General features: G+C 75.6%; 51 protein-coding genes and 1 tRNA gene (2 of these 52 only partly in view). 23 read left to right on the top strand and 29 right to left on the bottom strand.

What is annotated here, in order from left to right; translation table 11 throughout:
- Positions 1-5,189, bottom strand: the 5' portion of a protein-coding gene (locus LPA42_RS06070) for a non-ribosomal peptide synthetase (RefSeq protein WP_228986393.1). It extends 2,200 nt beyond the left edge of the window; 5,189 of the gene's 7,389 nt are visible here — the first part of the coding sequence; its start codon is at positions 5,187-5,189; its stop codon lies beyond the left edge, outside the window.
- A gap of 328 nt (positions 5,190-5,517) precedes the next feature.
- Here LPA42_RS06070 and LPA42_RS06065 point away from each other — a divergent pair, with 328 nt between their 5' ends.
- Together LPA42_RS06065 and LPA42_RS06060 are read left to right on the top strand one after the other, a co-directional pair.
- Positions 5,518-6,825 carry a cytochrome P450 gene (locus LPA42_RS06065; protein WP_077936035.1) on the top strand — a complete coding sequence of 436 codons (1,308 nt, stop codon included), beginning with the start codon at positions 5,518-5,520 and terminating at the stop codon, positions 6,823-6,825.
- Between the two features lie 11 nt (positions 6,826-6,836).
- Positions 6,837-8,180 (top strand): glycosyltransferase, encoded by a 1,344-nt coding sequence (locus LPA42_RS06060; RefSeq protein WP_077936034.1) that lies wholly within the window; start codon positions 6,837-6,839, stop codon positions 8,178-8,180.
- Here LPA42_RS06060 and LPA42_RS06055 read toward each other — a convergent pair.
- A complete protein-coding gene (locus LPA42_RS06055) occupies positions 8,157-11,144 on the bottom strand; it encodes an AfsR/SARP family transcriptional regulator (protein ID WP_305075999.1) in 2,988 nt (995 codons plus the stop codon). The two genes, LPA42_RS06060 and LPA42_RS06055, sit on opposite strands and share 24 nt — an antisense overlap.
- A gap of 186 nt (positions 11,145-11,330) precedes the next feature.
- Here LPA42_RS06055 and LPA42_RS06045 point away from each other — a divergent pair, with 186 nt between their 5' ends.
- The 4 genes from LPA42_RS06045 (at position 11,331) to LPA42_RS06030 (ending at position 14,925) form a co-directional block, all read left to right on the top strand.
- Positions 11,331-12,185 carry a hypothetical protein gene (locus LPA42_RS06045; protein WP_228986392.1) on the top strand — a complete coding sequence of 285 codons (855 nt, stop codon included), beginning with the start codon at positions 11,331-11,333 and terminating at the stop codon, positions 12,183-12,185.
- A gap of 177 nt (positions 12,186-12,362) precedes the next feature.
- The gene (locus LPA42_RS06040) at positions 12,363-13,121 is read left to right on the top strand and encodes a class I SAM-dependent methyltransferase (protein ID WP_077936029.1); all 759 of its coding nucleotides are present in this window, start codon (positions 12,363-12,365) and stop codon (positions 13,119-13,121) included.
- A gap of 5 nt (positions 13,122-13,126) precedes the next feature.
- Positions 13,127-14,032 carry a hypothetical protein gene (locus LPA42_RS06035; protein ID WP_077936028.1) on the top strand — a complete coding sequence of 302 codons (906 nt, stop codon included), beginning with the start codon at positions 13,127-13,129 and terminating at the stop codon, positions 14,030-14,032.
- 353 nt (positions 14,033-14,385) lie between these two features.
- Positions 14,386-14,925, top strand: coding sequence for a hypothetical protein (locus LPA42_RS06030; RefSeq protein ID WP_077936027.1), 540 nt, complete (start codon positions 14,386-14,388; stop codon positions 14,923-14,925).
- Between the two features lie 4 nt (positions 14,926-14,929).
- Here LPA42_RS06030 and LPA42_RS06025 read toward each other — a convergent pair whose 3' ends face one another.
- The gene (locus LPA42_RS06025; protein WP_228986391.1) at positions 14,930-16,885 is read right to left on the bottom strand and encodes a BTAD domain-containing putative transcriptional regulator; all 1,956 of its coding nucleotides are present in this window, start codon (positions 16,883-16,885) and stop codon (positions 14,930-14,932) included.
- An 84-nt stretch (positions 16,886-16,969) separates the two neighbouring features.
- Here LPA42_RS06025 and LPA42_RS06020 point away from each other — a divergent pair, with 84 nt between their 5' ends.
- Entirely contained in the window at positions 16,970-17,833 is an 864-nt protein-coding gene (locus tag LPA42_RS06020; protein WP_077936025.1) for an alpha/beta hydrolase, read from the top strand.
- Positions 17,834-17,944: 111 nt separating this feature from the next.
- Here LPA42_RS06020 and LPA42_RS06015 read toward each other — a convergent pair whose 3' ends face one another.
- The 7 genes from LPA42_RS06015 to LPA42_RS05985 all read right to left on the bottom strand — a co-directional run bounded on the left by LPA42_RS06015 (position 17,945) and on the right by LPA42_RS05985 (position 25,197).
- Positions 17,945-18,403 carry a hypothetical protein gene (locus tag LPA42_RS06015; RefSeq protein WP_141722281.1) on the bottom strand — a complete coding sequence of 153 codons (459 nt, stop codon included), beginning with the start codon at positions 18,401-18,403 and terminating at the stop codon, positions 17,945-17,947.
- 229 nt (positions 18,404-18,632) lie between these two features.
- Positions 18,633-18,706: transfer RNA gene (locus LPA42_RS06010), tRNA-Ala, on the bottom strand.
- Between the two features lie 253 nt (positions 18,707-18,959).
- A complete protein-coding gene (locus LPA42_RS06005) occupies positions 18,960-19,769 on the bottom strand; it encodes a hypothetical protein (protein ID WP_228986390.1) in 810 nt (269 codons plus the stop codon).
- A 179-nt stretch (positions 19,770-19,948) separates the two neighbouring features.
- Positions 19,949-20,590 (bottom strand): GNAT family N-acetyltransferase, encoded by a 642-nt coding sequence (locus LPA42_RS06000; protein ID WP_077936023.1) that lies wholly within the window; start codon positions 20,588-20,590, stop codon positions 19,949-19,951.
- A gap of 117 nt (positions 20,591-20,707) precedes the next feature.
- On the bottom strand, positions 20,708-22,021 hold the full coding sequence (gene glp, locus LPA42_RS05995) for a gephyrin-like molybdotransferase Glp (protein ID WP_043961769.1): 1,314 nt from the start codon (positions 22,019-22,021) through the stop codon (positions 20,708-20,710).
- Positions 22,018-23,019 (bottom strand): UTP--glucose-1-phosphate uridylyltransferase, encoded by a 1,002-nt coding sequence (locus LPA42_RS05990; RefSeq protein ID WP_077936021.1) that lies wholly within the window; start codon positions 23,017-23,019, stop codon positions 22,018-22,020. Before LPA42_RS05990 ends, glp begins: the two co-directional genes overlap by 4 nt.
- Before the next feature lie 9 nt (positions 23,020-23,028).
- Positions 23,029-25,197 (bottom strand): diguanylate cyclase, encoded by a 2,169-nt coding sequence (locus LPA42_RS05985; protein ID WP_198956444.1) that lies wholly within the window; start codon positions 25,195-25,197, stop codon positions 23,029-23,031.
- An 83-nt stretch (positions 25,198-25,280) separates the two neighbouring features.
- Here LPA42_RS05985 and LPA42_RS05980 point away from each other — a divergent pair, with 83 nt between their 5' ends.
- The 3 genes from LPA42_RS05980 (at position 25,281) to LPA42_RS05970 (ending at position 27,168) form a co-directional block, all read left to right on the top strand.
- On the top strand, positions 25,281-25,967 hold the full coding sequence (locus LPA42_RS05980) for a 5-formyltetrahydrofolate cyclo-ligase (RefSeq protein WP_077936020.1): 687 nt from the start codon (positions 25,281-25,283) through the stop codon (positions 25,965-25,967).
- 18 nt (positions 25,968-25,985) lie between these two features.
- Positions 25,986-26,423, top strand: coding sequence for an FmdB family zinc ribbon protein (locus LPA42_RS05975; protein WP_228986389.1), 438 nt, complete (start codon positions 25,986-25,988; stop codon positions 26,421-26,423).
- A gap of 229 nt (positions 26,424-26,652) precedes the next feature.
- Positions 26,653-27,168, top strand: a complete 516-nt coding sequence (locus LPA42_RS05970) for a flagellar biosynthesis protein FlgA (RefSeq protein ID WP_091283184.1) — start codon at positions 26,653-26,655, stop codon at positions 27,166-27,168.
- Positions 27,169-27,303: 135 nt separating this feature from the next.
- Here LPA42_RS05970 and LPA42_RS05965 read toward each other — a convergent pair whose 3' ends face one another.
- Positions 27,304-27,480, bottom strand: a complete 177-nt coding sequence (locus LPA42_RS05965) for a hypothetical protein (protein ID WP_176734305.1) — start codon at positions 27,478-27,480, stop codon at positions 27,304-27,306.
- Between the two features lie 75 nt (positions 27,481-27,555).
- On the opposite strand from LPA42_RS05965, the gene LPA42_RS05960 reads away from it, so the two are divergent.
- Positions 27,556-27,906: a hypothetical protein gene (locus LPA42_RS05960; RefSeq protein WP_077938263.1), complete on the top strand. Its 351-nt coding sequence runs from the start codon at positions 27,556-27,558 to the stop codon at positions 27,904-27,906.
- A 158-nt stretch (positions 27,907-28,064) separates the two neighbouring features.
- On the opposite strand, the gene LPA42_RS05955 is transcribed toward LPA42_RS05960, so the two are convergent.
- Positions 28,065-28,547, bottom strand: a complete 483-nt coding sequence (locus tag LPA42_RS05955; RefSeq protein ID WP_077938288.1) for a DUF2231 domain-containing protein — start codon at positions 28,545-28,547, stop codon at positions 28,065-28,067.
- Positions 28,548-28,673: 126 nt separating this feature from the next.
- On the opposite strand from LPA42_RS05955, the gene LPA42_RS05950 reads away from it, so the two are divergent.
- Both LPA42_RS05950 and LPA42_RS05945 read left to right on the top strand, forming a co-directional pair.
- Entirely contained in the window at positions 28,674-29,102 is a 429-nt protein-coding gene (locus LPA42_RS05950; RefSeq protein WP_077938262.1) for a Fur family transcriptional regulator, read from the top strand.
- Positions 29,103-29,156: 54 nt separating this feature from the next.
- On the top strand, positions 29,157-30,008 hold the full coding sequence (locus tag LPA42_RS05945; protein WP_077938261.1) for an oxygenase MpaB family protein: 852 nt from the start codon (positions 29,157-29,159) through the stop codon (positions 30,006-30,008).
- Positions 30,009-30,224: 216 nt separating this feature from the next.
- Here the strand turns inward: LPA42_RS05945 and LPA42_RS05940 are convergent, their stop codons facing one another.
- The 11 genes from LPA42_RS05940 to LPA42_RS05890 all read right to left on the bottom strand — a co-directional run bounded on the left by LPA42_RS05940 (position 30,225) and on the right by LPA42_RS05890 (position 39,087).
- Entirely contained in the window at positions 30,225-31,046 is an 822-nt protein-coding gene (locus LPA42_RS05940) for a PD-(D/E)XK nuclease family protein (protein ID WP_228986401.1), read from the bottom strand.
- Between the two features lie 289 nt (positions 31,047-31,335).
- Positions 31,336-31,950, bottom strand: a complete 615-nt coding sequence (locus tag LPA42_RS05935) for a MarC family protein (RefSeq protein ID WP_043961761.1) — start codon at positions 31,948-31,950, stop codon at positions 31,336-31,338.
- Positions 31,951-31,982: 32 nt separating this feature from the next.
- Positions 31,983-32,864 (bottom strand): PHP domain-containing protein, encoded by an 882-nt coding sequence (locus LPA42_RS05930; protein WP_077938259.1) that lies wholly within the window; start codon positions 32,862-32,864, stop codon positions 31,983-31,985.
- A 59-nt stretch (positions 32,865-32,923) separates the two neighbouring features.
- Positions 32,924-34,207, bottom strand: a complete 1,284-nt coding sequence (locus tag LPA42_RS05925; protein ID WP_228986388.1) for a hypothetical protein — start codon at positions 34,205-34,207, stop codon at positions 32,924-32,926.
- 5 nt (positions 34,208-34,212) lie between these two features.
- Positions 34,213-35,043 (bottom strand): SigE family RNA polymerase sigma factor, encoded by an 831-nt coding sequence (locus tag LPA42_RS05920; protein WP_228986387.1) that lies wholly within the window; start codon positions 35,041-35,043, stop codon positions 34,213-34,215.
- Positions 35,044-35,149: 106 nt separating this feature from the next.
- A complete protein-coding gene (locus tag LPA42_RS05915) occupies positions 35,150-36,028 on the bottom strand; it encodes a PH domain-containing protein (RefSeq protein WP_077936015.1) in 879 nt (292 codons plus the stop codon).
- A gap of 6 nt (positions 36,029-36,034) precedes the next feature.
- Positions 36,035-36,193, bottom strand: a complete 159-nt coding sequence (locus LPA42_RS05910) for a hypothetical protein (protein ID WP_165878125.1) — start codon at positions 36,191-36,193, stop codon at positions 36,035-36,037.
- 133 nt (positions 36,194-36,326) lie between these two features.
- Positions 36,327-37,010 carry a DUF6758 family protein gene (locus LPA42_RS05905; RefSeq protein WP_343450820.1) on the bottom strand — a complete coding sequence of 228 codons (684 nt, stop codon included), beginning with the start codon at positions 37,008-37,010 and terminating at the stop codon, positions 36,327-36,329.
- Positions 37,011-37,270: 260 nt separating this feature from the next.
- Entirely contained in the window at positions 37,271-37,894 is a 624-nt protein-coding gene (locus LPA42_RS05900; protein WP_228986386.1) for an RNA methyltransferase, read from the bottom strand.
- A gap of 77 nt (positions 37,895-37,971) precedes the next feature.
- The gene (locus LPA42_RS05895) at positions 37,972-38,499 is read right to left on the bottom strand and encodes a hypothetical protein (RefSeq protein ID WP_198956443.1); all 528 of its coding nucleotides are present in this window, start codon (positions 38,497-38,499) and stop codon (positions 37,972-37,974) included.
- A 72-nt stretch (positions 38,500-38,571) separates the two neighbouring features.
- Complete coding sequence (locus LPA42_RS05890; protein ID WP_077936013.1) at positions 38,572-39,087, bottom strand: MaoC family dehydratase; 516 nt, start codon at positions 39,085-39,087, stop codon at positions 38,572-38,574.
- Positions 39,088-39,639: 552 nt separating this feature from the next.
- Here LPA42_RS05890 and trxA point away from each other — a divergent pair.
- From trxA to LPA42_RS05875, 3 genes are all read left to right on the top strand, one after another.
- Complete coding sequence (gene trxA, locus LPA42_RS05885) at positions 39,640-40,002, top strand: thioredoxin (RefSeq protein ID WP_043961753.1); 363 nt, start codon at positions 39,640-39,642, stop codon at positions 40,000-40,002.
- Positions 40,003-40,180: 178 nt separating this feature from the next.
- Positions 40,181-40,621 (top strand): hypothetical protein, encoded by a 441-nt coding sequence (locus LPA42_RS05880; protein ID WP_077936012.1) that lies wholly within the window; start codon positions 40,181-40,183, stop codon positions 40,619-40,621.
- Positions 40,618-41,556, top strand: a complete 939-nt coding sequence (locus LPA42_RS05875; RefSeq protein WP_228986385.1) for an MFS transporter permease — start codon at positions 40,618-40,620, stop codon at positions 41,554-41,556. Before LPA42_RS05880 ends, LPA42_RS05875 begins: the two co-directional genes overlap by 4 nt.
- Here the strand turns inward: LPA42_RS05875 and LPA42_RS05870 are convergent.
- From LPA42_RS05870 to LPA42_RS05860, 3 genes are all read right to left on the bottom strand, one after another.
- A complete protein-coding gene (locus tag LPA42_RS05870; RefSeq protein WP_077936011.1) occupies positions 41,455-42,939 on the bottom strand; it encodes a hypothetical protein in 1,485 nt (494 codons plus the stop codon). The two genes, LPA42_RS05875 and LPA42_RS05870, sit on opposite strands and share 102 nt — an antisense overlap.
- Complete coding sequence (locus LPA42_RS05865; RefSeq protein WP_077936010.1) at positions 42,936-44,843, bottom strand: dynamin family protein; 1,908 nt, start codon at positions 44,841-44,843, stop codon at positions 42,936-42,938. The genes LPA42_RS05870 and LPA42_RS05865 overlap by 4 nt, the downstream gene beginning before the upstream one ends.
- Positions 44,844-44,950: 107 nt before the next feature.
- Positions 44,951-45,838, bottom strand: coding sequence for an IniB N-terminal domain-containing protein (locus tag LPA42_RS05860; RefSeq protein WP_077936009.1), 888 nt, complete (start codon positions 45,836-45,838; stop codon positions 44,951-44,953).
- A 327-nt stretch (positions 45,839-46,165) separates the two neighbouring features.
- Here LPA42_RS05860 and LPA42_RS05855 point away from each other — a divergent pair, with 327 nt between their 5' ends.
- From LPA42_RS05855 to LPA42_RS05845, 3 genes are read left to right on the top strand one after another with little or no spacing between them, the layout of a single operon-like run.
- Positions 46,166-47,479 (top strand): Hsp70 family protein, encoded by a 1,314-nt coding sequence (locus LPA42_RS05855; RefSeq protein ID WP_077936008.1) that lies wholly within the window; start codon positions 46,166-46,168, stop codon positions 47,477-47,479.
- Between the two features lie 2 nt (positions 47,480-47,481).
- Complete coding sequence (locus LPA42_RS05850; protein ID WP_077936007.1) at positions 47,482-50,127, top strand: helix-turn-helix transcriptional regulator; 2,646 nt, start codon at positions 47,482-47,484, stop codon at positions 50,125-50,127.
- Entirely contained in the window at positions 50,124-51,191 is a 1,068-nt protein-coding gene (locus tag LPA42_RS05845; RefSeq protein ID WP_077936006.1) for a DUF742 domain-containing protein, read from the top strand. The genes LPA42_RS05850 and LPA42_RS05845 overlap by 4 nt, the downstream gene beginning before the upstream one ends.
- 3 nt (positions 51,192-51,194) lie before the next feature.
- On the opposite strand, the gene LPA42_RS05840 is transcribed toward LPA42_RS05845, so the two are convergent.
- A complete protein-coding gene (locus LPA42_RS05840) occupies positions 51,195-51,575 on the bottom strand; it encodes a thiol-disulfide oxidoreductase DCC family protein (RefSeq protein WP_077936005.1) in 381 nt (126 codons plus the stop codon).
- Between the two features lie 91 nt (positions 51,576-51,666).
- On the opposite strand from LPA42_RS05840, the gene LPA42_RS05835 reads away from it, so the two are divergent.
- Together LPA42_RS05835 and LPA42_RS05830 are read left to right on the top strand one after the other, a co-directional pair.
- Entirely contained in the window at positions 51,667-52,713 is a 1,047-nt protein-coding gene (locus LPA42_RS05835) for an Rv2578c family radical SAM protein (protein WP_077936017.1), read from the top strand.
- A 26-nt stretch (positions 52,714-52,739) separates the two neighbouring features.
- Positions 52,740-53,147, top strand: a complete 408-nt coding sequence (locus tag LPA42_RS05830) for a CoA-binding protein (RefSeq protein ID WP_043961746.1) — start codon at positions 52,740-52,742, stop codon at positions 53,145-53,147.
- 22 nt (positions 53,148-53,169) lie between these two features.
- Here LPA42_RS05830 and LPA42_RS05825 read toward each other — a convergent pair whose 3' ends face one another.
- A complete protein-coding gene (locus tag LPA42_RS05825; protein ID WP_077936004.1) occupies positions 53,170-54,366 on the bottom strand; it encodes an acyl-CoA dehydrogenase family protein in 1,197 nt (398 codons plus the stop codon).
- Between the two features lie 180 nt (positions 54,367-54,546).
- Here LPA42_RS05825 and LPA42_RS05820 point away from each other — a divergent pair, with 180 nt between their 5' ends.
- Entirely contained in the window at positions 54,547-55,002 is a 456-nt protein-coding gene (locus LPA42_RS05820; RefSeq protein ID WP_077936003.1) for a DUF4190 domain-containing protein, read from the top strand.
- A 52-nt stretch (positions 55,003-55,054) separates the two neighbouring features.
- Here the strand turns inward: LPA42_RS05820 and LPA42_RS05815 are convergent, their stop codons facing one another.
- Positions 55,055-55,960, bottom strand: coding sequence for an SDR family NAD(P)-dependent oxidoreductase (locus LPA42_RS05815; protein ID WP_077936002.1), 906 nt, complete (start codon positions 55,958-55,960; stop codon positions 55,055-55,057).
- Between the two features lie 119 nt (positions 55,961-56,079).
- Between LPA42_RS05815 and LPA42_RS05810 the strand changes: the two genes are divergently transcribed.
- Positions 56,080-56,277 carry the beginning of a DUF4190 domain-containing protein gene (locus LPA42_RS05810; protein ID WP_077936001.1) on the top strand. The gene runs 324 nt beyond the window's last position, so only the first 198 of its 522 coding nucleotides appear in the window; it begins with the start codon at positions 56,080-56,082; its stop codon lies off the right edge, out of view.

Genomic DNA, 56,277 nt, shown 5'->3' with positions numbered 1-56,277 from the left:
GTCGAGCCGGAGGTGAACAGGACGTAGAGCAGGTCGTCGGCGGTGACCCGGGGCAGCGCCACGGCCTCGTCGGTGACTGCGGGCCCCGCGACGATGCCACCGGTCGCCGGGTCCGCGACGATGCCACCGGTCGCCGGGTCCGCGACGACGCCACCGGTCGCCGGGTCCGCGACGAGGTCGGCCACGTCGAGGACCGTCGACGGGTCGCCGACCAGGCCCCGGTGCCGCCGGTGCGTCACGATCCGCGCCGGCCGGGCCTGCTCGACCATCGCGGCGATGCGCTCCGCCGGGTACGTCACGTCCAGCGGGACGCAGGCGGCCCCGGCCCGCGCGATGCCGTAGATCGCGGCGATCATCTCCGGCGACCGGTCCAGGGCGATCCCGACGAGCTGGCCCGGCCGTACCCCGGCGCACAGCAGCCCGACGGCGATCCGGTCGACCATCTCGTCGAGCCGCGCGTAGGTCCACCGCTGCGGCGGGCCGCCGGAGGCAGCCTCGGCGTCGAAGGTGATCGCGACGGCGTCCGGGGTGCGCCGGGCGTGCGCGGCGAGGCGGCGTCCCACGTCGCCGGGGGTTTCCAGGGGCGGGCCGGCGGGCTGCGGCGCGGCGGCGAGGAAGCCGAAGTCCGGCTCGCCCTGCGGGTCGGCCACGATCCGGGCGAGGATGCGCAGGTACGCGTCGATCAGCAGGTCGGTCTGCGCCGGGGTGAGGGTGCGCCCGTCGGCGTCGACGCGCAGCGACACGCGCCGGTCGGCGGGGCTGACGAACACGTTCACCAGCAGGGTGAAGTTGGTCTCCTCCCAGGTGTCGAAGCCGAGCAGCTCGACCTCGGGCAGCTGGAGCAGCGGGGTCAGCACGTGCATGTGGACGTAGTTGAAGGCCGTCTCGAAGACCGGCTCGCCGCCCCGGTCGCCGACGATGGCGTGCAGCGGGTAGCGCCGGTGCGGGTGGCACTCCCGCTCCTGCCCGTGGACCTGCCGGACCAGCTCCAGCCAGGTACGCGCGCCGGGGGTGACCCGCAGCGGCACCGTGTTGAGGAAGAGCCCCGCGACGAGTTCCGCCCCGGGCCGGTCCGGCCGGCCGTGGGTGACCAGGCCGGTGGTGACGTCCGCCGCGCCGGAGTACAGCCGCAGCAGCAGGCAGTGCGCCGCGAGCAGGACCGACTTCACCGGCAGCCCGTGTGCGGCGGCGAAGCCGCGTACCCGGTCCTGGAGGTCGTCGGGCAGCGGGACGTGCCGGATGATCGTCCCCTCGTCGCCGGGCGGCTCGTACTGGCGGCAGCCCTCGATCTGGGTGAGTTCCGCGCCGTCGAGCCGGGCCCGCCAGAAGTCGCGGGTGGCGACGGAGTCGACTGCGCGGCGTTCCTCGACGACGTACGCCGCCGGGGAGGGCAGCGCGGCCGCCCGGGGCGGGTCGATGTCGACGCCCACCAGGCGCAGGTAGGTCCGCAGCAGGTCACCGACGACGGTGGCCACGCTCCAGCCGTCGAGGAGCACGTGGTGGAAGCTGAACACCAGGTCGACGGCCCCGGACGGCAGCAGGTGCACCCGCATCAGGTGCAGCGGGGCGCGGTCGAACGCGTAGCGGTGGCGGCGCCGCTGCCGCATGTGCGCCAGCACCTCGGCGTCGGCCGTGGCGGCGTCGAGGTCGCGCAGGTCGGCGACGTCGAGGCCGCCGGTCACCCGGGCGTGGACGACCTGGAGCGGCTCGGAGTAGCCGCCCAGGTCGAACGAGGAGCGCAGGGCCGGGTGGCGGTCGAGGAGGCGGGCGTGGGCGGCGCGGAACGCGACCTCGTCCCACGGCAGCCGCAGCGAGTAGCGGAACACGTCGTGGTAGGCGGTGGCGTCCTCGCGTTCGCTGCCGTGGAACAGCAGGCCGAGCTGGAGTCGGGTCGCCGGGAAGGCGTCCTGCGCGTCGCCCAGCGCGGCCCGGTCCAGGTGCGACACCAGCCCGAACGGCTCCGGCGGGGCGTCCTGCCCACCGGCGGGCGGCGCGGCGGCGCGGGTGTGGGCGGCCAGCGCCGCCACGGTGGGCCGGGCCACCAGGTCGGCGACGGTGACGTGCAGGCCGTGCCGGGCCGCCTCGGCGCCGACCCGCAGGGCGAGGATGGAGTCGCCGCCGACGGCGAACCAGTCCTGGTGGATGCCGACGGACGGCACCCCCAGCACCCGTGCCCAGATCGCGGCGAGGGTGCGTTCCACCTCGTCGCGGGGGCCCGGCCCGGTCCCGGCGTCGGCGCGGGCGGCACCGGCGGGCGGGCCGCCGTCGATGGGCCCGGCGGCGGACCCGGCGGCCGGGTCGGGCAGGGCGGCCTGGTCGAGCTTGCCGTGGGCGGTGAGCGGGATCCGGTCGAGGCGGCGGAAGAGGGCGGGGACCAGGTAGTCGGGCAGCCCGTGCAGGAGCTGGGCGCGCAGCCACGCCGGGTCGAGGTCGGCGTCGGCCCGGTAGTAGCCGACGAGGTGGGTGCCCCGGGCCGGGTCGGTGCGGGCCACCACGACCGCCTCCCGCACGCCGGGCACGGCGGCGAGGGCGTGCCGGGCCTCGCCGGGTTCGACCCGGTTGCCCCGGATCTTCACCTGGTCGTCGAGGCGGCCCAGGTATTCGACGGTGCCGTCGGCCAGCCAGCGGGCGAGGTCGCCGGTGCGGTACAGCCGGCCGCCGGTGACCGGGTCCACGCCGAACCGCTGGGCGGTCAGCTCGGGCTGGCCCAGGTAGCCCCGGGCGACGCCGATCCCGGCGATGCACAGCTCGCCGGGCGCGCCGACGGGCTGCGGCTCGTCGCCGGGGCCGAGCACGTAGAGCTGGATGTTGTCGATCGGGCGGCCGATCGGCACGCGGGCGGTCCGCCCGGCCGGGTCGGGCCGGCACTCGAAGTGGGAGACGTCGACCGTCGCCTCGGTCGGCCCGTACAGGTTGACCAGCCGGGGTGCCTGCGGCCCGGCGGGCAGCAGCCGGTGGAACCGGTCGACGTGCGGGGGCGGCAGTTCCTCGCCGCTGGCGAAGACCAGCCGCAGGCCGGCGGCGTCCGCACGGGCCGCGGGGTCGTCGGCGAGCAGGTCGAGGAAGGGCCCCAACATCGACGGTACGAAGTGGACGACGCTGACGCCCTGCCGGGCGACCGTACGTCTCAGCGCGGCCGGGTCCCGCCGCACCTCCGGCTCGGGCAGCACCAGCCGGGCCCCGGCGAGCGCCCACCAGAACAGCTCCCACACGGAGACGTCGAACGACACGGGCGTCTTCTGCACCAGCGCGTCGTCGCCGGTCAGCGGGTAGTGCCGCTGCATCCAGGCGAGTCGGTTGACCACCGAGCGGTGCTCGATCAGCACCCCCTTGGGCCGGCCGGTGGAGCCCGACGTGTAGCACACGTACGCGAGGTCGGCACCGTCGGCGACCGGCGCCACGGGCGTCGTGGGCCGGTCGGTCATGGCCTTGAGGTGGCAGACGGCGACCCCGGGGCCGACCGGCGGCGGTGGCGTGTCGCCGGTCACCACGAGCACCCGGGCCCCGCTGTCGGTGAGCAGGTGCCGCAGCCGCGCCTGGGGATGGTCGGGTTCGATCGCGACGTACGCCCCGCCCGCCTTCAGCGTGCCCAGGATCGCGGTGAGCAGCCCCGGCCCCCGGTCGGCGAGGACCGCGACCCGGTCGCCCCGGCCGATGCCGGCGTCGCGCAGGGCGTGGGCCACCTGGTTGGCGCGGGCGTCGAGGTCGGCGTAGCTGACCGTCTCGTCGGTGCCGTCGACGACCAGCGCGGTCCGGTCCGGGGTGCGGGCGGCCTGCCGGGCGAACAGGCCGTGCACCGTCAGGTCGTCGGGCAGGTCGGCCCGGGTGTCGTTGAGCCCCCGGGTGAGCCGGTCCCGTTCGACCTTGGGCAGCATCGGGGTCTGCGCGAGCGGCCGGTCGGGTCGGTCGAGGGCGTTGCGGAGCAGCGTGACGACGTGCCGGCCCAGGGCCTCGATCGGGAAGTCCGCGTCGAACACGTCGGGGGCGTAGTCGAGGTCCACCGTCAGCGGGCCGTCGTCGAAGTCGTTGACGAGCACGGCGAGGACGTGCCCGTCGTGCAGCCGGCTGCGCACCATCGTCCGCTGCGCGACGCCGGGGACCGGCTCCGGGCGGGGCCAGCGCATCCACGACAGGGTCACGTCGTAGAGCTGCCGCCCGCCGTCGGGCAGGGCCACGCCGCGCAGCAGCTCGCCCCGGGACAGTCCCTGGTGGGCCCAGAGCGCGCGCAGGGTCGTCTGCACCTCGGCGGCCAGGTCCGCCAGCGGTCGCGCGCCGTCGATCCGGACCGGCAGGGGCAGTTCGTTGGCGAAGTGGCCGACGGTGCGGCGTTCGACGTGGGTGCGGCGGTTGAGCAGGGGTACGCCGAGGACGACCCGGTCGGTGCGGTGGATCCGGGCGAGGTAGGTGGCGAGGGCAGAGGCGACGACGGTGAACGGGGACTCGCCCCGGGCGGTGATCCGGTCGACCAGGGCCCGGTCGATGGAGAAGCTGTGCCGCCCGCTGGTGGCGGGCCTGCCGCCGACCGAGCGGGTGCCACCGGTCGAGGCGCTGTCGCCGGTCGGGCGGTCGGCGGTCGCGCGGCGCGGGAACAGGGCCGGCGCGACGCCCGCCAGCGCGGCGCGGTAGTGCTCGCGGTCCCGTTCCCCGGGGGCCGGTCGCGGGCGCTCGGCGCGGGCGCGGGCCACGGCCAGGTACGACGACGGCGGCGGCTCCTCGGCGCTCGCCCCGGCGCGCAGCAGGCGGGCGTAGTCCTCGCTCGCCTGCTGCAGCAGCAGCCGCCCGCCCCAGCCGTCGGTGACGAGGTGATGGGCATTGAGGTACGTGTAGGTGACCGATTCGCTCTCGACGAGCAGGGCCAGTTCGTACATTCGACTCCGGCGCAGCGGAAACGGGCGGTCGAACGACCGGGCCATCCAGGAATGGCAGGCCGCACGGGGGTCGGCGTCTTCCGAGAAGTCGATGGTGGCAATTACCGGTGGTTCGTCCTCGACCCACTGATAGGGCTCACCGTTCTCTTCCTCGAAACGCAGCCGCAACGCGTCGTTCCGCAGGACGGCCCGATTCATGCAGGTACGCATCAGGTCGAGGTCGACGGGCCCGGTGAACCGCAGGTATCCCCCGACGTTGAACTGGGGCAGCTCCGGACATAGTCGACCAGCTACCCAGATGTCGGCCTGAACTGTGGTCAACGGTGCCCGGTCGACATTCTTCACTGCTCACCCCTCACGACCGAACCGCACGACCGACGCGCCGTCACATGACAATATTGATCGACTTTCGTCGCTGCCATGGCGCTGGACAGTACCGGAGTTACGACGTTTACGTCAGCGAGTTCGGCACCTTCACATCGAATTCTCATGCAAAGAAAGAGGTCGTTGCGCCGACGTCTCCGGCTGGGGTATAAGTTCTTTTCGAGATCACCTCGGCAAATCCCCCGCGCTGATAGGAATTGACGCGCGCCATGGCCATGATGGGAATTGCACGGGCGTCCGACATGGCTGATGGCGGGAGGTTCGGGTGGAGCTGACCAGACCGGGGACCCTCGTGCGCTGGGTCGACCGGCACGGCCTGGCCCGGCTCGGCATCGGCCTCGCCGCCCGCCGGGGCGACGCGCAGGCCCGGCTCTTCTTCGACCCGGCGATCCGCGACGACCCGTACCCGTTCTACCGGGAGGTCCGCGAGGCCGGCGCGCTGGTCCGGGGCCGGCTCATGTGGAGCACCACCCGGCACGACGCGGTCGTCGCGGTGCTGCGCGGCGAAGCGTTCAGCAGCGACCCCGGCTCGCTGCCGGCACCCGGCCCGCTCGCGGTGCTGCGCCGCCTCGGCCGCAGCGGGCGGCCCATCGGCCCGGCCGACCCGCCGTCGATGCTGGTCGTCGACCCGCCGGCGCACACCCGCTACCGCCGCCTGGTCGCCAAGGTCTTCACCCCCCGGGCCATCGAGGGGCTGCGGCCCCGGATCGAGCGGCACGCCTCGGCCCTGCTGGACGACCTCTCCCCGGACGCGGCCGGCACCGTGGAGGTGATCGGGCGCTACGCGAGCCTGCTGCCGCTCACCGTGATCGCGGAGATCCTCGGCGTGCCGCAGCACCTGCGGCAGCGGTTCCTGGCCTGGGGTGAGGCCGCCACCCCGACGCTCGACCTCGGGCTGACGCTGCGGCAGTACCGTGCCGCCGAGGCCGCCATCGGGCAGCTCAACGGGTGGCTGCGCGGGCACTTCGCCCGGCTGCGGGCCGACCCGGGCGACGACCTGCTCAGCCGCCTCGTGCACCTCGACAGCGACGGCGAGCGGCTCACCGAGGAGGAGCTGCTGGCCCTCGCCGGCCTGCTGCTGGTGGCCGGGTTCGAGACCACGGTCAACCTGCTCGGCACCGGCATCCACCTGCTCATCCGCCACCCCGACCAGCTCGCTTCGCTGCGCGGGCGGCCCGACGGGTGGGCCAACGCGGTGGAGGAGATCCTGCGGTACGACTCGCCCGCCCAGACGACCGCCCGCTACTGCCTCGCCGACACGGAGGTGGTCGGCGTACGGGTGCGCGCCGGGGAGGTCGTGGTGCCGATGATGGGCGGCGCGAACCGGGACCCCGCCGTCTTCGCCGACCCGGACCGCTTCGACGTCACCCGCGCCAACGCCCGCGACCACCTCTCGTTCTCCAGCGGCGTGCACTACTGCCTCGGCGCGGCGCTCGCCCGGCTGGAGGGCCAGGTCGGGCTGGCCGCGTTCTTCGAGCGCTACCCCGACGCGGCGCTGGCCGGGGTGCCGCGCCGCCGCCCGACCCGGGTGCTGCGCGGGTACGACCAGTTGCCGGTACGGCTCCGGCCGTAGGAGGGACACCCATGCGCTCCGTCCTCTTCGCCAGCCCCGCGCACCCGGGGCAGCTCAACCCCCTGCTCGCCATCGCCGGGGAGCTGTCCCGGCGCGGCGAGCCCGGCCTGTGGTTCGCCGCCGAGGAGGAGGCGCGGGACCGGGTGGCGGCCCACGCCACCGGCAGCCCGCTGCGCTTCCGTTCCACCGGCGACACCGTGCTCCGCGTCGACGACGAGCTGTACGCCGCGATGACCCGGGGGCCGATGACCACCGCCGGCCTGGTCGGCCTCGCCCGGCAGATCCGGATCCCCGAGGTGGCCGACCGGGTCCGGGCGCGGACCCTCGAACAGATCGACGAGATCCGGCCCTCGCTGATGGTGATCGACATGCTGAACCTGGGCGCGCTCGACGCGGCGCTGGCGCGGGGCGTGCCGTACGTGCTGAGCCTGGCGTTCCCGCCCAGCAACGTCTATCTGAGCCGGCTGCCGTGGGACTATCCGACGCCCACCTCGGGGCTGCCCCGCCGGCTGGGCCCCCGGCAGCGGTGGACCAACCTGACCTTCCGCGCCCGCCTGCGGCTGTCGCTGCTGCGCGCGCTCGCCGGGCAGGCCCGGCACCGCCGCGCCCAGCGGATCGACAACGCCTTCGGCGACCCCGAGAAATACAGTGCCGCCGCGACGGCCGTCTTCGGCTACACGGTGTTCGGGCTGGAATATCCCTTCCCCGCGCCGGAGCACCTGCACCTGCTCGGTCCGATGGTGCCGCCGCGCGAACCCGCCCCGGGCAGGAGCCCGTCAGGCGGTCCGGGGCAGGGCGCGGAGCTGATCGGCTGGCTCGACCGGCAGACCTCGGTCGTCTACGCCTGCCTGGGCACCCTGGCCCGGCTCACCGGCCCGCAGGTGCGGGCGTTCGCCGAGGCGCTGGCCGCGATCGGGCCCGAGCACCAGGTGCTGTGGAAGCTGCCCGCCGGGCAGCGGCACCTGCTGCCCGGCCCGCTGCCGCCCCACGTGCGGGTCGAGGAGTGGATCCCGTCCCAGCTCGACGTGCTGGCCCACCCGAACGTCCGGGCGTTCGTCTGCCACGGCGGGGCCAACGGCTTCCACGAGGGCGTCCACTTCGGGCAGCCGATGCTGATGACCCCGTTCTGGCTGGACTGCTACGACATCGCGGCCCGCGCCGTCGACGCCGGCGTCGGCCTGGCGCTCGACCGTCCACCGCACGTCGACGCGGGCGAGGTGGCCGCGAAGCTGCGCCGGCTGCTCACCGAGGAGAGCTTCCGGGAACGCAGCCGGCACTGGGGCGAGCAGTGCCGCCGGGCCGGCGGGGTGGGGCGGGCCGCCGACCTGGTGCTAAAGCTCGCCGCCAGCCACTGACGCCGCCGAGGCACCCGCCGCGCTGGCCACCGACGACGCCGGGGCACCCGCCGGCGCTGCGGCGGCCGGGGAGCCGGCGGCCGGGGCGGCGAGCTTGGCCCGGGGCCGGTCGGCGTCCGGATGGCGCAGCTCGTCGAAGATCGCCAACGCCTCCCGCCACGCCCGGCGCGCGGCGTCCAGGTCACCGGCGGCCCGCAGGCTGTCACCCAGGTTGTCCAGCACCTCCGCCTCGTCGTACCGGTCGCCGAGTTCCCGGTGCAGCGCCAGCGCCCGCCGGTAGCAGTCTGCGGCCCGGTCGTGGTCGCCGAGGCCGTGCCGGACGTAGCCGAGGCTGTCCCAGGTCAACGCCGCGCCGTGCCGGTCGCCGTTCTCCTCGTGCAGGCGCAGGGCCGCCCGGCAGCAGCGCAGCGCCGGCACCGGCTCGCCCAGCCTGGCGTGCATCCAACCCAGGTTGTTGAGCGCCTTGGCCTGCCCGACCCGGTAGTCGGCGGCCCGGTACAGGTCGAGGGCCAGTCGGGTCTCGGCCAGGGCGGCCCGCAGCCGGCCCTGCCGCGCCAGCACCCAGCTCACCCCGAGGTGCGTGTGCGCCCGGCCGGTGTCGTCGCCCAACTCCCGGTAGAGCTCCAGGTCGCGGCGGTAGTGCCGGTGCGCCGCCTCGTGGTCGCCCGACCAGGTGCAGGCGATGGCCAGGCCCCGGTGCGCCAGGGCCTGCCCGGCCAGGTCACCCCGGCGCAGCGCCGCCGCCAGGGCGGTCCGCTGCGCGGCGGCCAACTCGGGCCAGTGCCCGCTGCGGTCGAGGTACGTGGTGAGGGCCGCCGCCAGCGTCCACGCGTGCCGGTCCAGGCCGGTGGCCGCCGTCTGCTCCACGCAGGCCAGCAGGACGTGGTGCTCGGCGGCGAACCACCCGGTCGCCCAGGCGTGGTCCGGCCGGTCGCCCACCGTCACCCCCTGCTGCGGCGGCGGCAGCGCGGCGGGCCGGGCCAGCCGGTACGGATCGAGCAGGTGGTCCGCCGCGTGCGAGGCGTGCAGGTAGTGGTCGAACAGGCGACGCCGGGCGGCCTCCCGCTCCGCCTCGGGGTCGAGCCCGTGGCACAGCTCCGACGCGTACGCGCGGAGCAGGTCGTGCATCGCGTACCGGCCGGGGGTGCGCTCGGTGAGCAGGTGCACCCGGGTCAGCCCGGCCAGCAGCGGGCCCACCCGGGACGGCGGCAGGCCGGTCAGGCTCGCCACCGCCGGCCGCGCGGCGTCGGGACCCGGGTGCAGCCCGAGCAGCCGGAACAGCCGGGCCGAGTCGGCGTCCAACGCCCGGTACGACCAGGAGAAGACCGCCCGTACGTCGGTCGCGGGGTCGCCGGTGGCCAGCGCGGTCAGCCGGTCCGGGTCGGTGTCCCGCAGTTCGGCGGCGAGGGCCGCCAGCGGCGCGGCGGGCTGCCCGACGGCCCGCGCCGCCACGATGGCCAGCGCCAGCGGCAGGCCGGCGCAGCGACGGACGATCTCGTCCCGCGCCGCCGGCTCGCGGTCGGCGCGGCCCCGGCCGAGCCGGCGGCCCAGCAGTTCCCGCGCCTCGGCCGGCGGGAGCAGGTCCAGCGCCACCGGGTGGGCCCCGTCGGTGACCATCAGGCCGGTGAGCCGGTTGCGGCTGGTCACCACGACGAGGCTGCCCGGCGAGCCCGGCAGCAGGGGGCGCACCTGCTCGTCGTCGCGGGCGTTGTCGAGCAGCACCAGGACCCGCCGGTCGGCGAGCAGGGTCCGGAACAGGGCGGCCTGCCCGGGCAGGTCGGTGGGCACCCGCTGGGGCGGCACGTGCAGCGCCTCCAGGAAGCCGCGCAGCGCCTCGCCCGGCGGCACCGCCCGGCCGTCGAGGTCGAACCCGCGCAGGTTGACGTAAAGCTGCCCGTCGGGGAAGCGGTGCGCGATCCGGCGCGCCCAGTGCACCGCCAGGGTGGTCTTGCCGACCCCGGCGGTGCCGGCGATCGCGGAGATCACCACCGCCCGGCCCGCGCCGCCGCCCGGGTCGGCGTCGGCCGCGTCGGCCGGCAACAGGGCGTCCAGCTGCCGCAGCGCCGCCGCCCGCCCGGTGAACCAGGCGGGCTGGCCGGGCAGTTGCGTCGGGGGCGGCCCGGCGGCGGGTGGCGTGGGCTCCGGGGGCGCGGTCCCGGCGGGCGGCGGTTCCGGGGCTGCGGGCCCGGCGGGCGGCGGCGGTTCCGGGGGTACGGGCCCGGGCGGCCACTGTCCCCGCAGGACCCGCAGGTGGGCCCCGCTCAGCTCGGGGCCGGGCTCCACGCCCAGCTCGTCGACGAGGCGACGCCGGGTCTCGGCGTAGACCCGCAGCGCGGCGGCCCGCTGGCCGCAGCCGGCCAGGGCGAGCAGATACCCGGCCACCAGCGGTTCCCGCAGCGGATGCTCGGCCACCAGGGGGCGCAGGGCGCGCGCGGTCGCGGCGAACCGGCCGAGGCCGAGTTCCACGGTGGCCAGCCGCTCGCAGGCGAGCAGCCGCTGCTCGTCCAGGCCGGCGGCGGCGGTGTCGACGAAGGCCCCGGCCGCGCCGGCCAGCGCCGGCCCGCGCCACAGCGCCAGGCCCGCACGCAGCAGCCGCGCCGCCTCCGCCGGCCGCCCGGCCGCCTCCTCGGCCCGGGCCCGCTCGACCGCCTCCGCGAACTCGGTCAGGTCCAGCTCCGTCCCGCGCACGGTGAGTCGGTAGCCCCCGCCCTGGGTGACCAGGAGGTCGCCCGCGCCCGCGTCCCGCAGGGCCGACCGGATCCGGGATACGCAGACCTGCACCTGGTTCCGGGCGCTGGCCGGCGGGTCGTCGGCCCAGAGCGCCGCCACGAGCTGCCCGGCGGGGACCAGGCGGTCGGCGTTGAGGAGCAGCAGCGCGAGCACGGCGCGTTGCTGGGGGCGGTCGATGGGAAGGACCCGCCCCCCGGCGGTCACCTGGACGGGGCCGAGGAGGGACCACCGCATGGCTTTCCTCGTCAGTCGTGATCGGACGACCACAGTCTATGGACGGCGGGGGCGGCGCGGCCGGCGACAAGCGGTCGGATAGCGGACGACAAGCGGCCCCGGCCAGGCTCTCCCCATCCGCCGGCCCACGGGTGCGGCGAGAGACGGGCCGGCACGACGTCGGCCACGGTGGACAGGGAGAGCGACATGCGAGTTACCAGGGGACAGGGCGCGCTGACGGTCGTCGCGTCGACGGCGGTCGTGATCGCCGCCATGGGCTGGGCGGCGCCGGCCTCGGCGACGCCGGCCGGGCTGGAGACGGTCACCCAGTCGGCGGCCGAGAGCAGCGTGGACAAGTCGGCGCTCGCGTCCTGCCCGGTCGGCAAGGTGGTCACCGGGGGCGGCGGCTTCCTCCCCGCCGGCTCGTCGGCCGCCGGTCGGGTCGGGCTGGACCGGCTGGAGCCGCTGGCGAACGGCACCGGCTTCATCGCGACGATGCGGGAGGTCGGGCCGGTCAACTTCGCCGGCGACTGGGGGCTCCAGGCCCTCGCCCAGTGCGCCACCGCGCCGGCCGGCTACCAGGTCGTGGCCACGACCGGGGCGGCCGGCACGGAGTACGTGACGGCGAGCTGCGGGACGAAGAAGGTCATCGGGATGGGCGGGCGGGTCAACAGCGGCCTGGGCGACGTCGTGCTCGACCAGGTGGTGCCGTCGTTCGACCTGACCTCGGTGACCGTCCGGGCGGTCGCCGTGCAGGGCACCTCGCCGGCCGGCTGGAGCGCCACCGCGATCGCGGTCTGCGCCACCGCGCCCGCCGGGCTGGAGCGGATCGTGGTGACGGGGACGGGCGCGAGCGACCCGTCCGACAGCACCTTCAAGTCGTGCCCGGCCGGCAAGGGGCTCTACAGCGCGGGCGCGGACATCAACGCCGGCAACGGTCAGGTGCTGCTCAGCGCCGTCAACATCACCGGGGGCACCACCGTACGGGTGGGGGCGCACGAGGACGCCGACGGCTTCGCCGGCTCGTGGAGCCTCAACGCGTACGGCATCTGCGCCAGCTGACCCGGCGGGCCGGGGCCACCGGGCCTGGTGGCCCGGCGGTTCCGGCCCGCCGCTCGTGGTCCTGTCGGGCACCGCTCAGTATCGTTCCGATGTATCGTCTCGATACATCGGACACAGGTCTGACTGGCGGGTCGGGCTCGCCGGGACGGCCTGCCGGCACTGGCGAGGGAGCGGCGCATGAGGCGGGTCGACTACGACCGGGAGCAGCACCAGCACTACGCGCGCGGCCGGGCGCTCACCGAGCCGCAGTTGGGGGCGTGGCTGAGCGCGTTCGCCGCCGCGCTGCCGCAGCGGCGGCCACTGGTGGGGCTGGACGTCGGGTCGGGCACCGGCCGGTTCACCCCCGCGCTGGCGCGCGCGTTCGGGCCGGTCACCGGCGTCGAACCCTCGGTACGCATGCGCGAGGTGGCCCAGGCGCAGCCCCCGCACCCCGACGTGCGCTACCTGGCGGGCTCCGCCGAGGACCTGCCCGTGCCGGACGGCAGCGCCGACTACGCGCTCATGTTCCTGTCCTGGCACCACGTCCAGGACAAGCCCCGCGCGGTCCGGGAGCTGGCCCGGGTGCTCAGGCCGGCCGGGCGGCTGCTGCTGCGCGGCAACTTCAGCGACCACCACCCCGAGCCCTGGTGGCTCGACCACTTCCCGCGCGGCCTCGAAGCGGACCTCGCGCAGTTCCAGCCGCTGCACGAGGTCATCGAGATGTTCACGGCGGCCGGCTGGCGGGTCACCGGCTTCGGCACGGTCACCCAACCGTCCGAGGGCACCCGGGCCGACGTGCTCGACCGGCTGCGCCTGCGCGCGCTCTCGTTCTTCTCCCAGCTCGACCCCGACGAGGTGGAGGCCGGCCTGCGCAGCATCGAGGAGGCCGTGGCCGCCGACCCCGACGCGCCGTCGCCGCCGCTGTCCGAGCCGCTGCTCACGCTCGAACGACGCTGACGGGCGTGGCCGGGTCCACCGACCCGCTGGCCGGGCTCGACCGGATCCCGTGGGGGTCGCTGCACCACGCGTACGGGCCGGCCGCCGACGTACCGGGCCAGTTGCGGGCACTGCGGTCGGCGGACGCGCCGACCCGGAGCCGCGCGCGGTCCGAGTTGTCCGGCACCGTCCACCACCAGGGCACGCGGTGGGAGGCGAGCCGCCATGTGGTGCCGTTCCTGGCGGCGCTCGCCGACGACCCCACCACCGGCGACCGGGCGGAGGTGGTCGGCCTGCTCCGCGCGGTGGTGCTCGGCGACCGGCGCGACGACGCGTTGCCATTCGACCCGCGCCGGGCCTTTGCCGCCGCCGACGGCATCACCGACGACCAGGCGACGCTGGTGGCCCGCCACCTGGCGGCCGGGGACCTGTGCGAACACGACGAGATCGCGGGCCTGGCCGGCGACGCGGCGGTCCGCTGGGCGGCCGACGCCTTCCACGCCGGGGCAAGGCACACCGACCGGTACGTCCGCTGGCTCGCCGAGCCGGACCCGCAGCTCGCCGGGCACGCCGCCGAGCTGCTCGCCTGGTTCGCGCCCGACGAGGCGGCCCTGGCCGGGCTCGTCGCGGTTTCCGCCGACGAGGCCCACGCCGCCGCCCGGGCCAGCGCCAACCTCACCCTCGGCCACTGTCCGGTCGACTCGGCGGGGACCGACGCCCGCCTGAGCGGGCTGCTCTCGGCGAACACCGCGGTCGTCCGGGTCACCGCCGCGGTCGCACTGGCCCGTCGGCTCGGCGACCGGCTGCCCGACCGGGCCCTCGACGTCCTCGTCGAGGCCCACAGCGCGGGCTTCGACGCCGAGGTGCCCGGCTGGGACCGGTCGGTACGCGGGTTCATGGCGCTCGCCCTGCACCGGCTCGGCCTCGGCTGACGCGGGCCAGCCAACGGGAATTGCGATTCCCGCAATACCGTTTTTCCCATGCGCCGCAAACGCGATCCGAAACAATTAATCGATTAACTCGGACAGAATTGCGACACTCGAATCGGCGGGCGCGCCACAATCTTGCGTGACAGTCGGGCCACTGCGAGACTCTGACCAGGCGGGTTCGACACGCGGCAGATTAGCCGAATACTCATCATGCCCCTTTTCCCCGCGCACGCCCGCAAATATGCGTGCATCATTCCGGTGCCACGGAATAGAGCAACCGATCTGCCGCATTCGTCGAAACCGGCCGACTCCAGCACCTCCCCGACCCGCTCGATTACGACACAGAAGGACGCGTAATGACGAAAGTACGTCCAAGCTGGGCCCTCCGGGCCTGCGCCGCACTGTCCACCGTCGCTCTGTCGGCCGCACTGCTCGCGGTCGCCGGGCCGAGCCAGGCCGCGGGCAGCGCGGCGAAGAACCAGAGCTCCCCACTTTCCGCCGGCACCGCGACCTATTCCGCGCAGGCCACGACCGCTCGCGGTCCGCTCGTCGCGACGGCCAAGGTGGGCGCGCTGGACATCACCTGCACGCTGACCCCGTCCAAGCCCTTCGTCTACTACGGCGGCCCGTACGGCGGCGGCGAGGAGGGCATCGCGACCGTGCGGTGCACCCAGCCCGTGTACGCGATCCAGGTCGAGGTCGCCCTGTTCCGCTACAGCAGCCAGGTCACCTACAACACCCACACGAGCTACAGCACCACCACCGCGAGCGCCGACACCGAATACCCCCGGATGTCCGGCGAATACCGCACCGGCGCGGACGCCTACATCACCTGGACCTACGGCGGTCCCACCAGCTTCATCCCGCTCACCTTCAGCGAGATCGCCTACCTCTGACGAGTCAGCCGGGTCGCAGCGCCGCGTCCAGCGCCGCCAGCTGATCCGCGACGGGGCCGACCGTCAGTGCCCCGCTCGACGCGCCGGCCCACTCGGCCGCTGCCGGGGCGAGCGCCCGCCTGGCCCGTACCATGGCGGCCCGGTCGGCTGCGGCGATCGCGGCCCGCCCGAACAGGCACCACAGCGCCTCGGCGAGCAGGTCCGCAGGTGGGTCCGGCACGTCGGCGAGCGCGGTTCGACCCGGTTCGAGCAGGGGACGCACCCACGGCTCGTAAGGCCCCCACTGGTCGTCCGCGGAGGCGAGCGGCAGGCCACGGCGCAGGCGCAGGCCGAGCAGCGCCAGCGGCAGCAGGCCGTCGCGCATGCCGGGCATTCCCGCCTCGTCCAGCCGGGCCGCCGCACCACGGTACAGCGCCTCGGCCCGCGCGACCGACGCCCGCTCGGCGACGTCGGCGCGCAGTGCCCGATACCACTGGGTGAACACACCGACCAGGGGACGCTCGTGCCGACCGGCCAGGTCGTCGGCGGCCTCCGCGTGCCGGTCGGCCCGGTCGAACGCGGCCGTCGCGCAACTGGACTGCAGCCGAATCAGGTGGCCGAGGACCTCCGCGGAGGCCAGGCCGTGCCGGTGCGCCAGGCGCACCAGCTCGGCGCCGATCCGGTCGCGATGCACGGAGCCACCGGTGTCGTGGCAGCTCTGCATGAACACGCCGTTCAACGCGAACGCGAGCAGCGCGGGGTCGTCCAACTCGCGGGCGATTGCTTCGGCCTCCTGGGCGTACTCGCGTGGCCGCAGGTCACGGGTGCCGCGCGACTCGATCGCGATCGTGGCCAACAGCCGGGCCCGGACCGGGTCGGGGCCGCCCGGGGGGAGGACCGCGAGGGCCCGTTCGGCGGCGGCGACGATGCCGGCGGCATGCGCGGGGTCGTCGGCGCGCGGCCAGCTGGCCGGCACGTCGTACGCGCCGATCACCCGCGCGGTCAACGCCGGGTCGCCGAGCTGCTCGGCGGCGGCGATCGTCGCCGCGCGCTGCTCCCGGGCCGCCACCAGGCCACCCGCTCCGGTCACCGCGAGGTTGCGCAGCAGGCCGACCGCCGACTCCAGCCGAACCCGGGCACCACCGGCGAGCACCCGGTCGTAGGCGGCGACGGCCCGCATCAACACCTCCCCGGCCGGATCGGGTCGGGCGGGCCCGGCCAGGCGCGGCTCCTGCCGCAGGATGTCGGTCTCCAGCTCGCGCAGGGCCGGGCCGGGCTCCACGCCCAGGTGGCCGGCGAGCAGCTCACGGGCCCGACGCAGGACGGCCAGGGCATCGCCCTGCCGACCCGACCGATACAGGGCCAGCGCCAACAGCCGCCACCCCTGCTCCCGCCACGGATGCGCGATGACATGCTCGTCGAGGTCGGGGACCGCCTCGGCGGCCCGCCCCAGGTCGAGCCGGGCCTGGGCCCGCCCTTCGACGGCCTGCAGGCGCAGTTCGGCGAGTCGGGAGCGGTCGGCCCGCGCCCAGGCGGCGTCCGGGAAGTCGGCGTACGCGGGACCGCGCCACCAGGCGAGCGCCTCGTCCAGCCGGACCAGCGCTGCGGCCGCGTCCATGGTGCCGGCGTTGGTGACGGCCCGCTCGAACCGCCAGGCGTCCACCTGGTCGGGCTCGCAGCGCAGTGCGTACCCGAGGCCCTGGGTGACCAGCAGGGTGGCCGGTGCCCGCGGCGGACGGTCCGGCTCGACCGCCCTGCGCAGCGCCGCGACGAAGGTCCGCACGGCGGACACCGCGCCGTCCGGAGGCGACACCCACAGATCATCGACGAGATCACTGACGGGTACGACCCGGCGGCGGGCCACCAGCAGTCGGGCCAGTACCGCGCGGTGCATGGGGCCCTTCAACGCGACGGGACGCCCCTGTGCGTCCTCGGCGACCACCGGGCCGAGAACGCCGAACGTGACAGGCCCACGGCGCACGGAGCCACGCTATCCCGGCGCTCATCCGCTGCTCATCCGAACCTCGGACAGTGGTTGTCGACCCGCGAGCGAAAGGTGCGAATCATGAAGTTCGACTACGTACGCGTCCCCGTCGCCGACGGCGTGGAGCTCAACACCGCCGTGGCCGGCTCGGGCAGCCCGATCGTCCTGCTGCACGGCTTCCCGCAGACCCACCTGATGTGGCGGCACGTCGCCGCCGACCTGGCCGTGGAGCACACCGTGATCTGTCCCGACCTGCGTGGGTACGGCGCCAGCGACAAGCCGGCCGAGGACGGGCCGGACACCTACTCCAAGCGGACCATGGGCGCCGACGTGGTGGCCGTCGCGAAGGCGCTGGGCCACGACCGGTTCGCCCTCGTCGGGCACGATCGGGGTGCGCTGGTCGCGATCCGTACCGGGCTCGACCACCCGGAGCACGTCACGCACCTGGCGTCGCTGGACGTGCTGCCGACGCTCGACATGTGGAACGTCATGCACGGAGTCAGCGCGCAGGTCGGCTTCCACCTCTATCTGATGGCCCAGCCGCCCGGCCTACCCGAGAAGATGATCGCCGGGGCCTCCGACGACTTCTTCGGCTACTTCCTCGATCTGTGGACCAACGACCCGCAGGCCATCCCCGCCGACATCCGCCGCGCCTACCTCGACGCCGCCCGTGCCGCCATCGGTTCGATCGTCGCCGACTACCGGGCCTCGGCCGGCATCGACATCGAACACGACCAGGCCGACCGCGACGCCGGTCGCACCCTGACCATGCCGGTCACCGTGCTCCAGCAGGACTGGGGTTCCATGCTCGGCTTCGACGCCGCCGGGCTGTGGAAGGCGTGGGCCCCGGACCTCCACCACGTCCCGGTCACGTGCGGCCACTTCATGGCCGAGGAGGCTCCCGGCCTGGTCGCCGGGGAGATCCGCGCGTTGCTGACCCGCTGAGCGAGCGCCAGCACCCGGGCCCCGGCTCCCGTCGACCACCCGGCTTCACCGGAGGGTCGACGGGGAGCCGGGGGCCTCGGCTACGACCCACGGGCCGATCCGGGCCGCCACCTACGAGGTGTGGCCGTTGTCCCGGTACTCCGCCTCGCACTTCAGCGAAGGGCCGAGGTCGACGCAGACCTGCAGCCCGGCCTTCATGATGTCGCGGGAGGTGTTCAGCTCCTTGCCGTCGTACGGGCCCCAGGCGTCGCTGTCGCACGTGCCGTCGTCCTCGTGCCACGTGCCGTTTGCCCACGAGCCGTCCCGGAGCTGGGCGCGCGCCCGCGCGATGACGCGGTAGTTGTCACCGGGGCAGATGTCGTTGATGGTCCAGTTGTTGTACGTCACCGAACGTGCCGAGGTGAAGTTCAGGTCCGCCCGCGTCTCGCCGCCCTCGCCGCTGCCGCCGGACGGGTACGTCCACACCCGCGCGTAGACGGAACCGTCCTCGGCCATGGCGGGCATCGGGCTGGCGACCAGCAGCGCGGCCGAAGCCACCCCGACACCGAAGATCCTGACAGAAACGCGCATACCGGAGCCTCTCCTCACGCAACGATGCCCTTTCGCTCACGGACGGCGTTCATGTTTCCGGTCCGGAGCTGCGGCGTCCAGCCCACAGATCGAAACCGGTCAAACCCCGGACAACGCCGGGGAAGGTTGCTCGACCGCAACACGCCCTCTGAGCACCGCCGGAGGCGGACGTGATGCACAAAATCGAAAAAGGCCGTCTCCGAACTACGGAGACGGCCTTTGAACTGGGTGGAGCTGAGGGGATTTGAACCCCTGACCCCCTCGATGCGAACGAGGTGCGCTACCGGTCTGCGCCACAGCCCCTCCGCCGGCGAACCGGCTTCGGTCCCACCTGGCTTGCACCAGGCGGGCCGGCGACAAGACTAACAGCACACCCGCCCGCCAGGCGAATCCACCCCGCCGACCCGGCCGATGCCTGCTCACGGGCCCGGTCGACGCTCACCATGTCGGCGACATGGCGGGGTCCGAGGGGCCGGGATACCGCCGTGTCGCCGACATGGAGTCGATCAAGCGCGAGTCGATCAAGGCCGCGCCGACGTGGAGCCGATCAAGGCGGTCAGGCCGAGTGGGAGGTGCGGCCCGACTGGTACGGGCGGCCCCGCAGCCCGCCTGCCCGCCGGTACGACACCGAGCCGCCGCTGCTGGCTGCTGGCGGCAGGTCGGCGGGACGGTCCAGGCCCATCGCCGTGCGGCGTACCGCCTCGCGCTGGGCGGCTAGGCGGCGCTGGGCCTCCCGGCGGGCCGCTGCGCGGCGAGCCTGCTCCCGGCGCACCTCGGCCTGCCGGGCGGCCAGCCAGGCGGCCTCCCGGGCGTGGGCGCGTCGGCGGCGGCGCTCGGCGAGGGCCCGCTTGCGCAGGTGCACCACGTACGTCACCAGGAGGGTGGCCGTGACGGAGAAGCCGATCCAGAAGCCGGGGCCGACGACGGCAACCCCGATCAGTTCGACGACGTTGAGCAGCAGCAGGGCGGCGAGCACCCGCCGCCTGCGGTAGATCGCCGGGGTGTGCGGCCGGCGGCGGGGCGCGGCCCGTCGACGGGACTTCGCGGCCGGGGGCACGGCGCGCAACCGGCCCCGCCGCCGCGTCGGGGCGGGCGGGGCGGAGACGGGGGCGGAGACGGGGGCGGAGAGACCGCCCGTACTCGCGTCTTCACTGAGGGTGACAACAAGGGAGCGGGAGGGGTTGACCGGCCGGCGCCCGGGGACAGTGCGTCGCCGCCGGCGGCGCTGGAGCACCCGCGCCGTCGACTGCGCCCGCTCCGCCACCAGCCGCTCGGTGGCGTCGTACCGGCGAACGAGCGCCGGCGCGAGGGCGAGCAGACCGGCGGCGGCGAGGACGGCGAGGAGCACCGAGGTCGGCACCCTCACCCCTCCCGTCACCAAGTTCGGGGCAACCGCCGTACGACCGCAGGATCTTCGACGGACCCCGTTCCGGGCGGTCGAACATGCGGTCGTGCAGCGCTTGCCGCAGCTTGCAGTTACTTGAGGTTACGGGCCGCCGACCACGTTGATTGTGCGCCGCGCCGATCAGGCGGGGGTGGGACGGTTCACCCCGCGGTGGCGCGCAGCCGGTGCCAGCGGGCCAGCAGGCCGCCCTCGGCGGCGACTTCCTCGCTGGTCATGGCGTATCCGATGTGGTCGCGCCACGCACCGTCGATATGCATGTAACGCACGTGGTACGACTCCTCGCGGAAGCCGAGCTTCTCCACCACCCGGCGGGACGGCTTGTTCTCCGGCCGGATGTTCACCTCGATCCGGTGCAGCCCGCCGGGGCCGAACGCGTGGTCCACGGCGAGCGCCAGCGCGGTGGGGATGACGCCCCGGCCGGCCACCCGGGAGTCCACCCAGTATCCGACGTACGCCGAGCAGAACGCCCGCCGGACGATGCTGCCCACGTTGAGGTGCCCGACCAGCCGCTCCCCGCCGTGCTCACGCAGGCAGACGGCGAACGGCATCCCCTCGCCGGTGCGCGCCGAGCGGCGCTGGTCCTTGTGGACCCAGCGGAACGCCGCCGGGGAGTTCAGCTCGTCCCAGTTGCCGGGCAGCGCCGACTCCCACGGGGCCAGCCAGGCCCGGTTGGTGCGGCGCACCTCCGACCAGGCCGCCGCGTCCGAGCGTCGGTAGGGTCGCAGCAGCACCGGGCCGTCCGCGAGCACCACCGGCCACCCCGGCGACCGCCCCGACCACAGTCCACTCACCGGGCCGGTCCTCCGCTCGCGACTGCGGGGCTCGCAAGCTCACTCCTCGCGCTCACCGAGCCGACCTTTCGCTCGCGACTGCGGGGCCCGCAAGCTCACTCCTCGCGCTCACCGGCGCCGGTCCAGCAGGAGGACGTCCACGGTGGAGCCGGCGGCGGCCGTGGTGACCCGCTCGCCGAGCACCATCAGCCCGTTGGCCTCGGCCAGGCCGGACAGGGTGAACTTCCCGCCCGGCAGCGGCTGGACGGTGTAGCCGCCGCCACGCCGCTCGGCGACGTGCGCGGGGCGGAACTCGCGCAGCCCGCCGGGCGAGGTGATGGTCTCCAGCAGGTGCGCGCGCACGCTCGGCCGGAACACGGGCTCGGCCCCGGCCAACAGGTTGATGGCGGGCCGGGCCAGCACCTCGAAGCCGATCAGCGCCGCGCCGGGTTCACCAGGAAGACAGACCACCGGCACCTCCTCGGCGCCGACCGTACCGAACCCGAGAGCGGTGCCGGGATAGAGGGCCACCTCGGTGAAGGTGACCGGCCCGGCCCGGCCGCCCTCCCGGCGGGACAGGATGCGGCGCACCATGTCGCCCGGCCCGGTGCCGGTGCCGCCGGTGGTGATGATCAGGTCGGCCCGCAGGGTCTGGTCCTCCAGCAGCCCGCGCAGCCCTTCCGGGTCGTCGTCGCAGATCCCCACCCGGTACGCCAGCGCGCCCACCTCGGCGGCGGCGGCGGTCAGGGCGTGCGAGTTGGCGTCCACTACCTGGCCGGGCTGGCTGCCCCGGCCCACGTCGACCAGCTCGTCGCCGGTGGCCACGATGACCACCCGGGGGCTGGGCCGCACCACCACGTGCCCGATGCCGGTGGCGGCGAAGACGGCCACCAGGGCCGGGGAGACGTACGTGCCGGCGCGGGCGAGCAGCGTGCCGGCCGGCAGTTCCTCACCGGCGCGGCGCACCCCGTACCCCCGCTTGGGGGTGCGGAAGATCTCCACGGCGGCCATGCCCTGGTCGGTCCACTCCACCGGCACCACCACGTCGGCGGCGATCGGCAGCGGGGCGCCGGCGGCCACCGAGAAGCAGGCCCCCGGGGTGAGCCGCACCGGCCGCCAGCTCGCCGCGCCGAGGTCGCCGACCACGTTGAGCCGCACGGTGCGGGACCCGGACGGGCCGGAGCGGCCGGCGTATCCGCCCGCCGCCCGGCCCGCGCCGGAGAGGTCGTCCCAGCGCGCCGCGTACCCGTCGACGGCCGCCTGGTCGAAGGCCGGGTAGGAGTGCGGCGCGACGACGTCCTCGGCGAGGACGTTGCCGTACGCCTGGGTGAGGTCGAGGTCGAGCGGAGGCAGCGCGCGTAACCTGCGCAGCACGCTGCCCAGGTAGTCGGCGAGCGGCGTCAACTCGTTCGCGGCCGCCTCGGCGTCGGCCGTCGCGGTCATGTATTAGGACCGCCCGACGAGTCGCGCATGCCGTTGAGGATCATGTCGGTGACGGTCTCGTCGCCGTTGTTGACGAACTCGGCGAGCCACTTGCGGAACTCCGCGCCGAGGTCCTCGCGCTCGCAGGCGAGCTGCACCACCGTCTGGAGGTAGCCCAGCGGCATCCCCGTGTCGTAGCGGGTGCCCCGGTAGACGATCGCGTGCACCGGGACGCCCTCGGTGCGCAGCAGCTCCATCGCGTCGGTGAGCTGGATCTCGCCGCCGCTGCCCGGCTCAGTGCGCCGGATCGCGTCGAAGATCCGCCCCGGCAGCACGTACCGGCCGAGGACGGCGAGGTTGCTGGGGGCCTCCTCCGGCTTGGGCTTCTCGACCATGCCGGTGACCTTCACGACCTCGCCGATGTCGGTCAGCTCCGGCTCGGCCGGCTCGACGGAGGCGATGCCGTACCGCTTGGTCTCGGCCGGGTCGACCTCGAAGAAGGCCAGCACGATGCCGCCGGTGCGGGCCTGCAGCTCCAGCATCGCCGGCAGCAGCGGCTCGGACGGCTTGACGAACTCGTCGCCGAGCAGCACCGCGAAGGGCTGGTCGCCGACGTGCGACTCGGCGTAGCCGACGGCGTGGCCGAGGCCGAGCTGCTCCGGCTGCCGGCACGTGTAGATCTCGGCCAGCTCGCTGGGGCGGCGCACCGCGGCCAGCCGCTCGGCGTCGCCCTTGGACTCCAGCCGGGCCTCCAGGTCGGGCCGGCGGTCGAAGTGGTCCACCATCGATGTCTTGCCGCGCCCGGTGATCAGCAGCACGTCGCCGATGCCCGCCTGGGTGGCCTCCTCGACGATGTACTGCAGGACCGGCCGGTCGACGACCGGCAGCAGCTCCTTGGGCACCGCCTTGGTGGCCGGCAGGAACCGGGTGGCCAGGCCGGCGGCCGGGATGACGGCCTTGACCGCGCGGGAACGACCGGTTGCGGTGGCCGCTGAGGGGTTCGCTGAGTGCTCCGACATGTCGCGAGACTATCGGCCAAGGCCGTGTTGCGACGGGTGAGGACCGGAAGACGCGCCGCCGGCCCGGGGCAGGCCGTCGGCCGGGCTGACCGAACCGGCCGGCACGGCCAGTTCCTCCACCGGCGGCCAGGGCCGCGCCTCGGCCAGCCGCCAGGTGTCCCGGCCCGCCGCCTTCGCCGCGTACAGGGCGTCGTCGGCCGCGTCGAGGACCTGCTCGCCGGTGGAGGCGTGGTCCGGGTAGACGGCGATGCCGACGGAGACGGTCACCCGGATCCGCGCCCCGCCGCCCGAGTCCACCGGAACGGGGGTGTCCCGGGTCGCCGCGCCGAGCCGTTCGGCGACGATCGCCGCGCCCCGCGCGTCGGTTTCCGGCAGCAGCACCACGAACTCCTCCCCTCCCTGGCGGAAGGCCAGGTCCACCTCGCGGATCTCGCCCCGCACCCGGCGGGCGAACTCGACGAGCACGGCGTCCCCGGCGGCGTGCCCCCAGGTGTCGTTGACCTCCTTGAACCGGTCCAGGTCCAGGGCGAGGACGCTCAGCATCCGGCCGAACCGGCTGGCCCGCTCCACCTCCCGGCGGATCGACTCGCGCAGGTAGCGGTAGTTCCACAACCCGGTGAGCGGGTCGGTCAGCGACAACCGCTGGGCCTCCTCGTGCAGCCGCACGTTGTCGACCGCCACCGCCGCGTGCCCGGCGAAGGTCCGCAGGGTCTCCAGGTCGGCGTCGTCGAACTCGTCCCCGCCGAGCCGGTCGTAGAGGACCAGCACGCCGAGCGCCGCCGCCGGGCCGCCGGGCGTGCCCGGGTCCACGCCGGACCGGATGCCCGGGTCGGCCGGGCCGCCGGGGGCGGCGAAGGGCACCGCGACGTACGTCTCGCAGCGCGGCTCCCCGGCGGCCTCCGCCACCGGGTCGGCCCGTCCCCGGCGCGGCTGGCCGGTCGCCGCCACCGCGCCGACGATCCCCGCGCCGACGGGCACCCGCAGGCCGGCCGCGCCGACGGCATCCGCCTCCGCACCGGCGTCGGGCGACCAGCGCCCGTCGAGCCCCTCGGCGCACCGGCCGACCAGGACGCCGCCGTCGACCAGCAGCACCGCACCGGCCCGCGCCCCGGTGGCCGCGATCGCGCTGTGCAGGATGACCCGCAGGATCCGTTGCAGGTCGTGGGTGCTGGCCAGGGTGTCGCCGAGCACGGCGAGGTGGCCGCGCAGCTGGTCCCGGCTGCTGGTGAGCGCCTGCACGTAGATGCCGGTCTCCCGGGTCATCCGGTTGAACGCGCCGGCCAGCCGGCCCAGCTCGTCGCGGCTGCGCACCGGCACCCGGGTGGCGAGGTCGCCGTGGGCCACCCGGTCCGCCGCGCCGGCCAGCTCCACGAGCGGGCGGGTGGTGACCCGGGCCAGCCGCCAGGCGGCGGCCACCGCCAGCAGCCCGGCCAGCAGCACCGCGCCGACCAGCGCCGCGTACAGGTCGGGGGGCTGCTCGCTGGGGACGGAGAGCACCAGCGGCAGCGGCTGGCCCGGCGCGGGGAGGACGCGGCGGACGTACCGGCCATCGCCGGTGGCGGCGACCCGGTCGCCGGCGGCCCGGCGCGCGGCGGCGAGCACCCCGTCGCGTACGGCCGGGGCCTCGGTGGTGTGCGCGGCCCCGACGGAGCCGGGCGCGCCGTCGAGGAGGGTGACCGCGACGCCGGTGACCGCCGCGAGCCGCGCGACGAGGCCCGGGTCGACCGGCTGGGCGGTGACGACCGCGCCCAGGTCGCCGCCGGCCCGGTCGCGCAGCGCCACCCGGGCGGCGAGCGCCGCGACCGGCCCGGCGGCCGGGTCGGCGGCACCGCAGTCCCGCCAGGGCGCGGCCGGGGCGCCGGGGGTGGCGTAGGTCGGGACGCCGGCCACGTCGGTGACGAGCACGGCGGCGGCGAGGCCCCGGCCGACCACCTGCCCGGCCGTGCCCGCCCGTCCGGCCGCATCGGGGGCCAGGGCGACCGCGTCGGCCGCCGCGCGAAGCTGCTGGCAGAGGGCGTCGACCGAGGTACGCACGGTCGCGGCGGCCAGGCCGAGCCGCTCGGCCGCCCGGTTGCGGTCGACGGTCGTCATGGTCAGGCCGACGAAGAACGCCCCGAGCAGGACCGGGCCGAGCACCACCGTGAGGAAGGCCGCCGTCAACCGCCCGCGTAGCGTCAACGCTCCCCCCGGAAGTTCCGCGCCCGATGTAGCGATGCTGACACAGTGCGACCGCGAGACAAACGTTGCGTCAGGAGTGTTGCGTGCCGGATTTTTCTGATGAAGCGGAAGTGACCCACGAGGCGAAGCGGCAGGCGCGGGTGGAGCTGCTCGCCCGCCGCCGCGCGCTGCCCGCCCCGACGCGGGCGGCGGCCGCGGCGCGCGTCCGGGCCGCCCTGACCGATCTGGTACGCCGGCTGCGCCCGGCCCGGGTCACCGCGTACGTCCCCGTCGGCTCGGAGCCGGGCGGGCCGGAGCTGCCGGAGGCGCTGCGCGCGGCGCTGCCGCCGGGCGGCGAGCTGCTGCTGCCCGTGCTCCGGGACGACCTCGACCTGGACTGGGCGGCGTACACCGGGCCGGGCTGCCTCGTCGCGGCCGGACGCGGCCTGCGGGAGCCGACGGGTCCCCGGCTCGGCCGGGCGGCGGTCGCCGACGCGCGGCTGGTGGTGGTGCCCGCCCTGGCGGTGGACCGGCGCGGGCGGCGGCTGGGGCGCGGCGGCGGCAGCTACGACCGGGCGCTGGCCCGCGTCGGCACGGACGCCCTGACGGTGGCCCTGCTGCACGACGGCGAGCTGGTCGCGCGGCTGCCCGCCGAGCCGCACGACCGGCCCGTCCGCGCGGTGGTGAGCCCCTCCGGCGGGCTGCGTACGCTGACGGGCGACTCCGTGTCGGTCCGGGCACTTCCGCTGGACGAACCCGGGTCCGATGACGCACCATTGGCACTCGAATGAGTCGAGTGCCAACCGGCTGTGCCAGATCCGGAGGAGACCGTGCCCACGTACCAGTACGCCTGCACCGAGTGCGGCCAGCAGCTCGAGGCGGTGCAGTCCTTCTCTGACGAGCCGCTGACCGAGTGCCCGGCGTGTGCGGGGCGGCTGCGCAAGGTGTTCAACTCCGTCGGCATCGTCTTCAAGGGCTCGGGCTTCTACCGCACCGACTCCCGCTCCGGCTCGGACGCGGCCAAGAACGGCTCGGGCAAGCCGGCCGCCTCGGAGTCGTCCTCCGGCGGCGACTCCGGCTCGTCGGGCACGTCGGGCGGCTCGTCCGCCAACTCCTCGGCGTCGTCGGGCTCGTCCGGGTCCTCGGGCTCGGCGTCGGGCTCCTCGGGGGCCTCCGGTTCGTCGGGGTCGTCGGGCTCGTCCTCGTCGAGCGGCACGGCCAAGGCCCCCGCCTCCAGCGCCTCCTGACGCTCCGGACATAGGAGATCTTGGAAGAAGCGGGCCCCTCCGGGGGCCGGAATCTTCCAAGATTCACGCCGTGGCCGTGCCATAGCAGATCATCGGCCCGGGTGGGGGTTGTCCACAGGCCGCCTCGTTGTCCACAGGTCCCGGCCCGGGCCGGGCGGGACGGCCCCCGCGCGGCCTAACCTGCTGCTCCCGGCACCGCACTGGTGCCGGGGGCGGGCGGGAGGGCCGGATGGGGAACGCCGGGGCGGACACGGGATCACTGCGGCCGCTGCGCCGGCCCCGGCTGCCGGGGCGGGCGACGCTGCTGCGCGCCGCGCTGGTCGCCGCCCTTCTCGGGCTCGCCGCGGCGGTCCTGCACACCCCGTCCGGCTGCCCGCCGCCGACCGGCGACCGCTCCCCCGGCCCCGCCGCGCCACCGCCCGCCGAGGCGGCTTCCGATCCCGCCGCGTCGCCGGCCGCCCTGCCGCTGCCCGACGGGGCGGTGGGGGTGCCGATCCGGCTGGCCGAGCCGGCCGCGCTCGCGGTCGTCCGCCCCGGGGCCCGGGTCGACCTGCTCGCCGTACCGGCCGGTCGACAGGCCGGCGACGCCGACCTGCTGGCACCCCGGGCGCTGGTGCTCGATGTGGTCGGGGCCGGCGCGACCGACGGCTCCTCGGCGCTCTACCTGGCGCTGCGGCCCGAGCAGGCGCACCGCGCCGTCGGGCTCCCGGAGGGCAGCCGCTTCGCGATCGTGGTGCGGGGATGACGCCCCTGCCGGCCGACCGGTCGGGCACAGCCGGCCCGGGGAGCCGGCCGCAGGCTCCGGCGCGGGGGGGCCGGCCGTCAACTCCGGCGCGGGGGGTGGGCCGCCGTCACCTCCGACGCGATGCCTCGGCGGCGCTCAGCTCCAGTGCGGGGGGCGCTCGGCGAGCAGCCAGTCGTCGTTGCCGCCGGACGTCTCGCCCCAGCCCCGGTCCGTGTCGTCGGCCGTCTGCTCGGGCAGCACCACGAAGTCCTCACTCAGGTCGACGGCGCGGTCGTCGTCGCCGCGCGCCTGCGCCCCCGGGTCGATGCTCACGAGCGGCAAGACTACCCGGGTTCCGGCCCGCGTCCGACCGGCCACCCGGCCGGACGGTTGGTAGCGTCGGTCGGCGTGACCACGCCCAGCGGTGACCGCCCCGAGGACGACTACTGGCGTCGCCCGCCCGACCCGGCCGACGGCGGCGCGACCGACGACCCGCCGCGCCCACCGGGGCCCGGCCCGGCCGGCGTCGACCCGCCCACCGGCTACGGCGGGCCGCCGCCCACCACACCGCCGCCACCCGGGTGGCGTCCCCCGCTGCACGTGCGGGCCGCGCCGCCCCGGCAGCTGCCGCCGCAGGACATGGCCGGGCTGGACGCGGTCGAGCAGCAGGCCCAGCACGTCACCTGGGGCGTCGGCGCGGTCGCCGGCGTGGTGCTGCTGGCCCTGCTCTGCCTGCTCTGCTCGCGGGCGTTCCGCTGACCGCGGCTCCCGGGCGTCCGCTGACCGTTCGCGTGGTCCGCTGACCGCTCGTGGGCGTTCCGCTGGCCCTTCCGCGCGTCCGCTGACCGCTTCGGGCGTCCGCTGGCCGCGCGGCCCGGGCCGGCTGACCTGCCCCGTCCGGCCCGGGCCGCGTCGGCTCAGAGCACCCGGCCCCAGGCCGCCTCGGCGCCGGAGTCCCCGGTGAGGAAGACGTAGACCAGCGAGGCCACGCCCAGCACGACCACCACGACCGTCAGCAGCAGGGGCGCCCAGGACGGCAGCCGGGAGATCCGGTCGTCGTTGCGGGTCACCAGCAGCAGGGCGATGGCGGCCACGGCGAGCCCCACGGTGAACCAGAGCAGCGTCTCGGCGTACTCCGAATGCTCGTGGATCTGCGCGAGCAGGGCCTGGTCGAAGCCCTTCTCCTCGAACGCTTCCTCCAGTGCCTCGCCCGTCTCGGTCGACACCCAGGTGACGATCGGGGTCAGCACCGCGAGGCCGGCCACCGCCCAGCCCAGCCGGGGACGCCACCTCGGCACCAGCCCGTACGCGCTGGCCAGCAACGCGAGCAGCGGCACGAACACCACCGCCGCGTGGATCACCAGGATGTGGCTTGGCAGCCCGTTGATCTCCCTGAACACCGACACCTCCGGCCGTGGACGTGATCCCCGCGGCGTCAGCGTACGCCGCCCCGGCGGCTGTGGCCCGGACCACCCAGGTCAGGAGCTCGCTTGTCGCCCGGTGCACCCCATGCTGTCATTGACCTCATGTCCGGTGGCGAGGAACTGCTGCGGTCGAGGGGCCTGCGGGTCACCCGGCCGCGCCTCGCCGTGCTGGACGTCCTCTCCGCCGGCGGTCACCTGGAGGTCGACGAGATCACCCGGCGGGTGCGGGAACGCCTCGACTCCGTCTCCACCCAGGCCGTGTACGACGTCCTCGGCGCGCTGTCCCGCGCCGGGCTGTCCCGCCGGATCGAGCCGGCCGGCAGTCCCGCCCGGTACGAGGCGCGGGCCGGCGACAACCACCACCACGTGGTCTGCCGGGGCTGCGGCGAGATCGCCGACATCGACTGCGCGGTAGGCGAGAAGCCCTGCCTCGACCCGAACATCGCCCACGGCTTCGAGGTGGACGAGGCGGAGGTCACCTTCTGGGGGCTCTGCCCGACCTGCCAGGCCCGCCGCAGCGCCGACGACTGACACCGCCGTCCCGCCCCGCCCGGGCACGCGGCCGGGCGTGGCACCCTTGGTCGGGTGGACTCCGATGACCTCGGCCTGTTCGGTCCGGGATCGGTCACGTGGAAGGTGCACGAGGAGCCGATCCTGATCGTCGCCGGCCTGCGCTCGCTCTACCTCCAGGCGCTGCACCCCCGGGCCATGGCCGGGGTGGCCCAGAACAGCAACTACCGCACCGACGCGTGGGGCCGGCTGGTCCGGACGGCCACCTACGTCGCCACCACCATCTACGGCACCACGGCCGAGGCCGAGGCCGCCGGGGCCCGGCTGCGGCGGCTGCACGGCCGGATGCGGGCCACCGACCCGGACACCGGGGAGGAGTTCCGGATCGACGAGCCGGAGCTGCTGCGCTGGGTGCACGTCACCGAGGTCGAGTCGTTCCTGAGCACCGCCCGCCGGGCCGGGCTGCCGCTGACCGACGCGGAGGTCGACGGCTACTACACCGAGCAGCGCCGGGCGGCGGCCCTGGTCGGGCTGGACCCGGCGGACGTGCCCGGCACGGCGGCCGAGGTCGCGGACTACTACCGGCAGATCCGGCCGGCGCTGCGGATGACCCGGGAGGCGGCGGAGACGGCCGTCTTCCTCACCGCCCCGCCCCTGCCGTGGAAGCTCAACCTCCCGGCCCGGGTCGGGTTGAACCTCGGGCCGGCCCGGCTGGCGTACTTCGGCGTCGCCGGCACCGCGTTCGCGCTGCTGCCGCCCTGGGCCCGCCGGCTGTACGGCGGCCTGGGGCTGCCGACCACCGAGCTGTCGGCCGACCTGACCGTCCGCGCCCTGCGGCTGGCGCTGGCGGCCCTGCCGCAGCGCTGGCGGGAGGGGCCGTTGCAGCAGGCGGCGAAGGAACGGGCCGCCCGCCTGACTCCGCGCTGACCGGTCGGGGCCCGCCGCGGGCCGGCCTCGGTCGGGCCCCGCCCGCTCGGCCCCGGGCCTGCCCGGGGCCGAGGGCTCGGCGTCATGTCGCCGACATGGCGGCATCCCGCCGCTCGGATACCGCCATCAGCCCGACATGACACGCCCGCCCCGCGCGCCCGAGGCCGATCGGGCCGGCCCGGGTCGGCGGGCCCGCCGGCCCGGGCCAGGCCGGGGTCAGTCCCGGCGGTCCATGGCCGCCCAGGGATCCTTCCCCGGTGTCTGCGCGCCCGCCGGGCAGGCGCGGCGGTAGTCGCACCAGCCGCAGCGCGGCCCCGGCTCGGCCGGGAAGGCGTCGTCCGGGTCGGACCCGTCGGCGACGGCCCGCTCGGCGGCCATGATGTCCCGCGCCGTCTCCTCGGCGCGGGTGACCTGCCGGGCCAGCGACTCGACGGTGTGCTCGTGGGCGGCGATCGTGCCGGTGGGCAGATGGTGCAGCTCGACCCGGCGGCACGGCCGACGGAACACCCGCTCGGCGGCGTACGCGTAGAGCGCCAACGCCTGCGAGCCGCGCGCGTCGTCGGCGTCCAGCCCCGTGCGGCCGGTCTTGTAGTCGACGATGACCAGCTCCGGCCCGCTCGCGCCGGGGCGGAGGTCGATCCGGTCGGCGCGCCCGTTGAACGCCAGCACCGCCGTCCTGACCGCCACCACCCGCTCGACGCCGACCGGGTCGGCCTGCGGGTCCAGCGTCTCGGCGTAGGACTCCAGCCAGGCCAACGCCCGCCGGTACGCGTCGCGCTCCTGCTCGTCGTCGCGGAACCCGTCGCGTACCCAGGTGCCCCGCAGCAGCCCGGCGAGCGCCTCCGGGCGGCGGCGGTCGGCGGGCAGGGCATACCAGTTCTTCAGGGCGTTGTGCACGCTCGCGCCCAGCGAGTTGTGGGCCCACGGCGGGCCCTTCGGCGGCGCGGGCCGGTCCACGTACGAGTAGCGGTAGCGGCGGGGGCAGTCCGCGTACGCGCCGAGCTTGCTGGGGGTGCAGACGAACAGCCGCTCCGGCATGCCGTCGAAGCCGAGCTGCTCGGGCTGGGCGGCCGGGCGGGACTGGGCGGGCTGGCCGGCGCGGGGGCGCGGGGTCCGGCCCGCCCCGGCGGCGGGTCGACCGGCGGGGCGGCCGGATGAGGAGGCTGGTCGCACCCCGCGATCCTGCCACCCGGCTACGACAGCCGCTCCGACCCGCCCGGCGGGTCGCACCGCCGGATCAGTCACGACCGGGCACCGGCTCCGGCCGGGCGCGGGCACGGATCGGGCCCGCCCGCCGCCCCGGCTCAGGCCACGCCCGCGTCCCGGGTCAGGTCGCGCTCGTGTACTGGGTGACGAAGGCCGCGATGGCGTCGGCGATGAGCTGCACCGCGATCGCGGCGAGCAGCAGGCCGGCGATGCGGGTGAGCACCTCGATCCCGCCCGGGCGCAGGATCTTGACGATCCCGCCGGAGAAGCGCAGCACCACCCAGACGGTGAGCATCACCGCCACGATGGCCGCGGCGATGGCGCCGTAGTCGAGCGCCCGGTCGGCCTGCTGGACGAAGAGCATGGTCGCCACGATCGCGCCCGGTCCGGCCAGCAGCGGGGTGCCCAGCGGCACCAGGGCGATGTTCGAGGTGGCCTGCTGGGTGGGGTCGTCGGCCTTGCCGGTCAGCAGTTCCAGCGCGACGAGGATCAGCAGCAGCCCGCCGGCCGCCTGGAGCGCCGGCAGGTCGACGTGCAGATACGCGAGGAGGGTCTGCCCGGCCACGGCGAAGACCACGATCACGCCGAGCGCCAGGGCCACCGCCTGCCAGGCGGCCCGGTTGCGGTCCCGGGCGGCCAGGGGGCCGGTGAGCGCGAGGAAGATCGGCATCATGCCCGGCGGGTCGACGATGACCAGCAGGGTCACGAAGACCTCACCGAAGAGCTTCAGATCCACCCGGAGAGGGTAGCCGCGCAGGTGGAGACGGATCAGGCCGAAGCGACGGGGGTCACGCCGGTGGCCTCGGCCACGATCCGCCCGTACACCTCGGGCGAGGTGGTGAACGCGCCGAGCCGGACGGTCTTGTGCGTGCCGTGGAAGTCCGACGAGCCGGTGACGAACAGGCCCAGCTCGGCGGCGAGCGCCCGCACGTGCGCCCGCTCGGCCGGGGAATGGTCCTCGTGGTCGGCCTCCAGGCCGGCGAGCCCGGCCGCCGCCAGCTCGACGATCAGCTCGTCGGGCACGATCCGGCCGCGCCGGCTCGCCCTCGGGTGGGCGAACACGGGCACGCCGCCCGCGGCCCGCACCAGCCGGACCGCCCGGAACACGTCGATGTCGTCCTTGGGCAGCCGGTACCGCTCGCCCAGCCACTCCGGCCCGAACGCCTCGGTGGTGGTGGCCACCAGCCCGGCGCGGATGAGAGCCTGGGCGATGTGCGGGCGACCCACCGTCCCGCCGCCCGCCCCGGCCAGGATCTCCGGCCAGCTCAGCTCGACGCCGTCGGCGCGCAGCAGCGCCACGATGCGTTCCCCGCGCACCTCGCGGGCGGCCCGCACCCGGGCCAGCTCCGCGCCCAGCTCCGGCTCCGCCGGGTCGAAGAGGTACGCAAGCAGGTGCAGCGCCACCGGCGGGTCGGCACCGTGCCAGCGGCAGGAGATCTCCGCGCCCCGGACCAGGGTGAGGCCGGGCGGCAACGCGGCCACGGCGGGCGCCCACCCGGCGGTGGTGTCGTGGTCGGTGATCGCCACGACGTCCAGGCCGGCCTCGCCGGCCGCCCGGACCAGCTCGGCCGGCGTGAGGGTGCCGTCGCTGGCCGTCGAGTGGGCGTGCAGGTCGATCCGGGCGGCGGCCGGCACCGGGGGCGGGGTCATCGCCCGACGCTATCGGTGCCGCCGGCCTGCCAGAGTGCCGGGTCGACGCCGCCGGCCGGTCAGGGTGCCGGGTCGGTGACGATCACCGGCCGGCCGGCCGGCTCGACGCCGGTCAACGGGCTGGCGGCGGCCCGCTCTCCGGCGACCACGCGGTCGGGCCGCACCGGCACCAGCCCGCCCCGGGCGTCGGCATACCAGGCGGTGCCGGCCGGCGTCCAGCACACCGCGCCGGCCAGCGTCGGGCCGGCGGGACGGGCGACCAACGTGCCGCCGAGGGTGGCGAGGTCGACCAGGAGCGCCCCGGTGACGTCGGACGAGCCGGTGCGGCCGTTCAGCAGCAGCCAGCGGCCGTCGGCGGAGACCCCGCCCAGCCCGTCGGAGCTGAGGGTCGGCCCGCAGGCCGAGCGGATGGTCGCCAGCGCCCGGTTGGGGTCGAGCAGCGCCAGGCAGGGGCGTCGGGGCGTGCCGGCGGAGACGAGGCCGACGAGCCGGCCGTCCGGCAGCGCCCCGTGGACGGCGAGGACGTCGCGCCAGCCCGCGGTGGGGAGCCCGCCCGCGGCCGGATGCCAGAGCGCGTACCCGGGTCGGGCCGGATCGCGGCGCACCAGGACGGAGTTGCCGGCGAAGCCGACCGGCACGGCCGCGCCGGGCGCCGTCGTGCCGGCGACCGCGACGAGCTTGTCGCCGACGATCCCGGCGATGGAGAGCCGGTCGCCGTCGCGCCAGGCGACCTGGCCGCCGTCGGGGGCGACGGCGATCGCCTCCGCGCCGGCGAGCAGCACCCTGGTGCTGCCGTCGGCGTGCACGGACAGCAGGGCCCGGCCGGCGACGGTGGGCGCGCCCACCACCAGCCAACCCCCCTTGTCCGGTACGCGCTGCGCCCGGTCGGCGTCGGCCACCCCGAGGGGGATGTTCGTGTTCCCGGCGGTGTAGAGGGTGCCGTCGACGACCAGGTCGACCGCGCCGCCGGCCGGCCCGAGGGCCGCTCGGGGTGATCCGCCCGACGGGCTCGGCACCGGTTCCGGGACCGTCCAGGAGGAGCCGCGCGGGTCGCCGAGCACCACGGTCGGCGGGGTGGGCTGGGTTGCCTGGGGGCTGAGCTGCACCACGCCGGCGCTGACCAGCACCGTGGCCATCCCGGCCAGGGCGGTGCCGGTGACGACCCGGCGGCGGCGTGTGCGGGTGGCCCGCCGGATGGCCAGGCCGGCCGGGTCCACGGTGCACGGCAGCGGCGCGGCGGCCTGCCGGGAGAGGGTCTCCCGGAGCGCACGCTCCAGCTCGTCCGCCGTCACGACTGTTGGACGCGCGGGAACGGGCGTCCGGTTGTCACCGGGACCGGCCACCCCGCTCACCTCCGCTCCGCGCCGACGGCCTCGGCCGGCACCGGGGCACCGACGGGCTCGACGGGCACCGGGAGCGGCGCGCCGCCGGCCGGGGCGGGACGAGGGCCGGCTCCGCTCGTGGTGGACGCGGCGGGCGCCCCCGCCCGGGCCGGGCGCGGCGCGGTGGGCACCGTCGGGGCGGGACGGGACGGGGTCGCCGGGGCGGGACGGGCGGCGGCGGGTTCGGCCTGTCTGGCGGGCCGGAGGCGGGCGGCCTCCGCGGGCCGCGTCCGGGGGGTGGGACGGCTGCCCGCCCGCCCGTCGGGCTGCGGCTGCGGCGCGGCGTCGGTCAGGTCGAGGGCGGCCTGTGCGCCCAGCCGTCGGCGCAGGGTGGCCAGCGCCCGGGAGGTCTGGCTCTTCACGGTGCCCGGCGAGATCTCCAGTAGCGCGGCGGTCTGCGCCTCCGACATGTCCTCGTAGAAGCGCAGCACCAGCACCGCACGTTGCCGGCTGGGCAGCGCCCTGAGCTGCCGCCACAGCACGTCCCGGTCGAGCTGCTGCTCGATCTCGTCGACCCCGGCGCGTTCGGGCAGCACCTCGGTCGGCCGCTCACCGTGCCAGCGCCGCCGCCACCAGCTCGTTGACGTGTTGACCATGACGCGGCGCGCGTACGGCTCGATCGCCTCGATGCCGCCGAGCCGCTTGCAGGCGAGGTAGGTCTTGGTCAGCGCGGTCTGGAGCAGGTCCTCGGCCGTGGCCCAGTCGCCGGTCAGCAGGTATGCGGTGCGCAGCAGCGCCCCGGAGCGGGCCGCGACGAACTCGCGGAACTCCTCCTCCAGCGGGTCTTTCGCGGCCACCGCTCACCTCCCGCACCCCCGTGCCTGCATGGCAGGTTGTCATGCCGGGGGCGGACCGGGCGACGGCGAAAGGTGCGGGCTTCCTCCGATGTTCGGACGGAAAGTTTCACGCCCCGTCGTCGGCCTTGGCCTCGTCCGCCTCCTTGCCCAGTCGGGCCTCGACTGCCTGCGGCTCGTACATCTCCTCGACGACGCGCAGGTAGAGCTCGTTCGGGTTGGGCAGGTTCTTGATCTCGCGGAGCGCCTGGTCCTGGCCGGCGGACTCCAGCACGAACGTGCCGTAGTTGAGGGCGCGGCCGGTGGGGCTCTGCTCGTATTTCATGTCGGTGACCCGGGCGAGCGGCATCATCGCCACCTTGCGGGTGACGATGCCGTTGACCACCATGACCCGCTTGTTGGTCAGGATGAACCGGTCGTACCACCAGTCGGCGACCTTCCAGGCCACCCAGCCCATCACGGCGAACCAGAGCAGCACCGCGATGGTGGTCAGCGCGCCCACGTCCCGCCCGGCGAGGAAGCCGGAGAGGTAGCCGAGGACGAAGGTCGCCCCGATGCCCACCAGGATCGGCGTGGTCAGGTGGATCCAGTGCCGCTTCCACTCGCCCCGGTAGCGCTCGGTGGGGAAGAGGTAGCGCGCCACCAGCGAGCTGGGCTCGTCCTCCAGCGGCAGGACCCGTCGGGGGCCGAGCGGCATGCCGGAGGCGTCGACCCGCAGCCCGGCGAGCTCCTCTTCGGAGATCTGCGGCGGCTGGTAGTCGGCCTCCGGATCGCGGACCCAGGCCCGCCCGGAGCGCGCCTGGCCGCCGAAGGGACCGTCGCCGTAGCCGGCGTCGTCGGAGAAGGGCGGACCGTCGGAGAAGCCCTGCCCCGGGCCTGAGCCCGGAACGTCGTCGGGCCTGACCCGGGGGATCGGCTCCGTGTCTCGGTCCCGGCGCTCCCGGTCGGGGTCGTCGGGGTCGAACGGCGGACCGGAGGGGCTGCCCATCGGCGGTTAGGCGATGAGGCTGGTGAAGAAGTCGCCGAACCCCTGGGCGATGTCCATGATGCCGCCGCCGATCGACTTGAAGACGTCTGCGGCGGAGTTCGGCCGGTACGCAACAAAGAAGATCAAGAATGCGATACCGGCCCAGGTGAGGACCTTCTTGACCATGGCGGGCCATCCTCTCGCGCGGCGCCGGGTCCATTTACCGCAGCGGCACCCAGAGTATCAGTAAGGTGTCGTACAGTGAATCTCTGCGTCCGTTCTCCGACAGAACGGGAGACTTGCCAAGCCTCTCGGCTAGTCAGGCCTTCCCGTGCAGGTACGGAGACGGAGCGCCGTACACGAGCTCGGACGGCGTCCACTCTGTGAGGTCGTGCAGCTCCACGTCCTCGGCGAGCAGATGCCCCGCACTCGCCGGCCAGGCTATCGCATGAAGCCACAATCCCCGAGCCTCGCCGGCGTACGCGCTTCGATCCGTCGGAGAATTCACGAGCCACAGTGGAGTCGGGTGGCCGGCGACACGGATCCTGGCCTGCCCGACATGCCCCGGATGCCCGGGGCCGGGATCGTCCAGCGCCTCGGCGAGTTGCGGGCCCGGGTCGGGGCCGGCCATGCCGGCGAACCGGGTGCCCAGCCCGACGCCCGGCTCCTCGGCCACGAACACCAGGTCGGCCGGGCCGCCGCCGAGCGGCTCGGGCCCGGCGAAGGCCACGACGGTGGCGCGCACCCCGGCGCGCTCGTCCCCGGCGTACGCCACGCCGGTGAGGGTCCAGCCGGGCGGCATGGGCCACGGGCACCAGACCGGCGTGGCGGGGCCGTCGGGGGGCCCGGCGGCGGCGACCCGGCCCACGACGCTGGCCACGATCTCCGCGCCGATGTGCTCGGGGACGTGCAGCGGCGGCACGGGGCCGCAGCGCGCGCACCGCCACTCCGTGTGCATCAGGTCCGGCTCCCGGACGGATCCACCACACCTGGGGCAACTCACCGCGACACTCACGTTTCCACCGTCGCCCCGGCTCGCCGCCCAGTCAAGTGGAGCGGCCGAATCCCCGGCGCGTCGCCCCCGCCGGCCTGCCCCGGTCCGGAAGGGAACGGGCCCCGCCATGTCGCCGGCATTGGGCGGTCCGGGAGCCCTGGACACCGCCATGTCGCCGACACGGCGGCACGACCGACCAACGCACACGGCGCACGACCGACCGACGCGGGCGGGGCGCGGCGGGCAGAGCGCGGCGGGCGGGGCGGAGGTCAGGCGGGCGGCGGGCCGGCGTGGGCGCGGATCCAGGCGTGCATGGCGATGCCGCTGGCCACCCCGGCGTTGATCGACCGGGTCGAGCCGTACTGGGCGATGGAGAAGAGCTGGTCGCAGGCCGACCGGGCGGCCTCGGACAGCCCCGGTCCCTCCTGGCCGAACAGCAGCGCGCAGCGGCGCGGCAGGCCCGTCGTCTCCAGCGGCCGGGAGCCGGGCAGGTTGTCGATGCCCACCACCGGCAGGTCCCGGTCCCCGGCCCAGGCGGCGAACTCCTCGATCGTCTCGTGGTGCCGGACGTGCTGGTACCGGTCGGTCACCATGGCGCCCCGTCGGTTCCACCGCCGCCGCCCCACGATGTGCACCTCGGCCGCCAGGAAGGCGTTGGCGTTGCGGACCACGGTGCCGATGTTGAGGTCGTGCTGCCAGTTCTCGATCGCCACGTGGAAGTCGTGCCGACGCCGGTCGAGGTCGGCCACCACGGCCTCCCGCCGCCAGTACCGGTACCGGTCCACGACGTTGCGCCGGTCGCCCTCGGCGAGCAGCTGCGGGTCGTAGCGCGGGTCGGCCGGGGGGTCGCCGGCCCACGGGCCCACGCCGACCTCAAGCTGATCACCGGTCACGGTCTCCAGAGGGTACGGACCCCCCGGTCGCCCCGCAGCGTCGGGTGCGCCGGGCCACCCGGCCGGGTCGGGCGGGGTCAGCCGAGGCCGAGGGCCCCGCCGAGCCGGTCGAGGAACCGCCGGTCGGTCGGCGTCACGCCCCCGCCCGCCGGGGCCCCGGGGGTGGCCCGGCGCACCCGGGCCGCCACCGACTGCACCCACTGCCGGTACGCGGCCGAGTCGGCGGGGTCGGCCCGCCGACGCAGCACCCGGACCGTGGCGCGGCAGGCGGCCAGCAGGTCGACCAGGTCGGTGAGCCGGTCCTCGGGGGCGGTCGCCCCGTCGTGCCGGGCGTAGATGGCGGCGACCACGGCGCGGACCAGGTCGCTGTCGGAGGCACGCCCGGCGGCCACGGCGTCGAGGCCGGCCAGCCCGGCGACGACGCCCCGGGACGGGCCGCCGGGGTCGGGTGCGGCGGCGGCCACGAGCACCCGGCCGGGCAGGCCGGTGAGCAGGTCCCACTCGGCGGCGGAGTAGGCGGCGGTGGTCAGCGGTGCGGCGCGGCGGCCGGCAGAGGGCGGCTCTCCGGCGACGGAGTGGCTCATGGGGACCTCCGGCGCCAGCATATGACCCCGTACGGCGCGTCGGGCCCCTTCGCCGCAACCGCGCGGCGCGGGCCCGCCGACGCCCGGGTGGGGTCAGCGCGGCTCGGGGAAGCTCGGCCGCTCCGGGTCGACGCCCTCGGGCACGGTCGCGGCCGCGTATGCCTGCTTGGGGACCATCACCCGGCGGCGGAAGACGCAGACCATGGTGCCGTCCTGCTTGTAGCCGCGGGTCTCCACCGACACCACGCCCCGGTCGGGCTTCGAGGAGGACTCGCGCTTGTCCAGGACGGTGGTCTCGCCGTAGATGGTGTCGCCGTGGAAGGTCGGGGCGACGTGCCGCAGCGACTCGACCTCCAGGTTCGCGATGGCCTTGCCGCTGACGTCGGGCACGGACAGGCCGAGCAGCAGGGAGTAGACGTAGTTGCCGACCACCACGTTGCGGCCGAACTGGCTCGCCGACTCGGCGTAGTGCGCGTCGAGGTGCAGGGGGTGGTGGTTCATGGTGAGCAGGCAGAAGAGGTGGTCGTCGTACTCGGTGACGGTCTTGCCCGGCCAGTGCCGGTAGACCGCGCCGACCTCGAACTCCTCGTAGTAGCGGCCGAACTGCATCGGGGTCCCCTCCACGGACGGGCGACGGAGTTCGGGCCAGCATGCCTTATCGAGGGTTAAGGCGGGGCCGCGGGCCGCAGCCGGGCGAGGAAATGTCACACCGGCCGCGCTCCCGGGGGGAGACGCAATGAGCGGCGGGGCCCTCCCCGGCACCCGCCGCCCACGCTCTGATGGGGAAGATTCTGCCGCACGACGAGGCCCGATCAACAGAGACCGGCGTCACATTTATCTTTTCGTAACAATACGAAGAGTGACGATCATGAAGTGTGGGAGCGATCACCGCAGGTCGAATCGCCGCTAGTCAGGCATCAGATCATCGAAGTTGATCAGCAATCGGGGCCCCCACCTGTGGAAACGCTCCCATCACGTCCCGTCACGCAAATGCGTCATGCAAGTGCACCCAGCAAGGCTGCCGGCAACAGATATGAATCGATACGCTGACACCCCGTGCCCCGGCCCCGCCGGGTTTCGGGGGCGGACGCCCGGGAATGCGCCGGGTCCCGTCCTGGTTCCAGGAGGCGTACGTGATTCCGCGGTGATCGGAGAGTCCACATGGCAACCGTTGAGCTGACCACGGCGAACTTCGACGAGGTGGCGGGCGGCGACGGCATCGTCCTCGTCGACTTCTGGGCGGAGTGGTGCGGCCCGTGCAAGCGGTTCGCCCCGGTCTACGAGCGCTCCTCCGACAAGCACCCCGACATCGTCTTCGGCAAGGTCGACACCGAGGCCCAGCAGGAGCTCGGCGCGAAGTTCGACATCCGCTCGATCCCGACGATCATGGCGATCCGGGACGGCGTGATCGTCTTCGCCCAGCCGGGGGCGCTGCCCGAGTCGGCTCTGGAGAACCTCATCGAGCAGGTCCAGGGCCTCGACATGGACGACGTCCGCAAGAAGCTGGCCGAGCACAAGCACTGAGCGCCGGGCACCACGGAGCCCGCGCAGCCGGCGGCCGGACCCCACCCGGGGTCCGGCCGCCGCCGCGTCACCGGCCCTTCGGCGGGCGGCACCGGCCCCGCGTCACCGGTACGGTTGGGGCACGCCACCCGACGGAGGGACCCGAAGGGCGCCCTTCATCCCGTACCGTCGGAAACCGATGGAAACGCTGACCCGCCGGGGCCGGGGGGCCCGACTGGCCGCCACCGCGCTCGGCCTCGTCGTGTTGCTGGCCGGCACCGTCTGGGGCAGCGACGACGACTTCCCGTTCGGGCCGTTCCGGATGTACTCCACGTCCGACCCGCCGGACGCCGCCGCCCCCGACACCCGCGTCGAGGGCGTCGACCGCACCGGCGCCGTGGTCGACCTGGGCCAGGACGCCACCGGCATCCGCCGGGCCGAGATCGAGGGCCAGCAGAGCCGGTACGTCGAGGACCCCGCCCGGCTGCGCCGGGTCGCCGACGCGTACGCCGAACGCCACCCCGACGCCGCCGCGCTGGTCGAGGTGCGCATCGTGATCCGCTGGTACGGCATCGCCGATGCCCGGCCGACCGGGCGCTGGACGGACGAGACCGTGGTGAGCTGGCGGGCGGACGGGTGACCCGCTGGCTGACCGAGGCGGTCCCCCGGGGCCGGGTGGCCGCCTTCCGCACCCTGGTCTACCTCTTCGTCGCCGCCGACCTGGTGTTCTTCACCCCCTGGGTACGCGCCCGCGCGAGCGTCCCCGGCGACCTCTACCAGCCGCTGCTCGTCGGGCGGGTGCTCCCGCTGCCGACCCCCACCCCGGCGCTGGTCGGCGTGATCTTCTGGGTGCTGCTGGCCCTCGCCCTGCTCGCCGCGACAGGCCGGGCCCACCGCCTGCTCGGCTGGTCGGTCTTCGCGCTCTACCTGGAGTGGATGATCATCGCGATGAGCTACGGCAAGGTCGACCACGACCGGTTCGGCCTGCTCGTCGCGCTCGCCGCGCTGCCCACCGCCGGCCGGGCCCGGCACGGCGACCCGACCCGCACCGAGGCGGGTGGCTGGGCGCTGCGGGTCACCCAGATCGCGGTGATCTGCACCTATTTCCTGGCCGCCTTCGCGAAGTTCCGGTTCGGTGGCCTCGACTGGGCCACCGGCTCGGTGCTCGCCAAGGCGATCATCCGGCGCGGCACCGACCTGGCCGACCTGATCGCCGGCGTGCCCCACCTGCTGCTCGTGGCGCAGTTCGGCATCCTCGCCTTCGAGCTGCTCAGCCCGGTGGTCTTCGTGCTGCCGGCCCGCGCCCGGCTGGCCACGGTCGGCTTCTTCTACTCGTTCCACCTGGTCACCATGGCGACGATCACCATCTCGTTCGCCCCGCACCTGGTGGCCATGGCCAGCTTCCTGCCGCTGGAGCGGGTACGCCCCGTGGCCTGGCTGCGCCGGCTCGGCGGGGGCGGGCCGGCGGGACGGCTACGCCGGGGTGGACCGGCGGGGCGGCCCGGCCAGCTCGACGATCAGCCCCTCGCAGCTGCGGGCGACGACCTCCGCCCCGCGCCGCTGCACCAGCCGTAGGGTCGGGTCCTCCGCGCGCTCCCGCCACCGCCACTGCGCGTCGACGGCCAGCTCCCACAGCTGCCGCGCGGTCGCGTCGTGCTCCGCCCCGAGCCGGGCCGCCGGCGCGGTGCCCTCGCCGCCGACCAGCCGCTGCGCTTCGGCGGCCGGCTCGGCGGCGAACCCGACCCGGCCCGCGCGCAGCGCCGCGAGCAGGCGCAGCTCCGCGAACTCGTGCGCGCCGGCCACGATCCGCTCCACGGCGCCGAGCAGTTCGCCGGTGCCGAGGCCGGGCTCCGCGCGCAGCAGCCCTTCCACGGCCACCAGCGCCGACCGGGCCTTCAGGGTGCCCTGCCGGTCGACGAAGAGGCGGTTGACCGACTCCCGCAGCTCGGTGAGGCCGCTGCGCCGGATCAGCTCGGAGGAGAGCTTCACCCGGCTGTCGCAGCCGGTGCGGACCAGCGTGGTGGCCAGTCGGACGCCGAACAGCCCCAGCCGCTCCAGCAGCGCGGCCCGCGCGTCGGCGGAGAGGCCCACGGGCAGCCCGGCCCGGACGAACCGGTCGGCGGAGAGGAGGTGCGCGTCCAGCTCCGGGCGCGGCACCCGGGCCAGCTCCGCCAGCGCGGCGAAGTCCGCCTCGCCCAGCGTCCGGCCGGCCAGGCCCACGGTGCCGCTGCACGCGAGCGCGTGCACGCAGCGGGCGGCCACCCGGGGGTCGCGCTGCTGCCGCCGGACGAGCTGCCGGGCGGTCAGCAGCGCGTCGATCCGCCCGCCGCCGGTCTCGTCGGCGCGCGAGCGCACCAGGAGCACGTGCACCGCGCCGGCCTGGCCGACGATCCCGTCCCGCTCGGAATCCAGTGCCCGCAGGTCGCTGTCGCGGCCGTCGCGGGTCAGGTAGAGCAGGGCGTCGGCGTCGCGCAGGGCCCGCTCTACCACCGGGGCGCGCCCCCGCTCGTCCGGGTCGGCGACGGCGGGCGTGTCGATGAGGGTGAGCTGGCGCAGGGCCCGGGTCGGCCACCGCACGACGAGGTCCCGCAGCTCGCCGGGCCGCCAGCCGGGCCCGTCGACCCGCAGGCCGGTCGCCGACCGGGTCACCGCCAGCTCCTGCGGCACGCCGTCGGTCGACCAGGCGGTGGCCCCCGGGGCGGGCCCGTCCTCGTACCAGGTGAAGGTGTCCTCGCCGTCGACCCCGGCGACCGGCGCGACCTGCTCCCCCATGATGGCGTTCAGCAGCGTCGACTTCCCGGACCGCCAGCCGCCGGCGACGGCGACCCGCAGCGGCTCCTCCAGCCTGGCCAGCTCGTGCCGCAGCCGGTCGGCGGCCCAGGGGTGGTCCCGGTAGTGGTGCAGGGCCTCGTGCAGCAGGGCCCACACCGCGTCCTCCAGCCCCCGCCCGGACGTCATGCCGGCTGCTCCAGCAGCACCGGGCCGGCGCCGCGCCCGGCTGTCAGCCCCTGGGCCTGCTCGTGCAGCCGCGCCAGCCGGGCCATCCTCGCCCGGATCTCCCGCTGCCGGCGGTCGCGGGCCGCCGCGTCGGTGTCGGCGGCCTGCTTCGCGCTGCGCAGCGACTGGACGATGTCCTCCTGCAGCTCCTCGGTCAGTGCGGTGAAGTGGTTACGCAGCAGCCGCTGCACCTGGCGCGCCGTGTCCCGGCAGTCCTTCGTCACCCGGAGGAAGAACTCGTCGACGTGCCGCTGGACCGCCGTCTTCGCCGCCGACTGCCGGTGCCGCAGGTGCTGCCGGCTCTCGTCGCGGATGGCCTTGCCCCCGAGCAGCGCGCCGAACCCGACCGACACCGGATTGATCATCGGCATCCCCGCCAGGGTCAGCGCGAGCCCGCACATCAGCATCCCGCCGTACGAGCCCTTCATGCCGCTGAGCACCTTCTGGGTGACGGTGAACCGGTCGATCGCCGGCCGCTCGAAGTGCGGCAGCCGCTCGGCGGGGTCCTCCGGCACCGCCGTCGACCACTCCGGCAGCGCGTCGTGGCCGTACCGGCCGAAGTGGGCGGCCACCCGGCGGGCGGTCCAGTCGCAGCGGCGGACCAGCCACTCGCGGTTCTCCCGCGCCGCCGCCGCGAGGCTGCGCTCCAGCCATTCCTCGAAGACGTCCCAGCCGGTCAGCGGGTCGGCCGTGTCGAACGCCGTGTCGACCTCGCGCAGGATCTGCCGGGTCCGCTCCCGCAGGTCGTACTCGATGTCGGAGAGCAGGTCGGTCATCTCGTCCGACAGCGTGTTCTGCCAGCGGGTGGAGCAGCGCCGCAGCTCGTCCACCTCGCGCTGGGCGGCGTGCAGCCGGGAGATCGGCCCGGCCTGCTCCTCGACCTGCTGGCTGTCCAGCTCGGCGCGCAGCGGGGCGGCGAGCTGCTCGACGACCGTGCGGGCGAGCATGGTGACGGCCGTACGGGCCAGCGCGTCGCCCTTGCCGGCGAGGTCCCGGCGGAGCCGGGCGATCAGGACGGGAAAGCCCGACTCGGCGTTGAGCGGGTGGTCGTCGGCGACGGCCGCCCGCAGCCGCAACGCCGCCGAGACCGGGATCAGCGCGGCCGGTACGCCGGCCTCGTGCAGGTGCTGCCGGTTGCGCTCGGCGACCGCCCGCCAGTCGGGCACCAGGTCGGTCTTGGTCTGCACCACCGCCACGTTCGGGTGCGACCGGGTGAGGTGCAGCAGCAGGTTCAGCTCGGCGACGGAGAGCTCCCGGGTGGAGTCGGAGACCAGCAGCACGAGGTCGGCCCGGTGCAGCGCGGCCTCCGGCGTGCCGGAGGCGGGGATCGTGCCGTCGCCGGCCGGGGTGTCCACGAGCACCAGACCGTCGGCGAGCAACGCCCGGGGGACGCCCACCTCGACGTGGGCCGGGCCGGCGCCGCGCGCGATGGTCCCGGCGACGCCGGCGGCGAGCCGGTCCAGCGGCAGCGGCGTCCGCTCGGCGGCCGGGGACACGGCCGGGGCCGCCGCGTAGGGCGCGACGGAGGACCCGGCGGAGGCCAGGGCGGCGGCCCCGTCCGAGCCGGCGGGCCGCTCGCGCTGAACCGGGTGCCGGACCACGGCGGCGCAGGCCGTCTCGGCGTGCCGCACCACCGTCGGCAGGACGGTGGTGCGCCCGTCGCCGACTGGGCAGACCTGCGCGGTGACGACAGCGTTGACCAGTTGGCTCTTGCCCTGGCCCGGCTCGCCGACGACCAGCACGCGCAGCGCCGGCTCGAGCAGTTGGACCCGTTTGTGGTGGACCGTGCGGAGCAGGTCGGCACGCCCGTGGGCGGTGCAGGTCCGGGCGATTTCGTCGAGCACGTCCAGCCAGATTCCCGCCATCACGGGACCAAGTGTGCCGATTGCGGAGAAATTATCAAGAGGTGATGAACGATGGACCGGGCCGGGGCACCCCCTCGTGCCCCGGTCCCGTCCGCCGCCGGGGCCGCTCAGAACAGCCCGTCGCCCAGCCCGAGCAGGCCGGAGTCGGTGCCGGCGGGCGCGCCGCCGTGGCCGCCCGTCACGCCACCGGTGATGCCACCGACCGCGCCCGTGACGCCACCCAGCGTCCCGGAAACCGTGTCGTCCACGTGGTCGGTCACCCCCGACACGGCGCCGGGCACGTCGACCGGCGGCACCGCGCCACCCGCGCCGCCGGGCAGGCCCAGGCCACCCAGGGCGTCGTCGACGCCGATCGAGTCGACGAGCCCACCGACCTGACCGTGGACGCCGGGCAGGACGCCGCCGAGGTCCCCGTCGAGCACGTCGGAGTCGTCCAGGCCCCCCGTGTCCGGCGCGCCCGGCAGGCCGCCGACCGCGCCGGTGACGCCCCCGACCACCGGGTCCACGGTCGCGTCGAGGCCCGGCACCACCCCGTCGTCGAGGGTGTGCGCCACGTCGCCCACCCCGGTCAGGTCGGTGTCCAGGCCGCCGCGCCCGACGCCCAGCCCGACCCCCGGCAGCACGGTCACCCCGGCCGAGACCGTGGCCGGGTCCACGGCGATGGTGCCCAGCACCCCGGCCTTGACGTCCACCCCGGCCGAGGAACCGGTGACGCCGATCTGCTGCGCCACGTGCTGCAACTGGCCCACCGCGTCGGTGGCGTCAGCCGGCAGCGGGTCGAGGCCGAACTGCGCCGCCGGAGCCAGCGAGGTGAGTCCCTGCACCGGCGCGTAGTCGACCACCAGCGGCACCACGTCCTGGACGTCGGCGGCGGTGATGTCCTGCAGCCCGGCCGCCTGCAACGCGCCCTCCGGGTCCAGGTCGAAGGCCGACCGGGCATCGGGGTCGGTCAGCAGGTTGAGCACGAAGTCGTGCAGGGTCTGGTTCGGTTCCATGAGCCGCTTCTCCTCGGACGTGTCGCCGGCGTCGACCGGGCGTCGACAGTGACCGGCGTCGACGGACGTCGACCGTGACCGGTGACGCTACGGACGGAGCCGACGACGGGCATCGGGGAACGACCCGAAACCGCCCCCGCCGGATCGGGGCCCCACCCCCGCCGTCCGTTAGGGGGATGGGGGGAATCCGGCAGCCCGAAGTTAGGGTCCCGGTTCAGCTTCGATCTCTGGTACGAACGTATGAACCCACGGGGTCTGCCGGGCCGGGGCACCGCACGTCCCGACACCGTCGCCGCCGGTCGGCCAACTCCTGGTGAGGAAGAGACGATGCCGTACGTCCTGGGAATAGACATCGGGAACACCACGACCACCGCCAGCGTCGTCCGGCGACGGGGCATCGACTGGGCGCACCCCGAGGCCGTCGCGCTGGACGCCGGGGCGGCCACCGTCCCCTCCGTGCTGCGCCTGTCCGCCCACGGTGACCTCACCGTCGGCGCGTCCACCTCCGACGGTGGCGGTCGCGCCGTGCGCGGCTTCGTCCGCCGCGTCGGCGACGACGTGCCCGTGGTGCTCGGCGGCGAGGCGTACCCGGCGCAGACCCTGACGGCGATGCTGGCCGGCTGGGTGGTGGAGCAGGTGCGGGCCACCGAGGGCGGCCCGGCCGAGGCCGTGGTGGTGAGCCACCCGGCGGGCTGGGGCCCGCACCGGCGGGAGCTGCTGCGGCGCGCGCTGTGGGAGTTCGAGGTGCCCGGGGTGACGCTGCTGCCCTGCCCGGTGACGGTCGCCGAGGGGCACGCCGCGCGGGGGTTCGCCGGCGACCTCGCGGCCGTGTACGCGCTCGGCGGGGAGACCTTCGAGGGCGCGCTGGTCCGGCGGAACGACGACGGCACGTACGCGCCCCTCGGCCTGCCGCTGGGCCTTCCCGGCTGCGGTGGGGCGGAGTTCGTCGCGGAGCTGACCGACCACGTCCGGGCCGTGCTGGCGCGGGAGCTGTCCGCCCTCGACGGGCAGTGGGCCGACGCCGCGGCGCGGGAGCTGCCGTCGGCGTGCGAACGGGCCGCCCACGAGCTGTCCGTCGCCCCGCAGGCCGACGTGGTGCTGGACCTGCCGACCGGGCCGGCGCGGGTGCCGGTGAGCCGCGCGGAGTTCGAGGAGATGATCCGACCCGCCGTACGGGCGACCGTCGAGCTGCTGCTGCGGGCCGTCCACAGTGCCGGGCTGGAGCCGGCGCGCCTCGACGGCGTCCTGCTCGCCGGCGGCGCCACCCGGGTTCCGCTGGTCGCCGAGCTGCTCCACGTTTCCCTGCCGGGCCCGGTGCAGGTCGCCCCCGATCCACAGCTGGTCGCGGCGGCCGGGGCGGCGCTGGCCGCGCGCCAGGTGGTCGCGCCCCGGCCCCGCGTGCCGGCCCCGCGACCCGGGGCCGAGCCGGTGGGGGTCGCCGGGGTCCGGGTGGGCAGGGCGGCGGCGGTCGCCCGGGTGCCGGCCGGAGGGCGCGGCCCCCGGCACGACGAGCACGGCGACGACGGGTTCCCGGGCGCGCCACCGCCCCGGCCCCCGGTCCGGATCGCCCCACTGGAGCTGCCGAGAGCGTCCCGCCTGGCGTCGCTGCGCCGGCGTGGCCGCGAGGGAAGCGTACGATGATCATGACTATCGAGCGCCCGCTGCTGCTCAGCCGGGAGCGGCGGTCCCTGCTCGACCGGCTCGCCGCCGACCCGGCCGCGCCGTTCGCGCTCGCCGTGACCGGCCCCGGGGGCCACGGCAAGACCGCCCTGCTCGGCGAGGTGGCGCGCCGCTGCCGGCAGGCCGGGCAGACCGTGCTGACCACGGTGTCGGCGGCCACCGAGCCGCCCGAGCCCGGCACCGTGCTGCTGGTCGACGACGCGCACCTGCTCGACGACACGCGGCTCGGTGCGCTCCGCGCGCTGGTGGACACCGGTCGGCACCGGATCGTCGTGGGATACCGCCCCTGGCCACGGTGCCCGGCGCTGGTCGAGCTGGCCGACGCGCTGCGCCGGCACGCCGACCCCGTGCTGCTCGTCCCCTTCAACCCTGAGCAGACCGCGGCGCGGTGCGCCGCCGCACCGCAGGCGGCCCGCCTGGCTGACCACGTGCACGCGCAGACCGCCGGGGTGCCCCGGGACGTGGACCGGCTGGTACGCGCACTGTCCGCCGCGCCGGACCCGACCCCGCCGGCCGCGCCGGGCTTGCTGTTGGGCTCGGCCGCGCCGGGGCCGGGCGGGGCGGCGTCGCCGGGCGAGCCGCCGCAGTCGGCCCTCGTGGAGTTCGGGCCGGACCTGGACCGGCTGACGCCGGACGCCCGGAGCCTGCTGCTCGCGCTCGCCGCTGGCGTGCCCCTGACGGTCGACCTGCTCGGCGCGCTGCTCGACCGGACGCCCGGCGCGGTGGCCGAACTCGTCGCCGCGACCCGGGCGGCGGGCCTGCTCACCGCCGACCACCGGATCACGCCGCTCGTCCGGCGGGCGGTCGTCGCGCTCAGCCCGCCCACCGACCGGACGGCGGTCTGGCACCGGCTCGTCGACCAGCGGCTCGGCCGGGGCGGCCCGGTCCTGCCGCTGGTCTCCGCGCTGCGGACCGTCGGCGCCCTCGGCGACTGCCCCGCGCCCGCGCTGCGGATGGCCGCCGAGGAGGCGCTGGCCGAACAGCCGGCGCTGGCGGCCGAACTGTTCGCCGCCGCCACCGCCACCGGTTCGTCCGCCCTCGGCCGCCAGGCCGTCGCCGCGCTGCTCGCCGGCGACCTGGACACCGCCCTGCGGCTGGCCGACCGGCTGCTCGCCGGTGCCGCGCCGGACGACCGGGCCGAGGCTGCGGCCGTCGCCGCGACCGCCCTGGCGCACCGGGGGCAGACCGGCCGCAGCGTGGAGCTCTACCGGTGGTCGGGCACGCCCGCGGCGGCGGCCTTCGCCGAGGTCGGGTCGCTCGCCACCGCGACGCCGACCGGCGACGCCGGGTCGGTGGGCCCGGCGACCGGCGGTCCGCCGACGCTGGGCGCCGGCGCGGCCCGGCTGATGGCCGAGGGGGTCCGGGCCAGCATCGACGGTACGCCCACCACCGCGCTGTCCACCCTGGTGCAGGCGGCGGCCCTGCTGGAGCCGGACGGCCGCACCGTCCTCCTGCCCGACAGCCCCGCCGCGCTGGCCGCGCTGACCGGGGTGCACTGCGGGGAGCTGGACATCGCCGAGCGGGTGCTCGACCGGGCCACCGCCAGCGGGATCGGCGGTCCCCTGCTGGCCCGCCGCCACCTGCTGCTGCGGGCGTGGATCCTGATGCTACGGGGCCGCACGGCCGCCGCGGCCGACGCCGCCGCGGTGGCGACCGCCTCGGGTGGCCTGCTGGAGTCCCGCGACCTGCTCTTCGCCACGACCCTGGAGCTGGGGGTGGCCCGCCGCAACAGCGACCTGGGCGCGTTGCAGCGCGGTTGGGGGCACGCGCTGGACGCCGTGGTCCGGCACCCCGTCGACCTGTTCACCCTGCTGCCCCTCGGCGAGCTGGCGATCGCGGCGGCCCGGCTGGGCGAACTCGACCGGCTGGAACCGCACCTGCAGCTGGCCCGGACGTTGCTGGGCCGGCTGGGCGACCCGCCGCTGTGGAGCGCGCCGCTGCACTGGAGCGGGCTGCACGCCGCGATCCTCGCCGACCGGCCCGGCGCGGCCGAGGAACACGTGGCGGCCCTGACCGCCGCCGCGGACCACAGCCGGTACGCGGCGGTGGCCGCCACCGCCGCCGCGAGCTGGGTGGACGTCCTGCGGGGCACGGTCGACCCGGCCCGGGTCGAGGCCGCCGCCCGTGGCCTGTACGACGCGGGGTTCTGCTGGGACGCCGCCCGGCTCGCCGGGCAGGCCGCCATCCGCACGGCGGACCGGCGGGCGATGACCGCCCTGCTGGACTGTGCCCGGGTGTTCCAGGGCCGGCACGCGGGGGCGAGGAGCGGGACCACCGGCGGGAAGGGCGGGCCCGGCGGGGCCAGGGGCGGGCAGCGTCCCCCGGGCGGCGCGGCCCCACCGGCCGCCGAGGTCGACGCCGTGCCCCGTAGCGAGCTGAGCGAACGCGAGCACGAGGTGGCCGAGCTGGTGCTGGCCGGGTTGACCTACCGCGAGATCGGCGACCGGTTGTTCATCTCCGCCAAGACCGTGGAGCACCACGTGGCCCGGATGCGGTCGCGACTGAACTGCGCCAACCGCACCGAACTGCTGGCCCTGCTGCGCACCCTCGTCGCGGAGCGGATGGCCGTCACAGCCGGTGGGGCGTGGCGGGAACGGTCGACCACATGACGACGACCTGCCCGGACGCCCCACCCGGCACCGGTCCGGCAGCGACCGGCCCGGCTGCCGCCACGCCGAGCGGCACCGCGCCGGCCCTCGGCGATCCGGGGACGGTCGGCCAGCCCACCGCCGGACCGGCCGCCCACGCCACCCGGCCCGCAGGCGCGGCGGCCGGGAGCGACGCGCTCATGCGGGCACTGGACGCGCTGGTCGACCGGGTGCCCGGGGCCCGCCTCGCCGTGCTGCTCTCGCCCGACGGGCTCCGGCTCGGCGCCTCCCGGGGCACCGACGCGGCGGTGGCCGAGCAGGTCTCGGGCATGGTCGCCGGCCTGTGGGCGCTCGGCGCGGCCACGGCCCGGTTCTGCGCCGATGCCGAGCCACGACGGATCGTCACCCGGATGCCGGGGGCACTCCTGCACGTCACCGGCATCCGCACCGGCGTCGTCCTAGCCCTGCACACCGGCGAACAGTCCCGGGCGGCCGACATCGAGTTCGAGGTGGCGCGCTTCGTGACGGAGGCCGACCGGCACCTTCCCGCGCAGCCGCACCCACCGCCCGACGCGCCCGCACCAGGGGCGGCGCTGCCGACGCCCGCCGTCCCGCCCTGGTCGGGGGCGGCGCTGCCGGCACCCGTGCCGTCGGGGTCGGGGGCGGCGATTCCGATGCCTGTGCCGCCCGGGTCGGGGCCGGTCGTCCGGGCCGGGACCACCGCGCCCGGCCGGATCCGGCCGGCCCTCCTCGCGGCGGCCGCCGCGCCGCCGGCCCCGGGCGCGGCCGGCGGGGCGACCGAGGCCGAGCAGCTCGACCTCGCCTCCCTGGTGCTGGCCCGGCCAGGGACGGGCCGGCTGCCCCGCCTCAGCCCCGAGCAGGCGCGGATCGTCCGGCGGTGCCGGCGTCCGCTGTCGGTCGCCGAGATCGCCACCGACCTGGACCTGCCGGTGGGTGCCGTCCGCGTGCTGCTCGACGGGCTGCGCCGGGCGGGGCTGGTCGAGGTGCGGGACCTGCCGTCCCACGACGGGCGGCCCTCGCTGGAGCTGCTGGAGCGGCTGCTCTCCGCGCTGCGGGCGTGGTGAGGATCAGTCCCGCTGGGCCGAGGGCACGGCGCAGGCGGCCGTGCCGCCCGGCAGCCGGTGCCGGTTGCGGGCCACCCAGCGGTACGCGGGCCAGGCCGCCGCACGGGCGGGCGGGAAGCGCAGCCCCGCCCCGGCGACCCGCCACAGGGGCCCGCTGTCGCCGAGCAGCCGCTCGATCGCGTCCGGCCCGGCGGCCCGGGAGCCGTCCGCGCCGACCCACTGCACGGCCTCGGTGCACTCGGCCTCCGTCAGGCCCAGCGCGTCGAGGTCCGCGAACTGCCAGGGCAGCACCCGCGCCCGGGTGGGGATGCGGCGCTCGATGAACTCCGCGCACTTCGTGCAGAACGCGCAGTCGCCGTCGTAGACGAAGGTCGACCTCTCCATACCCCCATCCTCCCCCGGCGTCCATCCCGCCGTGCGCCGGTGTCCGGCACGTCACTTGCACTTTGTTCGTACGCGTGTTCGAATGGGGTCCATGCGCTGGGACAACCTCTCCGCTCCCCCGGACGAGGCCGGTTCCGAGCGGGCAGCGCCGGCGGCTCCACCCCTGCCGCTGGCGCTGCCCGGCGCGGTCACCCGCACCTTCGACACGCCCGGCTTCGCGGGGATGACCTTCCACGAGGTGCGGGCGAAATCGATCATCAACCGGGTGCCGGGCACGTCCCGCGTCCCGTTCGAGTGGACGATCAACCCCTACCGGGGCTGCTCGCACGCCTGCGTCTACTGCCTCGCCCGCCACACGCACACCTACCTCGACCTCGACGCCGGGGCGGACTTCGACCGGCAGGTGATCGTCAAGGTCAACGCGGGCGAGCTGGTCCGCCGGGAGCTGGCCGCGCCGAGGTGGCGCGGCGCGCCCGTGGCGATGGGCACCAACGTGGACTGCTACCAGCGCGCCGAGGGGAAATACCAGCTCATGCCGCAGATCATCGCGGCGCTGCGCGACTTCGCTAACCCCTTCTCGATCCTGACCAAGGGCACCCTCCTGCTGCGGGACCTGCCGCTGCTGCGCCGGGCCGCCGAGGCCACCCGGGTCAGCCTGGCGTACTCGGTGGGGTTCGTCGACGAGGCGCTGTGGCGGGCGGTGGAGCCGGGCACCCCGAGCCCGCGCCGCCGGCTGGCGGCCGTCCGCGCGCTGACCGACGCCGGCTTCTCCGTCGGCGTGCTGATGGCCCCCGTCCTGCCCGGCCTCTGCGACGACGAGGCGTCGATCGACGCCACCGTGTCGGCCATCGCCGCCGCCGGGGCGGCCAGCGTGACGCCGCTGGCCCTGCACCTGCGCCCCGGTGCCCGCGAGTGGTTCGCGCGCTGGCTCGGCCGGGAGCACCCGCACCTTATCCCCCGCTACCGCGAGCTCTACCGGGCGGGCGCGTACGCGCCGCAGGCGTACCAACGGGAACTGGCCGCCCGGGTGCGCATCGCCGCCCGCCGGCACGGCCTGCTGCGCGCCGGGGCGGGCGAGGGCCGGCGGCCCGTCGCGGAGCCGGGCCCGCCGCCGGCCGAGCAGCTCACCCTCCTCTGAGCCGGGCGGCGGGCTAGAGTCGCGGGATGCGCAGCGCCCAGCAGATCCTCGCCGACTCCGCCGTGATCGCCGTCGTGGGCGCGTCCCGCGACCCCGGCAAGGCCGCGCACCGGGTGCCGGCGCAGATGCAGCGGTACGGCTGGCGCATCATCCCGGTCAACCCGACCGTCGACGAGCTGTTCGGCGAGCGGGCGTACGCGTCGCTGGCCGACATCCCGCACCCGGTGGACCTGGTGGACGTGTTCCGCCCGGCCCGGGACGCCGTCGGGGTGGTCCGCGAGGCGGTGGCGATCGGCGCGCCCGCGGTCTGGTTGCAGCTCGGGATCGTCTCGCCGGAGGCGCGGCGGATCGCCGAGGAGGCCGGCGTCGACTACGTCGAGGACCGCTGCCTGATCATCGAGCGGGCCGCCGCCGACCTGACGCGCCTCGGCTAGCCGGCGGCCCTTCCGTGCACCGTCAGAGCTTGTAGTCGCGCAGGAGGCCGCGGGAGATGATGGTCTTCTGGATCTCCGAGGTGCCCTCGCCGATGAGCAGGAACGGGGCCTCCCGCATCAGCCGCTCGATCTCGTATTCCTTGGAGTAGCCGTAGCCGCCGTGGATGCGGAACGCCTCCTGGACGACCTCGGCGCAGTATTCGGAGGCGAGCAGCTTGGCCATCCCGGCCTCGACGTCGTTGCGCTGGCCGGCGTCCTTGAGCCGGGCGGCGTTGACCATGAGGGCGTGCGCGGCCTCGATCTTCGTGCCCATCTCGGCGAGCTTGAACGCGATCGCCTGGTGCTTCGCGAGCGGCTGGCCGAAGGTCCTGCGCTGCTGGGCGTACGCGACGGCCAGCTCGAACGCGCGGATGGAGATGCCGCAGGCGCGGGCGGCGACGTTGACGCGGCCGACCTCGATGCCGTCCATCATCTGGTAGAAGCCCCGGCCGACCTGCCCCTCGCCGCCGAGCACGGCGGAGGCGGGGACGGCGACGCCGTCGAGCACCATCTCGGTGGTCTCGACGCCCTTGTAGCCCATCTTGTCGATCCTGCCGGGGATGGTGAGGCCGGGCGCGGTCTCGCCGAAGCCGGGCTCCTTCTCCAGCAGGAAGGTGCTCATGTTGCCGTAGACCGAGTCGGCCCCGGTGTCGGTCTTGACCAACGTGGCGACCACCGAGGAGTACGCGCCGTTGGTCAGCCACATCTTCTGGCCGTTCAGGACGTAGGTGTCGCCGTCACGGACCGCCTTGGACCTGATCGCCGAGACGTCCGAGCCGCACTCGGGCTCCGACATGGAGAACGCGCCGCGCACCTCGCCGGTGGCCATCCTCGGCAGCAGCCGGGCCCGCTGCTCGGCGGAGCCGTGCTGCGAGATCAGGTACGCCACGATGAAGTGCGTGTTGACGATGCCGGAGATCGACATCCAGCCCCGGGACAGCTCCTCGACCACCAGGGCGTAGGTCAGCAGGGACTCGCCCAGGCCGCCGTGCTCCTCGGCGATGGTGAGGCCGAACAGCCCCATCTCGCGCATCCCGTCGAGGATGTCGGTGGGGTACTCGTCGGCGTGCTCCAGCCGCTGCGCGTGCGGGATGATCTCCCGGTCGGCGAACTCGCGGACGGTCTCCAGGATCGACCGCTGCACGTCGGTCAGGCCGGGCGTCTGGGCGAGTCTGGCCATCTCAGCCTCCGGGGATCACTCATCGACGCGTTACTCGTGGGTAACTGAACGCCCGGTAAGTATCGACCGCCGGGGCGGCGAGGCCAAGGCGACCAGTCCACCCAAGCGCTGTGAAAAGGTTCACCGCTGCGGGTAGCGTCCGCAATGGGCCAGGTCACGACGGGTAGCGGGAGGTGCCGGATGAGTTATCCACCGCGCGAGCCGGACGAACCGCCATCCCCGTACGAGCCACCGCCGCCCGGCCAGTACGAGCCACCGCCATCGCCGTACGAGCCGCCGCCGGCCGCCCGGTACGAGCCACCGCAGCCCGGACAGTACGGCGGCCCGCCCCCGGGCTACGGGCAGTACGGCCCGCCGGGGCAGGGCCAGTACGGCCCGCCTCCCGGTCAGGGGCGGGGCACCAACGTCCTCGCCGTGCTGTCGCTGGTCTTCGCGTTCGTCTTCGCGCCCGCCGGCATCGTGCTCGGCCACGTGGCCAAGCGGCAGATCCGGCGCACCGGCGAGGACGGCGACCAGCTCGCCACCTGGGGCCTGATCCTCAGCTACATCTTCACCGTGATCGGCCTGATCGCCTGCTGCGGCTGGCTCGGGCTGGTCTTCTGGGGCGGCTCCACGGACGGCAGCTCCTACAACTGATCCGGCCGGAGCCCGGCGGCGGTCGACGGCCCCGGCCGGAGCCCGGCGGCGGTCAGCGGAACTGCGCCTCCCGGACGCTGTTGCCACCGTCGACCACCAGCATCTGCCCCGTGATGTACGACGCGGCCGGCGAGCAGAGGAAGGCGATCGCGGCGGCCACCTCGTCCGGGGTGCCAGGGCGGCCCACCGGCGTGCCGAGGCCCTGCCGGATCTCCGCCACGGTGGAGGCGGCGGTGTGGATGGTGCCGGGGGCCACCGAGTTCACCGTCACCCCGTCGGCGATCATCTCCATCGCCAGCGCCCGGGTCAGCCCCACCACGCCCGCCTTCGCCGCCGCGTACGCCGCCTCGGTGGGCAGGGCGTTCACCGGACCGGCCGTGGCCGCCAGGTTGACGATCCGCCCCCAGCCGCGCTCGGCCATCCCACCGATGAACGCCCGACTGCACAGGAACGCCGTGGTCAGGTTCCGGTCGATCTCGCCGCGCCACTCGTCGTAGCTGAGCTGGGCCACCGGGCGCAGCACCTCCGGGCTGGCCCGGCTCGCCAGGCCGGCGTTGTTGACCAGCACCTCGACGTCGCCGAGCTGCTCGGCCACCGCGTCGGCGAGCGCGCCGACCTCCGACTCGTCGGTGAGATCGGCGACGAACCCGGTCACCCCCAGCTCGCCGGCCCGCTCGTGGATGCGCCGGGTGGTGGAGACGATGGCCACCCGGGCCCCCAGGTCCGCCAGGCGGCGGGCGGTGGCGTACCCGATGCCGTCGGGGCTGCCCGCGCCCGTGACCAGGGCGACCCGGCCGTCGAGCCGCATGGTGACCGGCTCCGGCAGCGCCACCGGGGCGTCCTCGTCGGCCGGGCCGGCCCCGGTGGTGGGGCGGCTGCGCCGGGTCATGCCCGGGCGGCTCACGTCCCGTCGTGGTCGGCTGCCGGAGCGGTCCGCGGCGCGCGCGTCGATTGCCATGCCGCGATCCTGCCGGTTCGCCCTGCTCCGGGCAACGCGGCACCCGGTGACGGACGCCGCGTTTTGGGTGGTCCTGGCTACCCTGACCGCGCACCCTCGACGAGACGCGGAGAGAAGCCATGACCTACCCCCCACCGGCCGACGGTCCGAGCGACCCCTGGTCCCAGCCGTCCACACCGCCGGTCGACCCGACGCTGCCGACGAGCGGGCAGCCGATCGGCGGTGACCCGTACGCGCCGGCCGACCCGTACGCGGGGATGAAGATGGAGCAGGCCGCGCCGGTCGCCGACCCCTACGCCGCGCCCGGCTACGCCCCG

Origin of the sequence: Micromonospora sp. DH13, from assembly GCF_020873825.1 — a bacterium.
In the GTDB taxonomy this organism is placed as follows: domain Bacteria; phylum Actinomycetota; class Actinomycetes; order Mycobacteriales; family Micromonosporaceae; genus Micromonospora; species Micromonospora haikouensis.
The sequence above is the reverse complement of the archived record's forward strand: the minus strand, read 5'-3'. Positions and strand labels throughout refer to the sequence as shown.

What these genes read in the sequence shown, in the direction of transcription:
- LPA42_RS05820 (WP_077936003.1), top strand. Translation starts at nt 54,547, where the DNA reads ATGAGTTATCCACCGCGCGAGCCGGACGAACCGCCATCCCCGTACGAG.
- LPA42_RS05930 (WP_077938259.1), bottom strand. Translation starts at nt 32,864, where the DNA reads ATGACCCCGCCCCCGGTGCCGGCCGCCGCCCGGATCGACCTGCACGCC.
- LPA42_RS05815 (WP_077936002.1), bottom strand. Translation starts at nt 55,960, where the DNA reads ATGGCAATCGACGCGCGCGCCGCGGACCGCTCCGGCAGCCGACCACGA.
- LPA42_RS05860 (WP_077936009.1), bottom strand. Translation starts at nt 45,838, where the DNA reads ATGGAACCGAACCAGACCCTGCACGACTTCGTGCTCAACCTGCTGACC.
- LPA42_RS05850 (WP_077936007.1), top strand. Translation starts at nt 47,482, where the DNA reads ATGACTATCGAGCGCCCGCTGCTGCTCAGCCGGGAGCGGCGGTCCCTG.
- LPA42_RS05940 (WP_228986401.1), bottom strand. Translation starts at nt 31,046, where the DNA reads ATGCCGGAGCGGCTGTTCGTCTGCACCCCCAGCAAGCTCGGCGCGTAC.
- LPA42_RS06060 (WP_077936034.1), top strand. Translation starts at nt 6,837, where the DNA reads ATGCGCTCCGTCCTCTTCGCCAGCCCCGCGCACCCGGGGCAGCTCAAC.
- LPA42_RS05865 (WP_077936010.1), bottom strand. Translation starts at nt 44,843, where the DNA reads ATGGCGGGAATCTGGCTGGACGTGCTCGACGAAATCGCCCGGACCTGC.
- LPA42_RS05825 (WP_077936004.1), bottom strand. Translation starts at nt 54,366, where the DNA reads ATGGCCAGACTCGCCCAGACGCCCGGCCTGACCGACGTGCAGCGGTCG.
- LPA42_RS05845 (WP_077936006.1), top strand. Translation starts at nt 50,124, where the DNA reads ATGACGACGACCTGCCCGGACGCCCCACCCGGCACCGGTCCGGCAGCG.
- LPA42_RS05890 (WP_077936013.1), bottom strand. Translation starts at nt 39,087, where the DNA reads ATGCAGTTCGGCCGCTACTACGAGGAGTTCGAGGTCGGCGCGGTCTAC.
- glp (WP_043961769.1), bottom strand. Translation starts at nt 22,021, where the DNA reads ATGACCGCGACGGCCGACGCCGAGGCGGCCGCGAACGAGTTGACGCCG.
- LPA42_RS05855 (WP_077936008.1), top strand. Translation starts at nt 46,166, where the DNA reads ATGCCGTACGTCCTGGGAATAGACATCGGGAACACCACGACCACCGCC.
- LPA42_RS05830 (WP_043961746.1), top strand. Translation starts at nt 52,740, where the DNA reads ATGCGCAGCGCCCAGCAGATCCTCGCCGACTCCGCCGTGATCGCCGTC.
- LPA42_RS05840 (WP_077936005.1), bottom strand. Translation starts at nt 51,575, where the DNA reads ATGGAGAGGTCGACCTTCGTCTACGACGGCGACTGCGCGTTCTGCACG.
- LPA42_RS06040 (WP_077936029.1), top strand. Translation starts at nt 12,363, where the DNA reads ATGAGGCGGGTCGACTACGACCGGGAGCAGCACCAGCACTACGCGCGC.
- LPA42_RS06045 (WP_228986392.1), top strand. Translation starts at nt 11,331, where the DNA reads ATGCGAGTTACCAGGGGACAGGGCGCGCTGACGGTCGTCGCGTCGACG.
- trxA (WP_043961753.1), top strand. Translation starts at nt 39,640, where the DNA reads ATGGCAACCGTTGAGCTGACCACGGCGAACTTCGACGAGGTGGCGGGC.
- LPA42_RS05970 (WP_091283184.1), top strand. Translation starts at nt 26,653, where the DNA reads ATGGGGAACGCCGGGGCGGACACGGGATCACTGCGGCCGCTGCGCCGG.
- LPA42_RS05910 (WP_165878125.1), bottom strand. Translation starts at nt 36,193, where the DNA reads ATGGTCAAGAAGGTCCTCACCTGGGCCGGTATCGCATTCTTGATCTTC.
- LPA42_RS05870 (WP_077936011.1), bottom strand. Translation starts at nt 42,939, where the DNA reads ATGACGTCCGGGCGGGGGCTGGAGGACGCGGTGTGGGCCCTGCTGCAC.
- LPA42_RS05950 (WP_077938262.1), top strand. Translation starts at nt 28,674, where the DNA reads ATGTCCGGTGGCGAGGAACTGCTGCGGTCGAGGGGCCTGCGGGTCACC.
- LPA42_RS05990 (WP_077936021.1), bottom strand. Translation starts at nt 23,019, where the DNA reads ATGTCGGAGCACTCAGCGAACCCCTCAGCGGCCACCGCAACCGGTCGT.
- LPA42_RS05915 (WP_077936015.1), bottom strand. Translation starts at nt 36,028, where the DNA reads ATGGGCAGCCCCTCCGGTCCGCCGTTCGACCCCGACGACCCCGACCGG.
- LPA42_RS05835 (WP_077936017.1), top strand. Translation starts at nt 51,667, where the DNA reads ATGCGCTGGGACAACCTCTCCGCTCCCCCGGACGAGGCCGGTTCCGAG.
- LPA42_RS05880 (WP_077936012.1), top strand. Translation starts at nt 40,181, where the DNA reads ATGGAAACGCTGACCCGCCGGGGCCGGGGGGCCCGACTGGCCGCCACC.
- LPA42_RS06020 (WP_077936025.1), top strand. Translation starts at nt 16,970, where the DNA reads ATGAAGTTCGACTACGTACGCGTCCCCGTCGCCGACGGCGTGGAGCTC.
- LPA42_RS06055 (WP_305075999.1), bottom strand. Translation starts at nt 11,144, where the DNA reads ATGCGGTGGTCCCTCCTCGGCCCCGTCCAGGTGACCGCCGGGGGGCGG.
- LPA42_RS06015 (WP_141722281.1), bottom strand. Translation starts at nt 18,403, where the DNA reads ATGCGCGTTTCTGTCAGGATCTTCGGTGTCGGGGTGGCTTCGGCCGCG.
- LPA42_RS06030 (WP_077936027.1), top strand. Translation starts at nt 14,386, where the DNA reads ATGACGAAAGTACGTCCAAGCTGGGCCCTCCGGGCCTGCGCCGCACTG.
- LPA42_RS05895 (WP_198956443.1), bottom strand. Translation starts at nt 38,499, where the DNA reads ATGCTGGCGCCGGAGGTCCCCATGAGCCACTCCGTCGCCGGAGAGCCG.